Below are 57,671 nucleotides of genomic sequence, written 5' to 3' on the forward strand. Positions count from 1 at the left end.
AGCAACTTCCGCAACATGGTCTACCAAATCAACCACGATTCCGTTTTCGATAATAAAGGTATTTTCGCGAGGAACTCCAGATTGAATTGCTAGCTCGGCGTTGGCCTTTAAGTGGCGCCATTCACCATGCACCGGCAGGGCGTACTTTGGTTTCACGATGTTGTAGCAGTAGAGCAACTCCCCTGCGGCGGCATGTCCTGAAACGTGAACCATCGCATTTGCTTTATGTACAACCTTGGCGCCAAAACGAGTTAATTCGTTGATGACTCTAAATACTGAATTTTCATTGCCGGGGATGAGTGAAGAAGCCAGGATAACGGTGTCGCCTTCACCAACGCGTATCTGATGATCGCCATTAGCCATTCGAGATAGCGCAGCCATCGGTTCGCCTTGTGAGCCGGTACAAATCAGAACGACACGATCATCGTAGTTATCAAGTTCCTTAGCATCGATAACAATTCCGGCTGGCACATTTAAGTAGCCCATATCCTCGGCGATCTTCATATTGCGAACCATGGAGCGCCCGATGAAAACAACTTTCCGGTTATGCATCGCTGCCGTGTCAATTACTTGTTGGACGCGGTGAACATGGGATGAAAATGAGGCCACGATTACACGCTTCTTGGTTGCGGCAATTACGCGATTTAGCGCTGGCATAATCTCGCGTTCAGCAGGGGTAAATCCAGGAACATCTGCGTTAGTTGAATCAACTAAGAATAGATCGACGCCTTCATCGCCTAAGCGCGCGAAGGTGCGCAGATCGGTAATACGCCCATCGAGTGGTAATTGATCCATCTTAAAATCGCCAGTGTGAAGAACCGTGCCAGCTTTTGTATGAATAGCAACGGCTAAAGCATCAGGAATTGAGTGGTTAACCGCAACGAATTCAACTTCGAATGGCCCAATATCTTCGCGCATTCCCTCTTTAACTTCGCGAGTAAGTGGTGAGATGCGATGTTCTTTGAGTTTGGCAGTGACTAAAGCCAAGGTGAGTGCTGAACCATAGATCGCAATATCGCCGCGTTCGCGAAGTAGGTATGGAGTTGCGCCAATGTGATCTTCGTGGCCATGCGTTAAAATCAGACCGATGACATCAGCTAAGCGATCGCGGATGTAACTAAAGTCCGGCAGGATTAAATCAATACCTGGTTGATTCTCTTCAGGAAAAAGCACGCCACAATCAACAATTAAGAGCTTTCCATTTGTTTCAAAGACGGTCATGTTGCGACCGATTTCGGCTAATCCGCCAAGTGCGACTATACGAAGCCCACCAGCAACTAGCTTGCTAGGAGTACCGAGTTCGGGATGGGGATGCGTCATTGAGTATTAATCAAAGCTATAAAGAGATACCACCGGCGATGAGATCTTTGCGCAATTGCACGATCTGATCTTCGGTTGCATCTACTAGCGGAAGACGAGTATGGCCACCAGGTAGGCCCATCATATTTAGCGCGGCCTTGGTGAGGATCGCACCCTGAGTGCGGAATGTGCCAGTAAAGACTGGAAGTAACTTTTGGTGAATCTCTAACGCTTTCGCTGCATTACCAGCGAACCAAGCATCGAGCATCGCCTTTAAATCTTTTCCAACGGTGTGGCCACAAACTGAAACCATTCCGACTGCGCCAACTGAAAGTAGCGGCAAGTTAAGGATGTCATCACCTGAGTAAACAGGGATTCCGCAACGTTTAATTACCCAAGAAGTTGAAGCGACATTTCCTTTGGCATCCTTGAGCGCAACAATCTGTGGGTGCTCGTAAAGACTAACAATTGTGTCTGGTTCGATCTCAATTCCACAGCGACCAGGAATGTCGTACATCATTACTGGCAAATCAGTTGCGCTAGCAATCGCCTTAAAGTGCGCGGCAACGCCTGCTTGAGGTGGTTTGTTGTAATACGGAGCAACGATTAGCAAGCCGTCGGCGCCAGCTTTCTCGGTGCGCTTTGCTTGATTGATTGAATAATCGGTTTCGTTGTCACCAGCACCAGAGACCACAAAGATCTTTGGCCCGACAACGTCTTTTACGACGCGGATGATCTCTTCCTTTTCAGAAGATTTAGTTGTTGGCGCTTCACCGGTTGTGCCGTTGACTGCGATTCCATCGTGCCCATTTGCAACTAGATGTGCAGCCAGTTTTTCAACGCCCGGCCAATCGATCTTGCCGTTCTTTTCGAACGGGGTCACCATTGCGGTGAGCATACGTCCGAATGGCGCCTCGATTGTCATGGGTGAAACCTACCGTTTTACGGTGCGATCCGTCCAGATTTTTCAAAGGCTCCGTAGGTAAGTGGCATTAATTTTGCAAATTCGGCTTCCATTTTTTCCGCAACCATCTCAATTTCACGTTGTGGATAGCTTGGAAAGTGAGACCCTTCACGGGCGGTGCGAAGTGAGAGAAAGTTCATTAAGGCGCGAGCATTCATGGAGACATACATTGATGAATATGTAGCAACTGGTAGAACTACGCGCGCAACTTCGCGCGCAACTCCGGCATCAAGCATCTTCTGATAACTGTCATAGGCAATTAGATAGGCATCCTTCATCGCTTTAACAGAAATGTCGAACTGCTCTTTCGTACCGTCTTCGAATGTGTAAGCGCCAGTTTTACCAACTTGAATGAGCTTGCGCTCCTTTGATGGAATATAAAAGACCGGTTTTAATTCGCGGTAACGGCCGGACTCTTCGTTATATGAAGCGATACGGTGGCGCATAAATTCGCGGAATACAAAAATTGGTGCGCTAACAAAGAAAGTCATGGAAGTGTGTTCAAATGGTGAACCGTGGCGTTCGCGAGCCAAGTAATTAATCAATCCCGCGGAGCGCGCTGGGTCTTCCCCGATCTCATCCAATGATTGTTCTCCAGCAGTAGAAACGCGCGCTGCCCAAATAACATCGGCATCACTGGCGCTGGATTTAACGAGTTCGACGGTCATATCGTCGCGGAAAATTACTTCATTGCTCATGGGCGCCACCTTATATATATGGCGCTACCTCACCGAGGATATCTAGGGCAGAATGCACCCGTGTCTAGAGTGAACCGCGCCACCGCCGCGCAATCGTTGAGCGTCTCGCTCACTGTTGGCGCTTATGGCATCGCATTTGGCGCGGCCTCCGTGGCCGCTGGATTTACCGTTCTGCAATCTTGCTTGCTTTCCCTCCTTACATTTACCGGCGCATCGCAATTTGCAGTAGTCGGAGTCCTTGGCGCAGGTGGCAGCGCGCTCAGTGGAATCGCAACGGCAACTTTGCTCGGAGTCCGTAACACTTTATATGGGCTAAGAATGGCGCCGGTTTTAAACGTCCGTGGCTTGAAGCGGATATTCGCCGCGCAGTTAACTATTGATGAGTCAACAGGCGTTGCGCTCTCGCAAGAACATTTAGGGGTGCGCGAAGCTCGCCAAGGTTTCTGGTTAACTGGAATCGGCGTCTATATTTTTTGGAATCTATTTACTTTAGCGGGCGCGCTCGGTGCACAAGCGATGGGAAATCCCGCTGCGTGGGGGCTCGATGCGGCAGTCCCTGCAGCATTTCTCGGCCTTCTTTGGCCACGATTAACAAATAAGAGTGAACGTTTGCTGGCCGTTGCTGCTTGCGCACTTGCACTCGCAATGACGCCTTACTTTGTTCCAGGAGTTCCAATTATCGCGACAGCTCTTCTCGCCGTGATCTTCGGATTGGGAGCCAAAATATGGAGATAAATTTAATTGAGCCGTTTTGGCTTGCCGTTATTGGCACCAGTCTCTTCGCATTTCTTTTGAAGATTTTGGGTCACAGCGTTCCAAAAAAGTGGCTCTCAAATCCAAGAATTTTAAAGATTAATTCGCTGATACCGATTGCGCTACTTAGCGCACTGGTTGCCGTGCAGTCATTTACACAAGATTCACGAATCGTTGCTGATCAGCGAATGGCAGGAGTTGGCGTGGCAGTGCTCGCGCTAATTCTGCGAGCACCATTTCCGGTTGTGGTTCTGTCGGCAGCTGCGACTTCTGCGGCCCTTTTCCATTTAAATTAAATAATTTTTAGCGCTTCGAGCTTCGCCTTTAGGTCATTATCTGAAGGCTCAGTTAGATGTGTTCCATCTGAAAATACGATTACCGGGATTGATTTCGCTCCCCCGTTAATTTCAATTACCTTTTCAGCAGCAGATGCATCTGCTTCAACATCGATGTGGTTAACCTGAATATCGAGTTCTTCAAAGAGGCGCTTTGAGCGACGGCAATCGCCACACCAGTCAGCACCGTACATAGTGATATCTGCTTTAGCCATTTGCTTGCTCCTTACATAAATTTCTCAAGGCCGAAGGTCAGCCCTGGTTTTGAAATAACGCTGCGAACACCAAGTAATACACCTGGCATAAATCCGGCGCGATCAAGCGAATCATGGCGAATTGTGAGCGTCTCACCAAGGCCACCAAGTAAAACTTCTTGGTGTGCGATTAGTCCGCGTAGACGAACTGAGTGAACTGGGATATCGCCAACTGTTGCGCCCCGTGCACCATCTAGTGAAGTTGTAGTTGCATCTGGCATAGCGCCTAGCCCAGCTTCTTTGCGCGCCTTCGACATTAGCTCTGCCGTACGAGAAGCGGTGCCGGAAGGTGCATCAACTTTATTTGGGTGGTGAAGTTCAATGATCTCCGCTGATTCAAAGTATTTTGCGGCTTTTGTAGCAAACTCCATCATTAACACCGCACCAATTGCGAAGTTTGGTGCGATCAAGATGCTAACAGATGGGTTAGCCGCGGCTAACTTTTCTAGCGTTGCGATTCGCGCTGCATCGAAACCTGTTGTACCGACGACTGCATGGATCCCGTTATTTGCTAAAAATTCGAGGTTGGCCATTACTGAATCAGGAGTAGTGAAATCAACGACTACTTGAGCACCGGTGCTCTTTAGAGTTTCAAGTGAGTCACCTAGATCAAGTGCGGCAACGAGTTCAAGATCTGCGGCTTCAGTAACAGCCTTAACGACCTCAGCACCCATGCGACCTCTCGCACCAAGTACTCCGACTTTGATCATGACTTCAACACCTTTTCAAATTTCGCTTCGCTCTTAAATGGTCCGACAAGAGCAAGGGTAGGCGATTTGGTGAGAAATTCGTTGGCAATTTCGCGGACATCAGTTGGGTTTACGCGTGAGATCGCTTTTAGGATCTCGTCAAAGCCCATTACCTGGCCGTAGACAATTTCATTCTTACCGATACGGCTCATACGTGAACCTGAATCTTCTTGGCTCAAAACTAGAGACCCACGAACCGCACCTTTTGCGCGTTCAACCTCTTCATGGCTCATGCCGTTTTCTGCAACGTCAGCCAGAACTTCACGGATAATCTCGACAACTTCAATCGCCTTCGTTGGATTACAGCCGGCGTAGAAACCGATCTGACCAGAGCCGGCAAACTGTTGCGCGTAGGCATAAACCGAATAAGCCAATCCGCGCTTTTCGCGAATCTCTTGGAATAAACGTGAAGACATTCCGCCACCAAGTGCGGAAGCTAAAACTCCCATTGCAAAGCGACGTTCATCACTGCGCGCAACGCCTTCCATGCCGTAGAACATATGTGCTTGCTCAGTTTTGCGAGTCAATAATCCAACGCTCTGCATTGGCTTGGTCTTCACCGGTGTATTTGGGCGAATCTGCGGAGATCCCTTAACGTCAAGGAAGTTATCGCGAGAAAGCGCTTCTTCAACCATGGCAACTACGCGCTTATGTTTAATATTTCCAGCAACCGCAACTACGAGATCCTGTGGCAGGTACTTCTTCTTGTAATAGTTAAAGACGCTGCTGCGGGTCATATCTGAAATCGATTTGATAGTGCCGAGAATTGGCCGACCTAATTGAGTATCGCCATAGTAAGTCTCGGCATATAGATCGTGCACTAGATCGCTCGGATCATCATCGCGCATCGCGATTTCTTCAAGCACAACCTTCCGCTCGGCATCTACATCGAGCGCCGATACGATTGAAGAAGTAATCAAATCTGAAACTACATCGATCGCCATAGGCAGATCGGTATCAATTACGCGCGCATAGAAGCAGGTGTATTCCTTGCTGGTAAAGGCGTTCATTTCGCCACCGACCGCTTCGATTGTTGCTGAAATTTCTAAAGCGTTGCGGCGCGTGGTGCCTTTAAATAGAAGGTGCTCTAGAAAGTGAGAAGCCCCAGCAACGGCCGGGGTTTCATCACGTGAACCAACATTTACCCAGATACCGATCGCGGCGCTGCGTACCGACGGAACTTCTTCCGTGACGATACGCAGACCGCTAGGTAATACTGTGCGCACTACTGGGCGACGAACTGACATTTAGAGTCTGTTCTCTACTTACTCAGCGCTCGGTGTTGATCCATCTTCGAGAACTGGAACAAGTGAGAGCTTGCCCTTGGGATCGATTTCACCGATCTCAACCTGAATCTTGTCGCCAACCTTCATAACTTCTTCAAGGTTTTCAATGCGCTTTCCACCATGCATCTTGCGAATCTGAGATACGTGGAGCAAGCCATCTTTACCTGGCATAAGAGAAATGAATGCACCGAATGCAGCAAGCTTTACAACGGTACCGAGGTAACGCTCTCCAACTTCTGGCATTTGTGGGTTAGCGATCGCATTGATCTGTGCGCGTGCAGCTTCTGCTGACGGACCATCGACTGCGCCGATGTAGATCGTGCCATCATCTTCGATTGAGATATCAGCGCCAGTTTCATCTTGGATCTGGTTGATGATCTTGCCCTTAGGCCCGATTACCGCACCGATCTGATCAACTGGAATCTTTACAGAGATGATGCGAGGAGCAAATGGGCTCATCTCATCAGGTGTATCGATCGCTTCATTCATGACATCCAGGATCGCAAGACGCGCTTCCTTTGCTTGGTGAAGTGCTCCAGCAAGAACTGATGCAGGAATACCGTCAAGCTTGGTATCTAGTTGAAGAGCGGTGATGAAATCTTTTGTTCCGGCAACCTTGAAGTCCATATCTCCGAATGCATCTTCTGCACCCAAGATATCTGTCAAAGCAACGTACTCGACCTTGCCATCGACGGTATCTGAGATAAGACCCATTGCAATACCTGCAACTGGAGCCTTTAGTGGAACACCAGCGTTAAGCATTGCAAGTGTTGATGCGCAAACAGAACCCATTGAAGTTGAACCGTTTGAACCAAGCGCTTCAGAGACCTGACGGATTGCGTAAGGGAACTCTTCGCGAGTTGGAAGAACTGGAACAAGTGCACGTTCTGCAAGCGCTCCGTGTCCGATTTCGCGACGCTTTGGTGTGCCAACACGACCTGTTTCACCAGTTGAATATGGTGGGAAGTTGTAGTTGTGCATGTAGCGCTTATGGTTTTCTGGGTTCAAAGTATCGAGCTGCTGCTCCATCTTGAGCATATTAAGAGTTGTGATTCCGAGAATCTGAGTCTCGCCACGTTCGAAGATCGCTGATCCGTGAACGCGAGGAATAACTTCAACTTCTGCAGATAGCGCACGGATATCGCGAAGACCGCGACCATCGATACGGATCTTGTCACGCAATACGCGCTGGCGAACCAACTTCTTGGTTAGTGAGCGGAACGCTGCAGGAACTTCCTTTTCGCGACCTTCGAAGGCTCCGGAAACAGATTCCTTAGTTGCAGCAGAGATCTCATCGATCTTTGTCTCGCGCTCTTGCTTACCGGCGATAGTCATAGCCTTCGCTAGATCATCTTTAGCAGCCTTTTCAACTGCAGCGAATACATCATCTTGGTAATCCAGGAAGACAGGGAATTCAGCGGTTGGCTTTGCAGCAACCTTGGCTAACTTCGCCTGTGCATCGCAGAGAATCTTAATAAATGGCTTTGCTGCATCAAGTCCTTGTGCCACAACTTCTTCAGTAGGAGTTGGCTGACCGCTCTTGATTAGTTCGATTGTCTTAGCTGTTGCTTCTGCTTCAACCATCATGATTGCAACATCGCCATCACTGATGCGACCAGCAACGACCATGTCGAATACTGCATCAGCTACCTGTGAATGGTTAGGGAAGGCAACCCATTGTCCGTCAATCAAAGCAACGCGAACGCCACCGATTGGACCTGAGAATGGAAGACCAGCAAGTTGTGTAGACATTGATGCTGCGTTAATCGCGATCACGTCGTACATGTGGTCTGGATCAAGTGCCATAACGGTTACAACGATTTGTACTTCGTTGCGAAGACCCTTTACGAATGATGGACGCAATGGGCGGTCGATCAAACGGCAGGTAAGAATTGCATCTTCTGATGGACGACCTTCGCGACGGAAGAATGATCCTGGGATGCGACCAACTGCGTACATCTTCTCTTCAACATCTACTGTTAAAGGAAAGAAATCGAATTGATCTTTCGGAGTCTTTGACGCTGTTGTTGCTGAGAAGATCATTGTTTGATCGTCTAAGTAAACAGCTGCGGCTCCTGCTGCTTGACGCGCTAGGCGTCCGGTTTCAAAGCGGATTTCACGCTTTCCGAATTTGCCGTTATCGATAACGGCTACTGATGTTTGTACTTCTTGACCCTCCATGGGTCCTCCTTTTGTTTATGTACCCAGTCCAGGTTCATAAGGAGTTCTCAATTAAATATTAAGTAATGAATCGTCGATCGAAGTTCACGCACAGGGATAAACCTTGCGGAAACCACTACCGAGGACCATTAGCTTTAAAGATTAATGAAAAAGCCAAACTCCCCTGGCGGGTAGTTATTTAATTAGCGGCGAATACCGAGCTTTTCGATAATCGCGCGATAACGATTGATATCTGTCTTAGACAAGTACTGAAGGATGCGACGACGCTGACCTACGAGCAACAACAGACCACGACGGTTGTGGTGATCGTGTGGGTTGGTCTTCAAATGTGTAGTGATATCTTCAATACGACGTGAGAGCAAAGCAACCTGTGCTTCTGGGCTTCCGGTGTCGGTAGCTGATGAGCCGTACTTTGCAACGATTTCTTTCTTTACTTCTGGTGTTAAAGCCATTTAAGGACTCCTCTTAGTTACCGCCACGACGGCGACCGGTTTGATACACGGTCACTCACTTTGATCGTTGGACAGGGGAAAGGTTACCAGCGGGGCTACAGATATCGGAAATCGAGCTTTTTAGCCTTCAGTTAACGCTCGCGCCTGATCACAATCCAACTTCATCTGCACAAGTAGCGGTTCGAGGCCATCAAATTTCAAGGTATCTCGCAGGCGCCAGCCAAATTCGATTGATGCGTTCTTGTCGTAAAGTTCTAAGCCTTCTTGATCGAGTGCATATGCCTCTACTTGGCGACCGCGCACACCTTCAAATGTTGGATTGGTACCGATTGAAATTGCGGCAGGCCAGAAGTTGATTCCGACCGTTAACCAACCTGCATATACGCCATCTGCCGGAATTGTTTGCCCATCGATATTTCCCAAGTTGGCGGTGGGATAACCAATTTCGCGACCACGTTTTTCACCGTGCACAACGACTCCATCTAGGCGGTGCGGGCGAGAAAGTAAGGTCCGCGCTTCTTCAACCTTTCCTTCAACTACTAATTTGCGGATACGAGAAGAAGAGATTGCCTCATTCTCTTCAGACTTTAAATCTTGGACATCTACGGTGAAGTTAAATTTCAAACTATCTTTGATTAGAGAATCTATATTGCCTGCCGCTTTGTGGCCATAAGTGAAGTTCTTACCCACGATCACTGTAGAAACGCTCAACTGACCAACCAAAACATCTTTTACAAAATCTTCCGGAGCCATAGACGCAAATTTTTCATTGAACTTAAGCACCGCAACTTGGTCGGCGTTATGGATCTTTAAGAGTTCAACACGATCTGCCAAAGTTGTAAGCATCGTTGGCGCACGATCTGGTGCGAAAACCTGCATTGGATGTGGGTCGAAGGTGAGCGCGATAATTGAGCGACCATCGGCGATCTCCTTGGCGCGATCGAGCAGCAATTGGTGGCCCTTATGGACGCCATCGAAGACGCCTATTACGACGACGCTTCCTGTGCTCATCTGACTATTATCTCTGAATTAATTCGCCGCTGCAAAAACTGCGATCGGTTTTGCCTTGCCGGATTCGTTCTTTAAAAGAGCGATAAGGCGGTTATCTGGTGAGAGCGCCGCAAAAATATCTTCGCCAGTATTTGAAGGTAGTGGTCTGCCAAATGAAAGTTCTGCAACTTCATCTAGCGCCAGCTCGCGGACCGAGAATGTGGCACGCGCTACATCTGCTAAATCTAAAGTTTTAAACTCTTGCGCCTTGAGCGCATCGAAGGTAATCGCCTGATCAATTGCAAAGCCAGCAACTCGCGTACGGCGCAGCGCTGACAAATGGCCACCAACGGCTAATTCGCTGCCTAGATCGCGTGCGATCGCGCGGATGAAAGTTCCAGCAGAACAAGTGACATCAATATCAATTTCGATTCGAGCACCAGTACGGCGAATATCTAATACTTCTAAAGATGAAATTGTGATGGTGCGAGCAGCTAGCTCAAATACTTCGCCCGCACGTACTCGGTCATAGGCGCGCTCTCCTGCAACCTTTACAGCGGATACTGAACTGGGACGTTGTTGAATCTCCCCCACCATTTTGGAAAGGCCCGATCTAATTTCTTCGTCGGTAATCATTGACGTATCTGCTTCAGAAATGACTTCACCTTCTTGGTCGTCGGTGACTGTTGCCGCGCCTAAAACAACTGTTGCAAGATAAGACTTGTCGCCATCGGTGATGTACTGCAATAAACGAGTTCCGTTACCAAAACCAAGTACAAGTACGCCAGTTGCCATCGGATCTAAGGTGCCAGCATGGCCAACTTTGCGTGTACCAAGTGCCTTACGCGCAACTGCCACAACATCATGGCTAGTCATGGCAGGTGCTTTATCTACAACTAAAAAGCCATCCATTAGTTAGGCGTTAATCTTCAATAACTTTTGGAACCTTGTAGGGATCTGCTCCCCCAGCAAATGTCGCGTTCTTGCGAAGTTGGGCAACTTCAGCATCAAGAACATGGACTTTATCTAAGAGTGAATCAAGTGCTTTCGCAGATTCTGGAAGTCCATCTTCGAAGAATTCGATAGATGGAGTAATGCGCGTCTGAAGATCGCGACCAACAGCGCTGCGGATTACGCCTTTTGCGCTCTCAAGTGCGGCAGCAGTTGCAGCGCGCTGTTCCTCATCACCTAGCACGGTGTAGAAGATCGAAGCGTTCTGCAGATCGCCAGTAACGCGCGCATCTGTGACAGTGACGAAACCGAGACGAGGATCTTTAATCTTCGTCTCAAGCAGCTGCGCCACTACCACTTTGATGCGGTCGGCAACTTTCTGAGTGCGATGTGATTGGCCCATTGTTATGCGCGCTTCTTCTCGCGCATCTCAAAGACCTGAATAGTGTCTCCGATTTGCAGATCCTTCATATTGCCAAGGCCAATACCGCACTCGAAGCCTTCTTTAACTTCAGTGGCATCGTCCTTGAAGCGCTTGAGCGAATCAATGGTGAGGTCATCGGCGATGATTTCAGTGCCGCGCATGATGCGCGCCTTGGCGTTTCGCTTGATAGAACCATCGCGAACGATAGAACCTGCGATATTGCCGGCCTTTGAAGATTTGAAGATCTCACGGACTTCAGCGTTACCGAGAACGATTTCTTCGTACTCTGGCTTGAGCAAGCCCTTAAGAGATAGTTCGATCTCTTCAATTGCATTGTAGATAACTGAATAGAAGCGAACTTCTACGCCTTCTTGATCAGCATAGATCGCTGTCTGTGGTTCTGGCTTAACGTTAAAGCCAATAACTACAGCAGTTGATGCTGATGCCAAAGTTATATCTGACTTGGTGATTGCACCAACGCCACGGTGGATAACGCGTAGATCAACTTCTGCTCCGACATCGAGTTGCATAAGTGCATCTTCGAGCGCTTCGACAGAACCTGAAACGTCACCCTTAAGGATGAGGTTAAGTGTTGAGACCTTGGACTGCTCCATAAAGTCTTCAAGTGAAACCTTCTTACGCGCCTTAGCAAGTTGCGCGTTACGTTCTGCAGCCTGACGCTTTTCAGCGATCTGACGCGCAGTACGGTCTTCATCTGCAACTAAGAAGGTATCTCCTGCACTTGGAACGGATGTGAAACCGAGAACCTGTACTGGACGAGATGGTCCGGCAGTATCAACGTTTTGACCATCTTCATCAAGCATCGCGCGTACACGACCGAATGAACCGCCGGCAACAATTGCATCACCGATCTTGAGCGTTCCGCGTTGCACAAGAACTGTGGCAACTGGTCCGCGACCGCGATCGAGGTGAGCTTCAATTGCAACACCGCGCGCTGAATCTTCGGCAACTGCGCGAAGATCAATTGCAGCATCTGCTGTTAGAAGAATTGCATCGATAAGTTCGTTTACGCCAAGACCTGATTTAGCAGAGACGTTTACGAAGAGAGTTTCTCCGCCGTACTCTTCTGCGATCAAGTTGTACTCGGTCAATTGCTGGCGGACCTTATCTGGGTTCGCGCCTTCTTTATCAACCTTGTTAACGGCGACAACGATTGGGACATCTGCAGCTTGAGCGTGGTTTAACGCTTCAATTGTCTGCGGCATGATTCCGTCATCTGCTGCAACAACGAGTACTGCGATATCTGTGACCTTGGCACCACGAGCACGCATAGCGGTGAACGCTTCGTGGCCAGGTGTATCGATAAAGGTAATCGCACGGTTTACGCCGTCATGATCATGGTGAATTTGGTAGGCACCGATGTGCTGAGTGATTCCACCGGCTTCGGTCTTTAGGACCTCAGATTTACGTATGGCATCGAGCAAACTGGTCTTACCGTGATCGACGTGTCCCATAACAGTTACAACTGGGGGACGTGCAACCAGTAGATCTGCATCCAGATCGGCAAGTTCTTGCGCAAGATCGATATCGAAATCTTGCAAGAGTTCGCGGTCTTCATCTTCTGGGCTAACAATTTGGATTACATATCCAAGTTGTGCACCAAGAATTTCAAATGTGTCAGCATCTACTGATTGAGTTGCAGTAACCATTTCACCTAAGTGGAATAGCGCAGCTACCAACGCTGCTGCATCTGCACCGATCTTTTCAGCGAAATCTGCAAGAGTTGAACCGCGACGCATGCGGATCTGAGTCTTTCCATCACCGTGCGGAATAACTGCGCCACCCAATTGTGGCGCTTGCATATTGTCGAATTCATCGCGCAGCGCTTTTCTTGATTTTGGTTTGCGCTTGCTGCTCTTACTTGCATTCTTTCCAAATGCACCTGCAGCGCCGCCGCGACCTGGACCGCGATTAGGACCGCCGCCTGGACGTTGTGGGCCACCAGTAGTTGGTGCACCAGTTGAAGGACCGCTTGAACGATATGGACCAGAAGATGAACCTGGTGCACCTGCACCTGCAGGACGTGACTGATAATTTCCAGGACCGCCGCTACCTGCTGGTCGTGGAGTATTTGGACGCGCTGCAAAACCAGGACGAACAGAACCAGGACGTGGTCCTGACATTCCGGGACGTGCACCTGGTGCACCTGCAGGACGTTGTGGTGGACGTGGAACTGCGCCGCCAGTTGAGAATGGATTATTTCCGGGACGTGGCGGACGTGGAACTGCAGGTGTTGTTCCACCAGAAGTTGAGAATGGATTATTTCCAGGACGTGGAGCAGCCGGTTTACTTTCAGCAGCTGGCGCTTCTTCATCTGAAACAGGTGTTGGTGCAGGAGCCGTTGCCTGCGCAGCGCTTTCAGCGCGCGATGCCTTTAGCGCCTCTAAATCAACGCCGAGTTCGGCGGCAAGTTCGGCGGCAAGTTCAGGGTTTACTTCTGCAGTTTTCTTAGCAGCGGTCTTCTTTGCAGCTGCTTTCTTAACTGGCTTCGCATCGGAAACTGGCTTGGCATCGGGATACATCTCGATGAGCTTGCGCACGACCGGCGCTTCTACAGTTGATGATGCTGAGCGGACGAATTCGCCCATTTCTTGGAGTTTTGCAAGGACAACCTTGCTCTCCATACCGAGTTGTTTTGCCAACTCATGTACGCGGACCTTTGACACATTTCTCCTGTCTTGGCCCGCAATCTTTATTCTAGATATTTATCTAGGGATGCGAGCCTTAGTTGTAAGACCTCATAATCTGAACGAGCTCATTTGAGTTTCATATCTTTCGCATCCATATCTTTAAGTTAATAACTAATTGTCTGACTTTAAACGCTCATCTAAGAACACTTTAAATTTTGAAAGATCCGGCGCTTGCTCCAGCTTGAAGGCTGATTTAAACGCTTTCCGATCTATTGCGATGTAGCCACAAGATAAGTGGAGCCAGGCTCCCCTACCGTGAGATTTTCCACCGCTTGTTGGAGTAATTACCCCATCAACACAGTTGACTCGCAATAGCTGCGAAGGCTCTTGAGATTTACGACAAACGATGCAGGTGCGTATCGGTTTGATACCTCTTTGCATTGCAGCCATTTCTCTAACCTTCAACAAGGGTTAAGGATAGCGAAGAGCGGCTATTTCACCTAAATCCCTGCGTAGCAGGTGCGTTTATTTAGGTCCAATCACCTAGGCACAGTTGGGGTGTCGGGATGGATATCAATACGCCAACCAGTCAGGCGTGCAGCCAGCCGCGCATTCTGTCCATCTTTGCCAATTGCAAGTGAGAGTTGGTAATCAGGCACGGTTACTTTTGCAGATCGCGTTGCAAGATCAACAATTTCAACCTTGGTAACTTTTGCAGGAGAAAGTGCATGCGCAACAAATTGTGCAGGATCTTCTGACCAATCGACGATATCAATTTTTTCACCATGCAGCTCTTCCATAACTGCATTGGCACGTGAACCCATTGGACCAATTAAAGATCCCTTAGGTGAAACACCTGCACGGTGTGAGCGGACCGCCAACTTTGTGCGATGTCCTGCCTCGCGCGCAACTTCCATAATCTCAACGATGCGATCGTTGATTTCGGGAACTTCGAGTGCAAAGAGTTGCTTAACTAGCGCAGGATGGCTGCGCGAGAGCATGATCTCTGGCCCTTTCATTCCCTGTTTAACTTCAACTACAAAGCACTTGATGCGATCGCCATGGTTGTAAACCTCACCAGGAACTTGTTCTTGCGGAGGAATGCGACCTTCAACTTTGCCGAGGTTGACGTTAATCATCTTGGGATCGCGACCTTGCTGCACAATTCCAGAGATAACATCGCCAACGGATGCGCTGAACTCTCCAACAATTTCAGCATCGTTATTAGCACGCATCTTTAACTTGATGACTTGTCTAACTGTAGAAGTTGCAGTGCGTGCGAAACCTTCTGGTTCATCGCGATCTTCTGAGACTCGTTCGCCAAGCTCGTTAAAGGTTGGAACCCAGATAACGATCTCTCCAGTTTCGCGATCGATGCTGGCACGGGCTTGGCGCTTGGGCGCATCAGTCTCGTAATAAGCGGTCAAAACTCCTGCTTCAATTTCTGTAATCAAATCTTCCAGCGGCATCTGCTTATGGGTTGCCAGCGCAATTAGCGCATCGACATCGACCTGGCCTTTATTCATCGCCAGCCTCGTCATTTAAATTCTGTGCTTCTTCTTTTCGATTAAATTCGATTTCAACTACCGCGCGCTTAACATCTGCGAAGTTAACGGTATGGGTTTTAATCCGACCCTTGATATTTTCAACAAGCGTGGCAGTTATTTCGTTAAATTCCGTGAGGCGACCAGTGGTAACAGTTCCATCTTGCAGAGTTACCTTTACCAAGCGAGTTAAGTTCTTGGTCCAATGGCGTGGCAGAGTTAGTGGACGATCAACACCAGGTGAAGTTACTTCTAGAGTAAAAGGTGTTTCATCCATAAAGGTAGCGGTATCAAGAAGTTCTGAGATCAACCGTGAGACAACGGTGACTTGATCTAGGTTTAGCGGGCTCTGGCCATCAACGATGAAGGTAACTACGCGGTGGCTGCCGGCAGATGTTAATTGGACTTCTTCTAGGAAGAAACCGGCTTCTGTAACAGCGGGTTCGATCAACTGGGTAATTGACTGTGTCAGTGACACTTCTGGCTCCTTATTAATTTGTTATTTAGTTTTTTACTACGTCCCAAGTTTAGCACCGATTATTTTATGGTTAACGCAGCGCGGTAAAAGTATCGAAAGCTACTTTTAGAATCAGCGCTGCCGTAATTGCCATAAAGACTTTTCTCACCAAACCTGAGCCGCCACGTAGGGCTATGCGAACTCCGATTAGTCCGCCACAGACATTGGCGATCGCCAGGGTCAGGCCAATTTTCCAGAGAATTTCACCGTTGACGCCAAAGACCAGAATGGCACCGCCGTTGGTAGCTACATTGACGACTTTAGCTATTGCAGAGGCTGATAGAAATGCAAAGCCCATAACTGCAACCAGTAGAAGAATTAGAAAAGAACCGGTCCCTGGGCCGATGATGCCATCGTAGAAACCAATTACTAACGCCGCAACAGCCGAGATCTTCAACCGTTTGCTTTCACTATGACGCATCGATTCAATCTGCCCCAGTTGCGGACGTTTCCAGGTATAGATCAGAACTGCGATTAAGAGCGCAACAACTAGTGGTTTCAAAACTTCTGTTGGAATAAGTGAGGCAAGAGATGCCCCACCCATTGATCCGATAAAGGCGGGTATCGCCATAACTATTAATAGCTTCGAACTTACCCTTATATTTCGGCGATAAGTGAGCGCGGACGCAGTTGTTCCGAAGATCGAGGGGACTTTATTTGTTCCGAGTACTACAACGGTTTCAGTTTTTGCCAGACCTATCAGCATTGCAGGAAGTTGAATCAACCCTCCCCCGCCAGCGATCGCATCGATGAGCCCTGCGCAGAACGCGGCGGCAGCCAGAAAGACGAGAGTGTAGAGAGTTAGATCTGCAAACACTTTAGGAAAGTGATGCGATTAGAGTTGTTACGGCAGAGATGGCATCACCAACTGCAACTTCAGATTTCTCTCCTGATTTGCGATTACGGAGTTCGATCTTGCCTTCTGCAAGTGATTTACCAACAACGATGATTACTGGAATACCAATTAGCTCGGCATCTTTAAATTTAACGCCAGCGCTTGGATCACGGCGATCATCGAGCATTACTGTGATGCCAGATGCCTCAAGCTTGGTTGCGATATCGAGTGCGGTATCGAATGGCAGATCTTCTTTGCCGGTAGCGACGATATGTACTTTCGCAGGCGCTACTTCTAGCGGCCAAACCAGGCCAATCTCGTCATAACTTTGTTCAGCGATTGCCGCTACTGCGCGCGATACGCCGATTCCGTAAGAACCCATTGTGACAACTTGTGATTTGCCGTTTTGATCAAGCACAGTAAGACCAAGTGCATCCGCGTACTTGCGACCTAATTGGAAGATATGACCGATCTCAATAGCGCGATCAATAACTACTGCAGTTGAACATTCTGGACATGAATCGCCTTCGCGAATTTCAGCAGCTTCAACATATGCGTCAGGTGTGAAGTCACGACCGTTAACTACGTTGCGGGCATGGCGATCTTTCTTATTTGCACCAGTTACCCAAGAAGTACCAGGTGCAACGCGAGGATCGGCGTAGACAGTGATGCCAAACTTGCCAGCATCTTGTGGGCCGATATATCCCTTAACTAACCCTGGGTGCTTTGCAAAATCTGCTACTTCAAATACACGCAGCTCTTCTACTCCAGGCAACCCTGCCTGCAAACGCTTAAGATCGACTTCGCGATCACCGGGAACCAAAACTGAGATCGCTTTCTTATCGGCCATCAACAAAACATTTTTTAGAGTTGATGCACCGGTAAATCCACCACCGAATTTCGAATTGAGTACATCAACTAGTGAATCGATGGTTGGAGTATTTGGAGTATCGAGTTCCTCAAGCGCTGGAACACCTGATGCATCGGCAGGCGTAACTTTGGTGACCATCGCTTCTACGTTTGCTGCAAATCCACACTTCGGGCAGAGAACATAAGTATCTTCACCGGTTGGGCAAGGCGCTAAGAACTCTTCCGATTTAGATCCACCCATCGCGCCAGAGACTGCCTTAACGATGTTGTACTTAAGGTGGAGACGATCGAAGGTGGTGATATAGGCATCGCGATGCTTGTCGTAAGAAATTCCGAGGCCCTCATCAGTTAAATCAAATGAGTAAGAATCCTTCATAACGAACTCGCGGCCGCGGATGATTCCGCTACGTGGGCGCGCTTCATCGCGGAACTTATTTTGAATCTGATAAATGGTCAACGGTAAGTCTTTATAGGATGAATATTCACCTTTAACCATCAAGGTAAACATCTCTTCGTGGGTTGGACCTAGTAAATAATCTCCACCTTTGCGATCTTGCAATCTAAAGAGCGATGGTCCGTACTCTTCCCAGCGATTGGTGGCCTCATATGCCTCTTTCGGCAAGAGCGCTGGAAAATGAACTTCCTGAAATCCAGCCTTATCCATTTCTTCACGGATGATATTTTCGACATTGCGTAGAGTGATTACGCCAAGTGGCAACCATGAGTAAATTCCAGCAGCGATACGGCGGATATATCCCGCGCGTACTAAGAGCTTATGGCTTGGAACTTCTGCATCGGCAGGATCATCGCGCAGTGTGCGAAGAAATAGGCTGGACATGCGCAACATGGGCGCAACCTTATCGCGTAATTACTTAACTGTGACGGAAGGTTCGCCTGAACCAACGCCAGCGGCTTCCATTTCCTCAGCCAAACGCATCGCTTCTTCGATAAGAGTTTCAACGATCATCGCTTCAGGAACGGTCTTGATTACTTCACCCTTAACAAAGATCTGGCCTTTACCGTTTCCAGATGCAACTCCAAGATCTGCCTCGCGCGCTTCGCCGGGTCCATTTACGACACAACCCATAACTGCAACGCGAAGTGGAACGGTCATTCCTTCGAGCCCTGCTTGTACTTTTTCAGCCAAGGTATAGACATCTACTTGTGCGCGACCGCATGAAGGGCAAGAGACAATCTCGAGCTTACGCTGGCGCAAATTAAGTGACTCGAGAATTGAAATACCAACTTTTACTTCCTCAACAGGAGGTGCCGACATTGATACGCGAATCGTGTCCCCGATTCCTTCTGCGAGCAAAATTCCAAATGCGGTTGCAGATTTTATTGTTGCTTGGAAGGCAGGACCTGCCTCGGTGACGCCAAGGTGTAATGGGTAATCACACTTTGCTGCCAAGATGCGATAAGCGTTAACCATAGTGACAGGGTCATGATGCTTAACTGAAATCTTTAGATTTGAGAAACCATGTTCTTCAAAGAGCGAAGCTTCCCAGAGCGCAGATTCGGCAAGTGCTTCAGGAGTTGCTTTGCCGTACTTTGCAAGTAACCGTGGATCAAGTGATCCGGCATTTACTCCGATACGAATTGGAATACCAGCATCACCTGCGGCTTTGGCTACCTCTTTTACCTTGTCATCGAATTGTTTGATATTTCCTGGGTTTACACGGACCGCGGCACAACCAGCATCGATTGCGGCGAAAATATATTTTGGCTGGAAGTGAATATCTGCAATAACTGGAATCTGTGATTTCTTTGCAATCTGAGCAAGCGCATCTGCATCATCTTGGCTTGGAACTGCAACACGAACAATCTGACAACCAGCAGCGGTTAGTTCAGCGATCTGCTGCAGAGTTGAATTCACATCGGCAGTTAGCGTTGTGCACATCGATTGAACGCTCACTGGTGAATCGCTACCTACCCCGACGCTGCCAACTCGCAACTGCTTCGTCTTACGTCGCGGATGAAGTGGAGCAGGAGGGGCGCTAGGAATTCCGAGATCAACCATGGGGCTATTCTGCACCAAAAATAGGTAATCGGCGATTTAACCGCCGCAGCGCTGCTTAGAAGTTGAGCGAAATTGGATTTAAGATATCTGCAATCAAAAGCAGAACTGTGAGCGCAGCCAGGATTACAAAGACCGTTGCAGTAATTGGTGTGAGCACTTGCACATCAATTGCGGCTGGTCGGGGCTTTCGACGAATTTTCGCAAAGAGCGCACGAATTTCATCTGCAATGGCAACCGCCATATGGCCACCATCTAGCGGCAAGATCGGCAGGAGGTTAAATAGACCGACAAAGATATTCAAGCTAGCGACAATCAAAATAAAAGTTCCGAGACGTTCAGCGAGATCTAACTCACCGCTGGCCGCTGCTTGTCCTGATACACGGGCGACTCCGACGACTCCGACTAAACCATTTTGATCTCGTTCTTCGCCACCAAATGTCTGACCCCAAAGAGCAGGAATCTTGGTAGGAAGTTGTACAAGAGATGTCGCTGATGCTGAAGTAAATCGCCAAGTTAGTTCTGCTGCCCGAGTGACTGATGAAACTGGGCTCATCCGCTTGGTTCCGAATTCATTGATAATGCCAAGTACGTAACGTGATGTGCCATCTTCGATATCGGTCATGCGTGGTGCTGCCGAAATATCTTGAATAACACCGCCTCTTTCAATGGTGAAGGTGAGCGGGCGCCCTTCTGAGTTTCGGATCTTTAAAAGTTGATCTTGCCAATCGGTTGAGCGATCACCGTCAATTGCAATGATCTGATCACCTTTTTGAAAACCAGCCGCTGCTGCAGCGCTATTTGCGGCAACGGAATCAATAACGGGTAGAACTTGATTTACGCCAACGCCAGCTAAAAGAACGAAGAGCAAGAGATAACCAAGTACAAAGTGAAGAAATGAACCTGCACCTAAGACAATTAATTTGCGCCCGGATGATGCGCGATAGAAGGCACGGCTTTCTTCACCTTCTGGCATCTCATCGCGTGGAGTCATTCCGTCGATGCGGCAATAACCACCGGCTGGGATAGCTTTGATTCCGAACTCAGTTTCACCACGTTGACGCGACCAGATGCGCTTGCCAAATCCAACGAAGAACTCAGAGACTCGCATTCCGTAACGACGCGCTGTGAGGTAGTGCCCAAATTCGTGCACCATCACTGAGAAGAGCAGGGCAAAGATAAAGGCGAGGATTCCGACGAGTTGCATTAACGGGCTACTTTCTGAAGAAGTTCGGTGGCGATTGCTCGCGCATCCTCTTCGATGGCACTGACATCAGATAGATCACGCGGGGCGCTTGCCGATTTTCCGCCGAGTTTCTGGACGACTTCTTCAACTGTTTCCACGATCGATGTAAAGCCAATTTTTCCTGAGATAAAAGAGGCAACACATACTTCGTTTGCCGCGTTGAAAATTGCAGGTAGTCCGCCGCCGAGCGCGCCACAACGTCGCGCCAAGTCAATTGCCGGGAAACGCTCGTTATCGATCGGTGTAAATGTCCAGGTATGAGATTGCGTCCAATCAATTGGCGTAGTTGCCGCTTTTACGCGATCTGGATGGTTAATTGCGAAAGAGATTGGCCCCTTCATATTTGGAGGCGATGCTTGGGCAATCGTTGATCCATCTATGTACTCGACCATTGAGTGCACAACTGATTGCGGATGAATAACTGCTTCAATTTGTGAGTAAGGAATCGCAAATAGGTAGTGGGCTTCAATTATCTCAAGGCCCTTATTTACAAGCGTTGCAGAGTTAATTGTTACGACCGGACCCATCGACCAAGTTGGGTGGTTAAGCGCTTCTGCAACAGTGATCGCCGATAAATCAGTGCGGTCGCGAAATGGGCCTCCACTTGCGGTGAGAACTAACTTGGAAACTTCAGATTTCTTTCCACCCATTAGCGATTGCCAGAGAGCCGAATGTTCAGAATCAACCGGCAATAATTGATCAGGCTTTGCCAGAGACATAACTAATTCACCGCCTGCCACGAGTGATTCTTTATTGGCTAGGGCGACGCGATTTCCCACACGAAGAGCTGCCAGAGTTGGGCCTAATCCAATTGAGCCAGTTATGCCATTTAAAACAACATCACACGTTATCGCTGCTATTTCAGTCGATGCCAGCGGCCCATCAATTACCGTTGCATTAGGTAGCGCAGCTTTAATTTGATCAGCGTTCTTAGTAACGCCAATTACGGGAACGTTGAATTTCTTTGCTTGGGCGATTAAAAGGTCGGTATTACTGCCCGCTGCAGTTAAAGCAACAACGCGAAATAGCGATGGATTGGCCTCAACAATTTCCAGCGCCTGAACACCAATAGATCCCGTTGAACCAAGGATTACTAAATCTTTCACTGCTGCTACCAATTAACTATCTATCGAGAAGATTTTGCGTTGGTGAATACGGAGTTCCGCTACGACGTTTTGCGATCGCAGATAAAGCTTCTAATACAACGCGGTTGGCAAGAATTGCGGTGATATCAGCGCTATCAAATGGAGGAGCAACTTCAACGACATCAATTCCGACAACGGGAAGTTCTAGACAGATACGACGCACTGCTTCAAGTAGTTCACGGCTAGTCATTCCACCTGGTTCGGGAGTTCCGGTGCCTGGAGCCATGCCTGGATCAACCACATCTATATCCACTGAGAGAAATACGCCATCACATCCATCGGTAAGGGTTGCAAAGGATTCATCAAGAACTTTATTGAGCCCGCGGTGATGGATTTCTGTCATCTCGTATGAGCGCATACCTTGATCGCGCATCCAATTTAAAGTCTTGTCATCTGGCCAATATCCGCGAAGCCCTAGTTGCAGGAAGCGATCGCCACGAACCTGGCCTGATTCAATTAAGCGGCGCATAGGAGTTCCGTGGCCTATCAATGCACCAAATTGATCTTCACCTGTATCAGCATGAGCATCGAAGTGGATCATGGAAATTTTGCCAAGGCCGCGGTGTTTTGCAATACCTGCAACATCTGCTGAAGCGATCGAGTGGTCTCCCCCAAGAATTACTGGAATCTTTCCAGCGCGCGAAATCTTTTCAGTCGCTTCTTCTAAAACTTTTAAGGATGAAACTAGATCTCCAGGTGGCATCAGCAAATCGCCTGCGTCATAAACCTTTAACGCCTTGAGCGCATCGATGCGCAGGGCAAGGTGTGGGCGCTCAGCATCATGTGGCAGATAATCTCCACCGCGAATTGCTTGCGGACCAAACTTAGCGCCGGAGCGATGTGAAGTTCCGGAATCAATTGGTGCGCCAACAATTATTACATCGGCATCGGCATAAGACTTTGGATCATCGAGATCGCATTGTTGGATACCAAGAAATGTAAAACTTGGTCCATACATATTGCCGTGGTTTGCCATTGGTTAAGGATAGTTGCTAATGATTAAGAATCGAACCCAAGGCCAAGCGAATCCAGGAGTTTTAGCCAGAGGTTGCGCTTGCCCTGGTGTTTATCTGCCTGATTGATCGACCACTGTGTGAGGCGGATAAAAATGAATCTGAGAGGTTCAGGTGGAAATGGCATCGGCTTCTTGCGAACCATCTTTAATCTGGTTCGTTCATTATCTTTACCGTCTAACAAATCGAGCATTACCTGGGCGCCAAAGCGCGTTGAACCAACACCCAAACCTGTGTAACCCAATACATATGCCACGCGTCCTCGATAAGCCATCCCCCAGAAAGGCGAGAAGCGCGAACAAGTATCGATTGCTCCTCCCCAACCATGGGTGAACTTAATTCCTCTAAGTTGCGGGAAGGTTTCTAAGAATGCTTCTGCCAGATGAGCATAAGTTTCGGCATCTGTTTCATACTCTTGGCGCACTTTGCCGCGGAAGTTGTAGATGGCATCGTATCCACCCCAAAGAATTTCATTATCTTTTGTCATTCGATAGTAATGGAACTGATTACCCGCATCAGATAGACCTTCGCGCTCATCCCAACCGATAGATTCGAGTTGTTCCGCGCTCAAAGGTTCGGTAACTAGTTGGAAGTCATAGACAGGTACTACATATTTATGCGCGCGCTTAATCAGTGACTTGAAAACATTTGTAGCAAGTGCAACCTTTGTGGCATAAACGCTTCCATATGGAGTGTGAACGATCATGCCGTTCTTGGTGCGCTCTAAACGATCAACGTGTGAATTTTCAAATATCTTTACACCCAGGCTTATGCATGCTCGCTCTAGCCCCCAAACTAATCGGGCCGGATCAACTAGAGCAGTTCCGTCAGGATCCCAGAGAGCTCCTTTGTAGATTGGAGATTTAATTCGGGATTGAATTTGTTGCTGAGATAAGAGTTCAACGTTGTCTCCGAATGAATTTCGGAGATTGGCTTCTTCCTCTAAGCCCTTCATCTGCCAATCTTCAACTGCAACTCGAAGTTCACCGTTCCATTCGAAATCACATTCGATGCCGTACTTCTTTATCGTCGCCTCGATAGCATCTAAATTCTCACGACCTAGCTTTTCAATGACAGCCATCTCATCTTTAAATCGGCCATACCCATTCATGAATCCATGGGTGAGCGAGTAACTGCAGAAACCGCCGTTACGACCGGAAGCGCCCGCGCCCGTTTCGCGTTGTTCGACAACAACAACTTCGCGCTCGGGATTTGCTTCCTTTGCTAAGAGCGCAGTCCAGAGCCCGGTGTAACCGGCTCCGACAATGCACAAATCAGATGTCACATCTCCGATAAGAGTCGGATGCGGCAAAGGTTCGAGTGGATCTTGATCCAACCAATAAAGCTCCGGTTGCATCTGCGATAAATGTTTAAGAATAGAAGGATCGATGGTAGCCATCGCTTTTTCCGGGAACGCCCGGAAATCACCTCTTCAATTACTACTAGTAGTTGTCCCGGGTCCTCCGGAGTCCAACCCCATAACGCAGGTTTCCTGATTTACAACCTGTGGTTCGTTATAGATATCGCTTTATATTAGCGGGCTTTACGGCGATTTACTATCTGACCCGCCAGAACTATCGCAAGGGCAAGGAAGAACATGCTTGAGGCAATTACATTTGCTTGGGCGGGGATACCGCGAGCGGCCGCTGTATAAACAAATTTGGGAAAAGTTATAACAGTTCCTGAGTTGAAATTGGTAATAATAAAGTCGTCAAAGGAAAGACTAAATGCCAATAGCGCAGCGCCTGCAATACCAGGTGCTACCAGCGGAAGTGTTACGCGGCGGAAAGTTTGAAATTCATTTGCGTACAAATCCATCGCAGCTTGTTCAAGTCGCGGATCAAGGCTGGCGATTCGCGCCTTCACGGTAACTACAACGAAGGAGATACAGAAAACCACATGCGCAATAACAGTTGGCCAAAATCCTGGGTTGATGTGAAGTACCAGGAAGAGAGAAAGCAACGATGCGCCAAGGACAATTTCAGGGGTAGCCATCGGTAAAAAGATCAAAAGATTTGAGGTTGATCTGCCTCTAAATTTATGGCGGCCTATTGCAAATGCAATCATTGTTCCGAGGATCGTTGAGAAGATCGTTGCCAGTAGGCCGATCTTGATCGAATTTGCTAAGGCGTTACAGACTTCAGGTGCGCCACAAGGGTTCTGCCAATTATCGAGGGTGAAGCCTTTCCAGATTAAGTTGCTCTTTCCGGAATCATTAAATGAGAATGCAAAGGTGTAAGCCACTGGAATAAAGAGATAGGTAAAGGCCAAGAACATATAAACGCGGATTAAATTACGACCAAACCAGCGTTGGAATCGAATGATCGGAGAAATTGTTGGCGCTTTTGCTTCAGCAATCTTCTTGCTCATACCAACTCCTCCGTTCCAGCCTTGCGGATATAGAGCGTTACCAAGATCAAGATTGCGGCCATCAAGGTAAATGAAAGTGCAGCAGCAGTTGGGTAATCAACAATCTTGAAGTAGCGAGATTCAATAACGTTACCGATCATCTTGGTATTGGGGCTGCCCAAGATCGCAGCATTTACATAGTCACCGGCTGCCGGAATAAATGTCAGCAACGTTCCCGCAACTACACCTGGCATTGATAGTGGCAGAGTGACTTTGCGGAAGGTAGTAAAACCATTGGCATATAGATCACCTGATGCTTCCAAGGTACGTGGATCAATGCGATCGATAGAGGCGTATAGCGGCAAGGTCATAAACGGTAAGAAGTTATAGGTCATACCCATGACCACTGCAAAGGCGGTTGAAGTTAGAGTCGTACTGTCACTAATAATTCCGATAGTTCGCAGAGTCGGAACTACGAATCCTTCTTCACCAAGTATCTGCTTCCAGGCAACTGTGCGAAGAATGAAAGAGGTAAAGAACGGTGCAACGACTAGCACCAGGAAGAAGTTTTTATACTTGCCTGATTTAAAGGCGATTGCATAGGCCAGCGGATAAGAGATCGCTAGCGCTAGCAGCGTTGCAATGAGTGCATACACAAAGGAGCGGCCAAACTGTTCTTTATTTTCGACGAAGGCATCGATGTAGTTTCCAAATCGGAAGGTTTGTTCGTATTGGCCGGTATCTCCCCCACTTAAGGGCGTTTGCGTTGAAGTCTGCGCCAAGTTCACGATCGGCAGGATGAAGAAGGTAAATAGGAATGCAAAACCAGGCAAAAGAAGGAGGTAAGGCGTTCTTATCTTTTGCATCGAAGTTGCGACTTACTCTTCGTCTAGATCTTCGGGATTTACTTCAGAGCCAGCAGTTACATCTTCATCGCCGCGAAGTGCGAATGTGAAGACTGGCGCCCAAGAAATGTTTACTGCATCACCCTTATTAAATGGCGCGACTCCATCATCGTTTTGCTCAAAGACCATTAGCTCTTGTCCCCAAGGCATTTCGACTTGGTACTGAGTTGAAACACCGATGTAAGAAACATCTTCGATGCGTCCACCAGTTAGAACGTTTCCTGAAACAGGTGTATCTAGCAATGAAATACGGAATTTTTCAGGGCGGATACCTGCATACATTGAGTTATCGACTGCATGAGAACGGTTCTTTGGAAGTGAAATCTTCTGTCCATAAAGATCGGCGATGATTGAATCGCCATCGTTTCCGGTGATTGTTCCCTTAATTAGATTTGATTGTCCAAGGAAGTTAGCAACAAATGCGGTCTCTGGATTGTCATAGAGATCTGCAGGAGATCCCATCTGCTCGATCTTTCCTTCATTCATAACCGCAATCGTGTCTGCCATAGTCATGGCTTCTTCTTGATCGTGGGTTACGTGAACGAAAGTAAGACCAACTTCTTTCTGAATCCATTTAAGTTCGATCTGCATTTGGCGACGCAATTTAAGATCGAGCGCGCCAAGTGGTTCATCGAGAAGCAGAAGCGCTGGACGGTTAACGATCGCACGAGCAAGTGCAATTCGCTGTTGCTGTCCACCAGATAGCTGGGTTGGCTTGCGACCTGCCAGATGTGGAAGTTCAACGAGGTTAAGAACCTTATTAACTTCAGCATCAACATCTTTAATACCGCGACGGCGCAGGCCGAAGGCGATATTTTCAAAGATCGTTAAATGTGGGAAGAGCGCGTAGTTCTGAAAAACGGTATTGATTGGACGCTGATACGGCTTTGTAGTCGTGATATCAGTTTCACCTAAGTGAATGCTGCCAATCGTTGGTTCTTCAAGTCCTGCGATCATGCGCAAGGTTGTTGTCTTACCGCACCCTGAAGGTCCAAGGAGTGCAAAGAATGAACCTTTAGGGATGGTAAGTGAAAGATCATCTACCGCCTTGAAATCACCATACTCTTTAGTGATTCGAGTAAGTATTAAATCCCCTCGCGCCGAACTAGCGTCAAAAGACACTTAGTTGCCGGCGGCCTTCTGGAACGCTTCAGTCCAAGCAGTCTCTTCTGTTGGTGTTAGCGAACGGAAGACGCTGAGGTTCTTCATTGTTGCTTCAGTTGGGAAGATGTACTCGCTCTTAGCTAGATCTGGATCGATCTTTTCCATCTCAGCTTGAGCGCCCTTAACTGGAGTTACATAGTTAACGTAGGCAGCAACTTCTGCTGCGATCGCTGGGTCGTAGTACCAGTTGATCAACTTTTCAGCACTTGCCTTAGCTTCTGGAGTTGCAGTTGATGGGATCAAGAGGTTGTCACCTGAAATAGTTCCGCCTGATTCAGGAATTGCGAAGTCGAACTTTCCTTCATTCTCTGAAGCCAAGATAAACATATCTCCTGACCAACCGATAACTGCAGTTGCATCGCCTGATGTCAGATCTTCTGCGTATTCGTTGCCCTTAACGCCGCGAATCCAACCATCTGAAATCTTTCCAGCCATGAAGTCAACAGCGTTCATGTACTGATCTTCAGTAACAGTTGCAGGATCTGCACCTTGCGCTAGCAAGATGATTCCGATTGTGTCGCGAAGCTCAGAGAGCACAACGATCTTTCCCTTATTTGCTGGAGCAAAGAGATCATCGAGAGTGCGAATACCCTTTGGGTTCTTCTCAGTGTTCCAACCGAAACCACCCATGATGCCTTGCCAGGTAAGTGTTGATTCGCGGTTTGGATCGTATGAAGGTGATGCAAGAGTGTCGAGAATATTTGTCTTATTTGGAATATTTGCAGCATCAAACTTCTGCGCATAACCGAGGCGAATCCAACGCGCTGCCATCCAGTCGGTTGGGCTGACAAGGTCGTAACCAATATCTTCGTTTAGCTTTAGTTGCGCTTGAACTTTTCCGTAGAACTCATCGTTATCGTTGTAATCTTCAAAGTATTTAGTTTCAATACCAGTTGCTTCAGTGAACTTATCAAGTGTTGGATAAGTCTTATTCGCTTCATCGAAATCTAAGTAGAGAGGCCAGTTGCCCCAACGAACTAATTCACCTGATGCAGCAGAGTCTCCGCCTGATCCGCATGCGGCGAGCGCACCAGCAGCGCCAACGCCACCGATACCTGCGAGAACTGCACGGCGTGAAACACGTGCGTTAATAATTGAACGTGCTTCTGGTGATAGAGGTGACTTCTTAGCCATGTTAATGGGCTCCTTTTTGATTTTCCGGAACAAGGGACGGTTGTGCAGGGCTCATTATGTAACCGAATTGCCCTGCACGCCAAACAATTTCGCTGTGATTTAGCGAAAATTTATCTTAATTTTTACCCGTTTAGGTTGGTCATGACGTGCTTGATGCGGGTGTAATCCTCAAAGCCATAGCTCGACAGATCTTTGCCATAGCCCGAGCGCTTGAAGCCGCCGTGAGGCATCTCGGCAACGATTGGTATATGGGTATTGATCCAGACGCACCCGAAGTCAAAGGCCTTGGCCATGCGCATTGCGGTGCCGTGATCCTTGGTCCAGACAGATGATGCCAGCCCGTACTCGACGCCATTTGAAAGGGCGATCGCTTCAGCTTCATCTTTAAATTTCTGGATAGTGATGACCGGTCCGAAGATTTCAGATTGGATGTGCTCATCCTGCTGACGAAGGTCTGCGATCACAGTTGGCGCGATGAAATAACCGGCGCGATCTAGGGCTGACCCACCTGCTACGACACGCGCATGTGATGGAACGCGATCTAGAAAACCTTTAACTCGCTCGAATTGAGCGGCATTATTTACTGGACCAACGATGACATCTTCATTTGGCATACCAACTGCGATCTCGTTAGTTGCTTGGTGGGCGAGAAGTTTGACCATCTCTTCATACACACCCTCTTGCACCAAGACGCGAGTTGCTGCGGTGCAATCTTGACCTGAGTTGAAGAATCCTGCGATCGCGATACCTGCTGCAGCTGCTTCTAGATCTGCATCATTAAAGACTACAACTGGAGCTTTACCACCGAGTTCAAGGTGAACGCGCTTTAACTGCTTAGCGGCGCTTCCGGCAACTTCCATACCCGCGCGCACTGAACCAGTAATTGAAACCATCGCTGGCGTTGCATGCTCAACAACAGCTTTTCCAGTTTCGCGTTCACCACAAATCACATTGATTACGCCATCAGGCAAAAATTCGCCCATGATCTCGGCCATAAATACTGTTGATGCTGGAGTTGTATCACTTGGCTTTAGTACAACCGCGTTACCTGCTGCAATTGCCGGTGCCCATTTCCAAACCGCCATCATCATTGGGTAGTTCCATGGAGTTACTTGCCCGCAAACACCTACTGGTTCGCGACGAATAAATGAGGTCATTCCCTTCATATATTCACCTGCGGATTTACCTTCTAGGTTGCGAGCAGCGCCAGCGAAGAAGCGGATCTGATCAATCATTGGCGGAACTTCTTCAGATGTAGTCAGTCCAATTGGCTTTCCGCAGTTCTCGGACTCAATGGCGATGATTTCATCAGCGCGAGACTCGATCGCATCGGCAATTTTAAGGAGCGCGCGTTGGCGCTCTGAAGGAGTTGAATCACGCCATTCGGTGAAGGCGTTAGCGGCGGCGGACATTGCCTTATCGACATCGGCCACGTTTGAATTCGGAGCGGTTGCGAATGCTTGTCCTGTTGCTGGGTTAATCAGCGTGGTTGTCTCTCCCGATGATGAGTCAACGAGCTTGCCATTAACAAAGTTCTGCAACTTTTTCATTTTACTTCTGCCCCTTTACCGCGCGAATTAGTTGATCACCGTGATCAACTGGATGTTTGGAATAACCTTCTAACCATTTAGCAATTGTGTAGTGACCGGACTCTGAGTGAACTCCAGACTTTTCCAGATCTGACTCTTGCAGACGCTTAACAATGTCGAGTGAACCAGCCCGTACTGCAGCAAAGACAGCAATTGAGTTTTCAACTGGTGCGCTTTCATAACCAAGTTGCGGAGCAGTTGCCCAAAGATTCTCGTCGTAACCTTGAATAATCGATCCTTCTGGTTCTGCAACTAAACGACGCAAGCGCGCATATGACTGCGCTTCTGAATCTGCTAAGTGATGAATAATCTGACGGGCAGACCAACCTTCAGGATCTTTGATATCTAATTGATCAGCCGTTACTCCGCGCGCCAAATTTAAAAAATATTGAGTAGAAGATTCGTAGACTGCGGCCAATTCTTGGATGCTCATGCCCTGTGTATTCATGTCTTGGAGTCTATTTACTCTTTTCGGCTGCTGCCAACTGTCCGCAGGCGCCATCTATCTCGCGCCCGCGCGTATCGCGCACAGTCACGGGAACTCCATAGTTCTCCAGGATTCGGACAAACTCTTCCTCGTCTTCGCGGCGCGATGCGGTCCATTTCGAACCAGGCGTTGGGTTAAGCGGGATCAAGTTCACGTGGGCGTTGCGGCTCTTGAGTAAACGCCCCAATAAATCTGCGCGCCAAGATTGATCATTGATATCGCGAATTAGCGCATACTCGATTGAATAACGGCGACCAGTCTTCTTCTCATATGCATCGGCTGCAGCCAGAACTTCGCGAACATTAAAGCGCGAGTTAATTGGCACAAGTGAATCGCGGAGTTCATCATCTGGCGTATGCAGAGAAACCGCCAAGGTGCAGTTGATGCCCTCATCCATTAACTTCTCAATCCCATTTACCAAACCAACTGTGGAAACTGTTACTGAACGAGCGGAAATTCCTAAACCATCTGGGTTTGGATCTGTGATGTTGCGAAGCGTGCGAACAACTGCGTTGTAATTTGCAAGCGGCTCGCCCATTCCCATAAACACGATATTAGAAAGACGCGCTTCTCCCCCAGGGAGTTCGCCATTTGCACAAGCTCGCGCTGCAGCCACAATCTGTTCGGTGATTTCACCGGCAGTTAGATTTCGCGTTAGACCAGCCTGACCGGTCGCACAGAACGGACAGTTCATTCCGCAGCCTGCTTGAGATGAGATGCAAACGGTTACACGATCTGTATAACGCATTAATACAGATTCAACTAAAACACCATCATGCAATTTCCAGAGATCTTTCCGGGTCATGCCGTTGTCAGTAGTTCGTGATGTAACAAGTTGAATTAACTTTGGCGTTAGCGCATCAGCAATTGATTGACGTTCAGCCGCTGGGATATCGGTCCACTCTTCAGGGTTATTAGATAGGTGAGAGAAATAGTGAGTTGCAACCTGCGAGGCACGAAAAGGTTGCAGGCCAAGTTCCTTCGCCCAGATCTTGCGATCAGCAGGAGATAGGTCCGCTAAATGTTTCGGCGCCTTCTTGCGTTGCGGTGGCTCATCGAAAACTAATTTGAGTTCAGGATTTGCATCAGGTCTGGTGCTCATAAAATCCCTGAATCTTGTGCGCGACGCACAATTTCAAGGGCAAGCCATAGCGCAGGAGCGGCAAACAAAACTGAATCTAGGCGATCCATAATTCCGCCATGGCCGGGCAAGAGATTTCCCATATCTTTTATCGCCATATCGCGCTTTAGAGCAGATTCAATTAGATCTCCTGATGTTGCGGTGAAAACAGTTAATAGTCCAGCGAGTGCGCCTAACCACCACTCGGCGCCCATAATGTAATGAAATGCGATAGCGCCACCTGCAATAGTAAATACAAGTGAGCCAAGTAAGCCTTCTATGGTTTTCTTGGGACTGATCTTTGGCGCAAGTGGATGCTTGCCTAAAAGTACGCCAGTTAAATAAGCGAAGGTGTCATTACATCCAACCAAGACTACAAAAGTCATGACGCGCTCTAGCCCATTGCTCGGGCGAGCCAACAAGATCAAGAAGCCTGCTAAAAATGGTAGATAGAAAAGTGCAAGTGCGGATGCGGATGCGGTTTTAACAAAGTTAACCGTTCCTCGTGGAAGTAGTAGAACCAAGAGGCAAGGAAAGGCAATTGCAGTAGCTACGGCTAGACCTGAGATTCCGCCGAACCAGGTAGCGGCACATAGGCCAACTGCAGCAGTGGTTAGTGACCAAAGTGGAATATGAATATCAATTGCAGTGAATGCTTTATTTAGCTCGCGAATTCCGAGTACTACCGCAATCGTAACCACTAGGGCAAAAATTGCGCGCTGATAAGCAAGTGCAAACCAAACAAGTGCGATTAGCGATAGCGAGACAGCGATAGAAGGAAGGAGTTTTCTTCCCGCACGCTTATTAATCGCCTCGTTTATCGAATGTAAATCAGACACTTGTTTGTATTAAGAACTTCTAGACCTCTAGAAGTTCAGCCTCCTTATGCTTTAAGAGTTCATCGATCTTGGTGACGTGCTCTGATGTAACTTTTTCAAGTTCTTTCTCGCCACGCGCTAAATCATCTTTTCCAATGTCGCCATCTTTTTCGAGTTTTTCCATAAGTTCTTTGGCGGCACGGCGAATATTGCGGATTGAAACCTTTGAATCTTCCGCCTTACCTTTGGCTACTTTGATGTAATCCTTACGACGTTCTTCAGAAAGTTGTGGCAGTGCAACGCGAATAACCACGCCATCATTGCCGGGATTTACACCGAGATCTGATTCGCGGATCGCCTTTTCAATGCTCGCCATCGCTCCTTTATCAAAAGGGGCAACGATTGCCATGCGCGCTTCGGGTACTTGAATTGAAGCTAGTTGCGAAAGAGGTGTGTAGGTACCGTAATAATCAACCATGATCTTATTGAAGAGCGCAGGGTGAGCACGACCGGTGCGGATCGTTGCAAAGTCATCCTTGGCAACTTCTACAGCCTTATCCATCTTGCTCTGAGCATCGGCTAGAGCACTTGCTACATCTGCCATTTTCTAACTCCTCTAATTTGGTAAAGCTTTGGTAAATCTCTGGGAAAACTTTTTTAAAATTAAGAAACTAACGTGCCAATCTTTTCGCCACGAACTGCGCGTGCGATATTGCCGCTTGCCATCAAATCGAAAACGATGATCGGTAGCTTATTTTCACGGCAGAGGCTAAACGCTGCGGCATCTGCGACAGCGAGTGATTTGGAGAGAACTTCGTTATAGGAAATCTCATCGAACTTTGTAGCTGATGCATCCTTCTTTGGATCTGCGCTATAAACGCCATCAACGCCGCTCTTGGCCAGAAGCAAAGCTTCAGAACCGATTTCAAGTGCGCGCTGTGCGGCAACTGTGTCGGTTGTAAAGAATGGCATTCCAGCGCCTGCACCGAAAATTACTACGCGACCTTTTTCAAGGTGGCGAATTGCCCGACGCGGAATGTAAGGCTCTGCAACTTGACCCATGGTGATCGCGGTTTGTACGCGAGTGTCAACGCCTTCTTTTTCTAGAAAATCTTGGAGCGCAAGACAGTTCATAACTGTTCCGAGCATTCCCATGTAGTCAGCGCGGGCGCGATCCATACCAACTTGCTGAAGTTCGGCGCCGCGGAAGTAATTACCGCCGCCAACTACAACTGCCATTTGCACGCCAGTTTTTACAACATCTTTAATTTGCTTTGCGACATCGCGCATCACATCGATATCTACGCCGATGCCTTTTTCTCCCCCGAAAACTTCTCCGGAAAGTTTAAGGAGCACCCGCCGATACGTTCCTCTTGTACCGGGCATGGGTGCTCCTTTTCTAAAATGTTGTTCTGGCTAGTTTACTGACCTACGCGGAAACGGTGGAATGCCTTGACGGCGGTTCCTGCCTCATCGAGGATCTGCTTGACGGTCTTCTTCGCATCTTTAGCGAAAGCCTGCTCGATCAAGGAAACTTCCTTGACGAAGCCGGTTACGCGACCTTCGATGATCTTTGAAAGTGAAGCCTCTGGCTTACCTTCTTCGCGAGCTGTTTCTTCAGCGATGCGTCGCTCATTTTCGATGAGATCTGCAGGAACATCTTCGCGATTCACAAACTTAGGTGCGAATGCGGCGATGTGCTGGGCAATATCTTTACCAACTTCAGCTGCTTCTTTAGCAAGTGAAACTAGTACGCCAACTTGTGGTGGAAGATCTGGTGAAGTCTTGTGTAGGTAAAGTCCAACTGGACCATCTACAACAGCGACGTTACGAATTTCGATCTTCTCACCGAGTGTTGCGTTGCCTTCATCTATAACTGATTGAACGCTCTTGCCATTAGACATTGTTGAAGCAAGGAATGCCTCAACGGTTGCTGTCTTTGAAGCAAGTAGGTGATCAACTAGTTCATCACCAAGTGCGATAAAACGCTCGCCCTTTGCAACGAAGTCAGTTTCGCAGTTGAGCTCGAGCATTACGCCGAGGTCTCCTGAAACCTTTGCAACTACTAGACCATTTGAAGTTAAGCGACCTTCGCGCTTGGTAACTCCCTTAAGTCCTTTTACACGGATGAGATCGAGGGCTTTGTCATAATCGCCATCTGCTTCATCAAGTGCCTTCTTGCAATCGAGCATTCCTGCTGCAGTTGCTTCGCGAAGACGTTTTACATCATCTGCTGAATAGTTAGCCAATTTACTTATGCCTCCGGAGTTGTTGGTGCTGCTTCAAGTAGCTCTTTTTCAAGCGCTTCAGTTGCCGCGTTCTTTGCAGCATCTGGAGCAGGTGCAGCTGCTGTACGAGCCTTCATGCCCTCAACAATTGCATCAGTGATAACGCGTGTCAGAAGTCCGATTGAACGGATTGCATCGTCGTTACCTGGAATCTTGTAATCAACTTCATCGGGATCGCAGTTTGTATCAAGGATTGCGATAACTGGGATTCCGAGCTTCTTTGCCTCTGCAACTGCGAGGTGCTCCTTCTTGGTATCAACAACCCAAATTGCTGAAGGCAACTTGGTCATATGACGGATACCGTCGAGGTTCTTAAATAGCTTTTCGCGCTCACGACGAAGAACAAGAAGTTCTTTCTTTGTAAGCAAAAGGTCATTTGCATTCTCAAGAGCTTCAAGCTCCTTGAGGCGCTGAATGCGCTTGTAAACAGTTGGGAAGTTAGTGAGCATTCCACCCAACCAGCGCTCGGTGACGGTTGGCATTCCAACGCGTGCAGCCTGCTGCATGATTGGTTCGTGTGCTTGCTTCTTTGTTCCAACGAATAGAACGTGTCCGCCCTTTGCGACGGTGTCCTTTACGAATTCATATGCTTGATCGATAAGTGCAAGTGATTGCTGGATATCGATGATGTAGATGCCGTTGCGCTCGGTGAAAATGAAGCGCTTCATCTTTGGGTTCCAGCGACGTGTCTGATGTCCGAAGTGGACTCCACTGTCGAGGAGTTCTCGCATTGTTACAACTGCCATGGCAGCGTTCTCCTTTTTAGGTTTTTGCGCACAGCGCAATAAACCTGCTCGGTTTATGGCTTAACAATTTGTTAGGCCCGTCGCACCTACAACGCCGACCAACCTTTGAAAATAAATTTCTCAAGTCGGACCGAAGTGGCTTGTATTCCCTGACATTTCAATTACTGAATTGGTCAGTTCATACATAAGTGCTGAGATGTCACCAAAGGTTCCTTTAAAGAATGGCTCTGGTGCAGGGGAAATCTTACCTGCCGCCGAGGGGTGCTAAATCCACACCTTGATCTCTACTTATGCGCGGGGGTGGGCTTGTTTAAAGGCTTTTTGAAGTCTTTCGGTTGAGACGTGGGTATAGATCTGAGTTGTCGCAAGAGATGCATGGCCCAAGATTTCTTGAACCGTGCGAAGGTCTGCGCCTCCTTCTAGGAGATGAGTTGCTGCCGAATGGCGCAGAGCATGTGGTCCTAACTTCACTGCACCTTCCAAAGCTTGTAACGCTTGATAAACAACGGTGCGAACAGTGCGTTGATCAATTCGCTTACCGCGCGCTCCAAGAAAAACGGCACGATCTGATTTATCTCCAGCCAATGATGGGCGACCTTCTTTTAACCAAGCATCTAATGCGCGCATCGCCGGATTTCCGAGCGGAATTGTGCGCTCTTTATTTCCTTTACCGATCACGCGAATAGTGTTTCGCTCGTAATCAATATCTTGTAAATCCAATCCACAGAGTTCAGAGACGCGTGCTCCACTGGCGTAGAGGACTTCCACCATCGCACAATCACGTTTTGATAGCGGCCCATCTTCCTGTGCAACCCTGGTTGCAAGTGCATCCATAGCTAGGCCGGCATCGGCAATGTTTAATACCTCTGGCAAAGTTCGCGCACCCTTTGGGGTTGCAAGCGTTGCCCCCACATCTTTTGCTAGGTAACCCTTCTTGGCTGCCCACTTTGTAAATAAGCGAATCGAAACCGCGCGACGCGAAAGTGTTGTGCGCGCTCCCCCTTTAACTTGCTGGTTGGCGAGCCAAGAACGAATATGTGAAAGCTCGAGTTTAGAAAAGTCAGTTATATCTAATTTTTCTAAGTGTTCGAAGAAAGAATCTAGATCGCCTAAGTAGGCACGGATTGTGTGGGCCGAAAGGTTGCGCTCGGATTCGAGGTATTTCAGAAAGGCGTCGCGAATTTCGCTTAGTGCAACGCTTCCCATGCGTTAAAGGTTACTCGGGTTTGCGACCTTGGCGCAGTAAGCCGAAGGTGACCGCATCTTCAAGTGCCATCGCAGATGCCGCAATAACGTTTTCGTGAACACCAACAGTGTTCCATTCGCCTTTGCCATCTGAAGTTTCTACAAGTACGCGGGTGATCGCACCTGTGCCAAGGCGTCCTTCGAGGATACGTACTTTGTAATCTGTAAGTTCCAGAACTTCTAGTTCTGGATACAACTGCTTTAAGCCAGAACGAAGCGCGTTATCGAATGCGTTAACTGGGCCGTTTCCTGAGCCTGAGCAAGAGATCTCTTTACCTTGCGCGGTCACAGTTACTTCCGCTTTCGTAACGATGCTCTGATCTTCAGCGCGCTCTACAGTTGTGAGCCAGTGATCAATTGTGAAAAATGAAGGACGCTTGCCAGAGATTTCTTCTAGCAAGAGTAGTTCGAATGACGCATCTGCTGCTTCAAAGGTAAAGCCGCGAGATTCCATCTCTTTAACGCGATCTACGATGCGACCAACTAGCTCGCGATCGCCACCGAGATCTACGCCAAGTTCTTGTGATTTTAGTTCGATAGAAGCGCGGCCAGCCATATCTGAAACCAGCATGCGCATATCGTTTCCAACTGATGCAGGATCTTCATGTTGATATAAGAAGGGATCAACCTTGATTGCAGATGCATGCAGCCCAGCTTTATGTGCAAATGCTGAAACGCCAACGTATGGCTGGCGACCTGATGGTGAAATATTGGTTACTTCAGCGATGGCGTGTGAGATTCGGAATGATTCGCGAAGCGCGTTTGGAGGCAAGACCAACTGCTTCTTCTTCAATTCTAAGTTAGCGATAATTGTTACGAGATCAGCATTTCCGGTTCGTTCGCCATAACCGTTTAGAGTTCCTTGTACATGAGTGGCACCTGCAGCAACCGCGGCCATTGAGTTTGCAACAGCACACCCAGTGTCGTTGTGGCAGTGGATGCCGATACGGGCAGAAGTCGCAGTTAAAACATCATGAACAACATCGGCAATTTCATCAGGCAGCATTCCGCCATTGGTATCGCAGAGCGCAGCAACATCGGCGCCTGCTTCCATCGCAACGCGGATTACTTCAAGTGCGTAATCGCGGTTGGCGCGGTAGCCATCAAAGAAATGTTCAGCATCTAGAAATACGCGCTGTCCTTCTTGGCGAAGGTGGGTTACTGAATCCCGGATCATTGCGAGGTTCTCTTCGAGCGTCGTTTTAAGCGCAAGATCAACGTGGCGATCAAATGCCTTTGCAACCAAGGTAACTGCAGGAGCGCCGCTATCGCGAAGCGCACCAAGTAATACATCATCGGCGGCTATAACGTTTGGGCGACGAGTTGCGCCGAATGCCACAAAGGTAGCGTTCTTAAGCTTTAACTCTTTCTTAGCAAGGGCAAAGAATTCAGTGTCCTTTGGGTTAGCCCCTGGCCAACCGCCTTCAATAAATCCAACACCGAGATCATCAAGGTGGCGAGCGATAGTTATCTTGTCGTGAACCGAAAGATTTAAGCCCTCTTGCTGTGCGCCATCACGCAGTGTGGTGTCGTAGATATGGAAAGCATCAGAGATGGTCATTAGATAACTCGCTTAACCCAGCCGTGTTTATCTGCAGTTGTACCGTGCTGAATTGCGAGTAAGTGATTGCGGATCTGCATGGTGATTACGCCAGGTTGGCCATCGCCCGTTACCCAAGTACCCATCGCGCTCTTGGCTTGACCAACTGGTGAAACAACCGCAGCAGTACCGCAAGCAAAGATTTCGGTGATCTCACCGGATGAAACGCCTTCGCGCCAGTCGTCGATAGAGAGCATTACCTCATCGGTCTTGTAACCAAGATCTTTTGCAGCGGACAAAATTGAATCGCGCGTAATACCTGGCAATAAAGTTCCAGTTAACTTTGGAGTAATAACAGTTGCATCGGCGCCTTTACCCTTTACGAAGTAAAGGTTCATACCGCCCATTTCCTCAATCCACTTGCGCTCTTTGGCATCGATCCAAACAACTTGATCGCAACCTTCTTTCGCAGCAGCCTTCTGTGCAACAAGGGAAGCCGCGTAGTTTCCGCCACACTTTGCCTCACCTGTACCACCAAGGGCAGCGCGGACATATTCGGTTGAGATCCAAACAGATACTGCCTTAGATGGATCAAAGTAAGCACCCGCTGGCGTTGCAATAAGAATGTAAGTTGCTTTATTTGATGGGCGAACGCCTAAACCAACTTCGGTAGCGATCATAAATGGGCGGATATATAAAGATTCACCGACTTTATTTGGAACCCATCCTGCATCTTGCTTTACAAGAGTTTCAACTGTTTCAAGGAAAAGTGCTTCGGGCATTTCAGGAAGTGCAAGACGCGCTGCAGATTTTGCAAAGCGACGTGCATTTGCTTCAGGGCGAAAGAGCGCGATTCCGCCATCTGGTTGGCGATAAGCCTTCATGCCTTCAAAGATCTCTTGGCCGTAATGGAAAACCGCAGTTGCAGGATCAAGTGAGAGCGGTCCGTAAGGAATCAACTCTGGTTCAGCCCAGCCACCATCTTGCGTCCATTCGCAGATAACCATGTGGTCTGTGTAGTACTTACCAAATCCGCCTTCAGCAACCAAGGCATCGCGAGTAGCGGCATCTTTAGCGTTGGGATTTAGTTTGATCTTCATTTTAAAGTTGCGCGAGTAGCGCATCTCCGATTTCTGTAGTGCTTCGCTTCTTATCTGCGCGGGCAAGTAAATCTGCATTTACTGCCGCTTCAATCTCGCGAGCAGCATCTGCATAGCCCAAGTGATCCATCATCATCGCAACTGACATAACTGTTGCAGTTGGGTCAGCTAAATTCTTGCCCGCGATATCTGGCGCTGAGCCGTGTACTGGCTCAAACATGGATGGAAATGCACCTGTTGGATTGATATTGCCAGAGGCTGCAAGACCAATGCCACCGCAGATTGCTGCTGCGATATCGGTCAAGATATCTCCAAATAAGTTATCGGTTACGACAACGTCAAAGCGTTCTGGGTTGGTAACGAAGAACATTGATGCGGCATCAACGTGCAGGTAATCAGTAGTTACACCTGGGAACTCTTTGGCAACTTCATTGAAGGTGCGGGTCCAAAGGCTGCCAGCGCGAGTTAATACATTGTTCTTGTGAACAAGCGTTAACTTCTTGCGATCGCGCTTTGCGGCGCGCGCAAAGGCATCACGAATTACTCGCTCAGCACCGCGGCGGGTATTTAGAGATTCTTCAGTTGCGATTTCGGCATCGGTTCCTTCAGCAAGAACTCCGCCAGCGCCAACGTATGGGCCTTCAGTTCCTTCACGAACAACGATGAAATCGATTGGCGCCTTTGTAGCAAGCGGACCAGTTACACCAGCGCGCAAGACTGCTGGACGTAAGTTGATGTAGTGATCGAATGCAAAGCGAAGCTTAAGAAGTAATCCGCGTTCTAGAACTCCACTTGGAACTGTTGGATCTCCAACTGCGCCAAGCAAGATCACATCTGCCTTAGCGATTTCAGCAAGAACTGAATCTGGAAGAACTTCTCCAGTGCGATGCCAATAACCTGCACCAAGATCGTATTCAGTCTTTGCAAAATTCACGTCGTACTTTGCGGCGACCTTATCGAGAACGCGAAGACCTTGGGCAACCACTTCTGGTCCAATTCCATCGCCTGCGATAACGGCAAGATTTATCTTTTTCATATTTATCTCGGCGCCTAATTCACTAAGGAGACTGAACGGACGAGATCGGCACCAGTTTCCTTAGCAACTGCCGAAACAATTGCATCAGCAACAGGTGAATCAACGGTGATAGCCATCAACGCATCTCCCCCGGCGCTAGCGCGGGCAACTTGCATTCCTGCAATATTGATTCCGGCTTTACCAAGTGCGTTACCAACTGCACCAACAACGCCTGGGCGATCGGCATAGCGCAAGAAGAGCAAGTTATCGGTTGGTGGAAGATCTAAATCAAAACCATCGATTGCGATGATCTTTTCGACTTTGCGGATGCCCATCAAAGTTCCGTCAACGGTGATCGACTTTCCATTGGCAAGTGCGCAATGTAAAGAAATCATGCTGCGGTATTCCGGGCTAACTGCATCAGTATCTGAAGTCGATGTCAGATTGCGAGCAGCTGCAAGTCCTGGAGCGTTTACATAAGTAACATCTTCGGCGCCAGTTGCAAGGAGTGCGCCCTTAAGTGCGCTAATGGCCAATATTGATGAATCATGCTCAGAGATATCTCCGCGCACGTGAACATCAAGATTGGTTGGAAGTTCGCCAGCGATTGCAGTTGCGATCTGCGCCATCTTTTCAACGAGTGGAAGCGATGGACGAATTTCCTCGTGGATTGCGCCACCCTTTACGTTGACTGCATCAGGAACTAGCTCGCCAGCAAGTGCTTTACGAACTGAAACTGCAACGGCAATTCCAGCGCGCTCTTGAGCCTCATCAGTTGATGCGCCCAAGTGTGGAGTTGCAACTACTTGATCAAGTTGGAACAAAGGTGAATCAGTACAAGGTTCGGTGACATAAACATCAAGTCCAGCACCAGCAACACGACCTTCAACGATCGCATCGTGCAGAGCGGCCTCATCGAGAACGCCACCACGAGCTGCGTTGATGATGCGAACTGAAGGCTTAACTTTCTTAAGCGCTTCTACGCCGATCAAATTTGCAGTCTCTTTAGTCTTTGGCAAGTGAATTGTGATGAAGTCACTTCGGGTAAGAAGTGTGTCTAGATCAACTAGTTCAACGCCAAGTTGTGCAGCGCGGGCTGGCTGTAGGTATGGATCGTAGGCAACTACGTTCATGCCAAATGCCTGCATGCGATGAGCAACTAACTGGCCAATACGTCCGAAGCCAACAATGCCAAGTGTTTTTTCAAATAGTTCAGCGCCGGTGTACTTAGAGCGCGCCCACTTGCCATTGCGAAGTGCCGCATGTGCTGGTGAGATGAAACGTGCTGAAGCAAGTAGCAATGAGATGGCAAGCTCTGCCGCAGAGACGATATTTGAAGTTGGTGCGTTAACGACCATTACACCTGCAGTTGTTGCTGCAGGAATATCAACGTTATCTAAACCAACGCCAGCGCGTGCAATAACTTTCAAACCCTTTGCCGCAGCGATTGCTTCTGCATCCATCTTGGTTGCAGAACGGATCAAGACCGCATCGACTCCTTTGCCAAGTTCGGCAAGGAGTTCGTTGCGGTTTGCGCCATCACAATTGCGTACTTCAAAATCCGGGCCTAGCGCTTCTAGGGTTGCCGGACTTAACTCTTCAGCGATTAATACAACAGGTTTAGCCACGCGCAGCGCTTCCTTCTCGGTAATCATCTTTATTTGAAGTCTTGATCCAGCTAAACATCTTGCGAAGTTCGCGGCCTACTCCTTCAATTGGGTGAGCCTCTCCCTTTGCACGAAGCGCCTTGAATTCAGGTGCTCCTGCTTCTTGGTCATCAATGAAGCGCTTCGCAAATGCACCAGATTGGATATCAGCAAGAACTGCCTTCATATTCTCTTTAACGCTTGGGTCGATAACGCGTGGACCAGAGACGTAATCTCCGTATTCAGCAGTATCTGATACTGACCAACGCTGCTTGGCGATTCCACCTTCGAACATCAAGTCAACAATAAGTTTTAGTTCGTGCAGGCACTCGAAGTAAGCAACTTCTGGCTGGTATCCAGCTTCAGTAAGTGTTTCAAATCCGTACATAACTAGTTGTGATGCGCCACCGCAAAGTACTGACTGCTCACCGAATAGATCTGTTTCGGTCTCTTCTGTAAATGTTGTGAGGATTCCGCCAGCGCGAAGTCCACCAATTGCCTTTGCGTAAGAAAGTGTTAGTGGCCATGCGTTGCCTGTTGCATCTTGTTCAACTGCAACGATTACAGGAACTCCACGACCGCCTGCAAACTCGCGGCGAACCAAGTGTCCTGGGCCCTTTGGCGCAACCATGCAAACATCAACATTTGCAGTTGGCTTGATGTAACCAAAGCGGATATTGAAACCATGGCCGAAGAAGAGAGCATCGCCATCTTTAAGGTTAGGCAAGATTGAATCTGTGTAGATGTGGCGCTGTACGTGATCTGGCGCCAAGATCATGATGACCGTGGCTTCCTTAACAGCTTCTGCAACTGTTACAACGCGAAGGCCTTCTGCCTCTGCCTTAGCGCGTGAAGGTGAACCTTCTTTTAGACCAACGCGAACATCAACGCCTGAGTCACGCAGGTTTAGTGCGTGCGCATGGCCTTGTGAGCCGTAACCGATGATCGCGACCTTGCGACCCTGGATGATTGATAGATCTGCATCCTCTTCGTGATACATCGTTGCCACGGTGTTTCTCCTTTTTCTTTTTCGAGTTAGTTTCTTGCTTAGTTTTGGTAATCAGGTTGGGTGTCGTGAACTTCTTTGCCTTTGCCTGTCACATCTTTAATGGATATGACGCTGACAAGTTTGTCGAGCTGAGCAATAACTTGCTCGAGAGAGTGGCCTTCTACAGCCACTCCAATAACCATCTTTGAGATTGATGAGTCTTGAGTTGGTCCAACGTTGAGAGTTTCGATGTTGAATGCACGTCGCGAAAAAAGACCGGAGACGCGGGCTAGAACGCCTGGTTCGTTTTCAACGAGAACTTCAAGAGTGTGTTGACGGCGGCTAGTAGTCATTAGAGCTCCTGTGAATCCCAGTCGGGCGCGGTGGCGCGAGCGATCATGATTTCATCATTTGAAGTTCCGGCAGCAACCATCGGCCAAACCATCGCATCGCGATGTACGCGGAAGTCGACAACAACTGGTTGGTCATTAATCGACATCGCTTTCTCGATTGTCTTATCTAAATCTTCAGGGCGTTCGCAAGAAAGACCGACGCAACCCATACTTTCAGCGAGCATCGGGAAGTTAGGAACGCGCTTTGATTCGAGGTTGGTATTTGAGTAACGACCTTCGTAGAACAAGGTCTGCCATTGGCGAACCATGCCGAGAGATTCGTTATTGATAATCGCAACCTTGATTGGAATATTGTTAAGTGCACAGGTAACGAGTTCCTGATTTGTCATCTGGAAACATCCATCACCATCTATCGCCCAAACAGTTGCATCTGGTGCGCCAACTTTTGCACCCATCGCAGCAGGAACGCCGTAACCCATGGTGCCTGCACCGCCTGAGTTAAGCCAGGTGCGTGGATGTTCGTAAGAAATAAATTGCGATGCCCACATCTGATGTTGACCAACGCCGGCGGTAAAGATGGTGTCGGTTCCAGATATCTGCCCAAGTCGTTGGATTACATGTTGTGGTGACAATGAACCATCATCAGGTTGGTCATAACCCAATGGATATGTGGACTTAAGCGAATTCATCTGTCGCAACCATGCTGAGAGATCAGGTTGGTTCTTTGCAAGAGCCGCTTTAAGCGCAGGAATAAGAGCTGAAATGGTTTCACGCACATCTCCGACAACTGCAACATCGGCATGACGGTTCTTGCCGATTTCGGCAGGGTCAATATCTGCATGAAGAATCTTTGCGTTTGGTGCGAAAGTTGAAAGCTTGCCGGTAACGCGATCATCGAAACGAGCACCTAATGTGATTAAGAGATCAGCCTTTTGTAGCGCTGTAACAGCGGCGACGGTGCCGTGCATTCCTGGCATACCCATATGCAATGGATGTGAATCTGGGAAAGCACCGCGCGCCATAAGAGTTGTCACAACGGGCGCTCCAAGAAGTTCCACAAGTTGACGAAGTTCTTTATGAGCATTGGCCTTGATTACGCCGCCACCAACATAGAAGACTGGCTTTGATGATTGCGCGATAAGCGCTGCGGCATCGGTGATCGCCTGTGCATCAGGAGTTGTCTTTGGGTTGTAACCGGCAAGCTTGATTGAAGTTGGCCAGTTAAAAGAAGTCATCTTCTGTAGCGCATCTTTAGCAACGTCTACGAGAACAGGACCTGGACGACCAGTTGTTGCGATATGGAAAGCCTCTGCAATAACGGCAGGGATTTCATCAGGGTTGGTTACCAAGTAATTGTGTTTTGTAAATGGCATAGTGATTCCGCGAATATCGGCTTCCTGGAATGCATCGGTACCAATTGCCGCAGATGGAACTTGACCAGTGATGGCAATCAGCGGAACTGAATCCATCGCCGCATCCATCAAAGGAGTAACAAGGTTTGTCGCACCAGGACCAGATGTTGCGATACAGACACCAGCACGGCCAGTAACTTGCGCATAACCAGTTGCCGCGTGGCCTGCGCCTTGTTCGTGGCGAACCAAGATATGGCGAATAGATGAATCAAAGATCGGATCGTAAGCAGGAAGAATTGCGCCGCCTGGCAGCCCGAACATCACTTCTACATTTGCTGCTTCTAGGCTTTTCACCAATGAAGTCGCTCCTGTCATTGCTGTGCCGTTGGCCGTTGGTATGTGCGCCATCTTCTTACTCCTTTCCGTACTCTCTAGGTTTTACTATTTATTTCTACAACTTATTTCTTAAATGAAAAAACCCTCAGAGGATCTGAGGGCGCGTGCGTTAAAAAGGCACGCGCTATCGAATGACCACCACAATTACTGATGACGAGATGAGCGCGCACTTCTTTGACATGTGAGTATTCTCCATCGCAGATGGCAGTTGAGTCAAGGTTTGAGATGTAAGTCTCAAATTGTGAAACTAGCCGCAGACAGCGCCCTTTGAGGCCGAGCCAACGGTCTTGGAATACTTCGCCAGAACCCCACGGGTGAATTTGTGAGGAAGCGGCTGCCATCCAACTTTGCGAGCTTCGAGTTCTGCCGGGTCAACTAAGAGATCTAAGGTGCGCGCCTTGATATCAATGCGCACACGATCGCCATCTTTTATAAATGCAATCGGTCCACCATCTACTGCTTCGGGTGCAACGTGCCCAACACATAGACCAGTTGATCCACCAGAGAAGCGACCATCAGTTAAGAGCAGAGTTGATTTACCAAGTCCTGCTCCTTTAATCGCACCAGTAATCATCAACATCTCGCGCATACCTGGTCCACCCTTTGGACCTTCGTAGCGAATCACAACTACATCGCCAGATTGGATCGTTCCATTTTCGAGCGCTTCCATCGCAGCTTGTTCGCGTTCAAAAACGCGCGCTGGTCCTTCGAAAGATTCGATACCTATACCTGCGGTCTTACAGACTGCGCCATCGGAAGCAAGTGAACCACCAAGAATTGTGATTCCGACATCTGTTGAAAGTGGTGTTGAAATTGCATGCAAAATATCGCCATCTACATCTGGAGGATTAATCCCCGCAAGGTTTTCGGCCATAGTTTTTCCGGTAACTGTCATTACATCGCCATGCAATAAACCGGCATCGAGAAGCGCCTTAAGTACAACAGGTACTCCCCCGACTTTATCCATGTCGCTCATTACATAACGACCGAATGGCTTTAGATCTCCGAGTAGGGGAACTTTTGAACCAATACGGTGGAAATCATCAAGTGATAAATCAACTTCTGCTTCGTGTGCAATCGCTAGCAAGTGAAGAACTGCGTTTGTAGAACCACCAAGTGCCATAACGGCGGTTATAGCATTTTCAAATGCGCGCTTTGTAAGAATGTCGCGAGTTGTTAGACCCAGCTTGATCATATTTACAACTGCAGCACCTGATGCAACCGCGAAAGCATCGCGGCGGCGATCAACTGCAGGAGGTGCGGCAGATCCTGGAAGTGAGAGTCCGATTGCTTCGCCAACAGTTGCCATAGTGTTCGCGGTGTACATACCGCCGCAAGCGCCTTCACCTGGACAGATTGCGCGCTCAATTTGATCGACGCGTTCTTGGGTGATTAATCCGCGAGCACAAGCACCAACTGCTTCGAAGGCATCGATGATGGTTACATCTTTGCCATCTACTTGTCCTGGAAGAGTTGATCCGGCATAAACAAAGACAGATGCAACATCTATACGTGCTGCCGCCATCATCATTCCAGGCAGTGACTTATCGCACCCAGCAAATGTAACCATGCCATCAAGGCGTTCGGCCTGCATAACTGTTTCAACTGAATCGGCAATTACTTCACGAGAAACAAGTGAGAAGTGCATTCCTTCGTGTCCCATAGAAATTCCATCAGAGACTGAAATAGTGCCGAATTGCATTGGGAACCCACCGGCATCAATTACGCCTTGCTTAGAAGCTTTAGCTAAGCGATCTAACGAGAGATTACATGGGGTGATTTCATTCCAAGATGAAGCAATGCCGATCTGAGGCTTTACCCAATCTTCATCACCCATACCGACTGCGCGAAGCATTCCGCGGGCAGGTGCGCGCTCTAAACCATCTGTGACCAAACCCGAACGTGGCTTCATCTGCGACATGGCGATGAGTCTAATAGACTCCACTCATTCACTTCAATATTTAACCAAATTGCTTAACGTTTCCGAGGAGATTTCTGTGTCAAAAAAGCCCGTCCAATTAGATAAAGATGGTTTAGATCCAAATCGCTGGCGTACGCTCTTTGTGGTTGCCATTTCTCAATTAATGGTCGTTCTCGACTCATCAATTGTAAATATTGCTATCCCAAGTGCAAAGGCTGATCTCGGGATTACCGATGCAAATCAGCAGTGGGTTATCACTGCCTACACCTTGGCTTTTGGTTCTTTGCTTCTAATTGGCGGGCGCATTGGTGACTTCATGGGCCGTAAGAAAATCTTTATCATCGGGCTCGCAGGTTTCGCAGCCGCTTCCGCTCTTGGCGGAGTAGCTGCAAATCAAGAGTTGCTCTTTGCTTCCCGTGCGCTACAAGGTGTTTTCGGTGCCCTTCTTGCACCTGCAGCACTGGCAATTATTTCTGTTACTTTCACAGTACCTGCAGAGCGCGCTAAAGCATTCGGTGTCGTTGGCGCAATCTCAGGTGGTGGCGCAGCCATTGGATTAATCCTTGGTGGAACTCTTACTGAGTACTTCTCATGGCGCTGGTGTTTAGGTGTCAACGTTCCGATCGCGGTATTCGCTGGCTTAATGGCCTTCTTCTATGTCAGAGAATCAAAAGCTGGAGGCGAACATAGCTACGACATTCCTGGTGTTATCACTGCAACTGCAGGTCTCTTCTCGCTGACTTACGGTTTTAATGAAGCAGCGACCAAGGGTTGGTCATCACAGAGCACAATTACATTCTTAGTTGTCGCCGTACTTCTCTTGGTTTCATTTGTTGTAATCGAAGCCAAGGTTTCAAATCCAATGATGCCGCTGCGCGTTGTAACAGAGCGCAACCGCGGTGGTTCATACCTAGGTTCCCTAATCGTCGGAGCCGGTCTCTTCTCGATGTTCTTATTCCTAGGTCTTTACCTACAAGTCGTACTTGGGTACTCACCACTTAAATCAGGTTTTGCATTCCTGCCATTTACTGCAGGAATCATCGTGTTCGCGGGAATTGCTTCTCAGCTCTTGCCTAAATTCGGTCCTCGTCCGCTGATGGTGCCAGGCTTAGTTTTCGCAGGTATTGGTCTGCTTATGTTGACCTTGATTACCCCAGAAACTTCCTACGTAACACATGTTCTTCCATCGCTTCTCATTATGAGCTCTGGAATGGCGCTGGTCTTTATTCCGCTAACTTCAACTTCACTACACGGGGTTAGCAATCAAGATACTGGCGTCGCTAGCGCGATGATCAATACCAGCCAGCAGGTTGGTGGATCACTCGGTACTGCACTACTTAATACAGTCGCGGCAACCGCTGCGACTAACTACATCGCGGCAAACCAAAGTATGGGCGAAAAGGTGCAAGCCTTTGGAATCACACATGGTTTCACAGTTGCATTTACCGTATCTGCTGGCTTGTTATTTGCTGGTGCGATCGTGCTCTTCTTCTTTATCAACGTTGGGAAAGATTCTCTCGTTGAAACAGAAGGCGTTTCAGTTCACTAATAAATTAAAATTAATTAGTTGGCTGACCTAAGTGGCCAAGTAGAAGCTCTCGTACGCGAGCAGCATCTGCTTGGCCCTTTGTCTCTTTCATTACTGCACCGATCAAAGCACCCGCTGCAGGAACATGTCCATTACGGACTTTATCTGCAGTCTCTGCTTGCTCAGCACAAACCTTCTCAATGGCTGCCATTAGCGCGCCATCATCGTTAACAACTTTAATACCGCGCTTTGCCACAACTTCAGAAGGCTTTCCTTCACCAGCGATTACGCCTTCTACAACTTGGCGGGCCAACTTATCGGTGAGCTCGCCTGCAGCAACTAGCGCAACGATTTCAGCAACATCAGCAGGTGTGATTGAGAGATCTTGAATCGCAGAATCTTTTTCGTTTGCGATACGTGAGATTTCACCGAGCCACCAAGTACGCGCCTTAGTTGGTTCTGCACCAAGCAGAACGGTAGCTTCCACGATATCCAAAACGTCAGCGTTGATCATCGCGGCCATCTCTTTATCTGGAACAGACCATTCCTCTTTCAAGCGCTTACGACGTAGCGATGGGCGCTCCGGTAATTGCTTGCGAAGAGTTTCGATCCAGCCTGCATCAGGTGCAACTGGAACTAGATCCGGCTCAGGGAAGTAACGGTAATCCTCGGCTTGTTCTTTTGAGCGACCAGAGCGAGTTAGCCCCGACTCTTCTTGGAAGTGACGCGTCTCTTGCTTAACTTTCTTGCCATCATTTAGCAGTTCAGCGTGACGAATCATTTCACCGCGGATAGCGCGCTCGACAGAGCGTAGAGAGTTTACGTTCTTGGTTTCAGAGCGCGTTCCAAGAACTTCAGAACCGATTATGCGAAGGGAAACGTTGGCATCACAACGAAGTGAGCCTTGCTCCATCTTTACATCCGAAACCTTTAAGCCGCGCAAGATGTCACGGAGTTCGGCAACGTATGCCTTAGCAACTTCTGGCGCGTACTTGCCGGTGCCAGGAACAATCTTGGTAACGATTTCAACAAGTGGAATTCCGGCGCGGTTGTAATCAAGGAGTGAATATTCCGCGCCATGGATACGACCAGTTGCGCCGCCAACGTGGAGCGACTTTCCGGTGTCTTCTTCCATGTGTACGCGTTCAATTTCGATGCGGAACTGCTTTGGACCTTCTTCAGTTTCGATTTCTACATCGACATATCCATCGAAACAGATTGGTTCGTCGTACTGCGAAATCTGGAAGTTCTTTGGCATATCGGGATAGAAATAGTTCTTACGTGCAAAGCGGCTGTAAGGCGCGATCTGACAGTTAAGCGCCAAACCAATTTTGATAGTTGATTCGATCGCTGTGGCATTTACAACTGGTAGCGCGCCAGGTAGCGCCAAGCAGACTGGGCACGTTTGAGTGTTCGGCTCTGCACCGAAAGTGGTGCTGCAAGAGCAGAACATCTTGGACTCGGTATTTAGTTCAACGTGAACTTCTAGGCCAAGTACAGGTTCGTACTTTGAAATTACATCGTCATAGGTAAGCGCCATTATTTGGCACCTCCTAGCGCTGGAACTTGATCAATTAAATATCCGCCCCACTTGCTCACCAGCGCTGCTTCAAGTGCTCCACCGACTTCGTAAAGTCGTTGATCTTGCATCGCTGGCGCCATGATCTGGAAACCAACTGGCAGACCATCTTCATCAGCTAATCCTGCTGGCAGGCTCATTCCGCAAATACCGGCAAGGTTTACCGGAATTGTTGCTACATCTGCCAAATACATCGCGATTGGATCTTCAGATTTTTCACCGATCTTAAAGGCGGTGATTGGTGATGTTGGTGAAACCAATACATCTGCCTTAGTAAATGCCTTCTTATAATCATCAATAATCAAGGTACGGATCTTCTGCGCGCTGCCGTAGTACGCATCGTAATAACCAGATGAGAGTGCATATGTACCGAGGATGATGCGGCGCTTAACCTCGCGGCCAAATCCTGCTTCGCGGGTTGCGTTCATGACTGTTTCGGCAGATGCGCCATCGACATCGCCTGTCCGTAGTCCATAACGCATAGCGTCAAAGCGGGCTAAGTTGGAAGAGCATTCAGATGGTGCGATCAAGTAGTAAGCAGCAAGTGCATATTCGAAACTTGGGCAATCAACTTCAACGATTTCAGCGCCAAGAGATTCAAGTAGCTCAAGTGATTCGTTAAAACGGGCAAGGACACCGTTTTGATATCCATCGCCCTGCAACTGCTTGATTACGCCGATCTTCTTTCCCTTTACATCTGCGCTACGTGCTGCCGCAACAACGTTTGGAACTGCCGCGTTAATGCTCGTTGCATCCTTCGGATCATGTCCAGCCATTACTTCATGCAACAACGCAGTATCTAAAACGGTGCGACCAAACGGTCCTGCTTGATCAAGACTTGAGGAGTAAGCGATAAGTCCATAACGAGAAACGGCGCCGTAAGTTGGACGTACTCCAACGATTCCGGTTAGCGCTGCAGGTTGGCGAATCGAACCGCCAGTATCAGAACCAACGGCGATCGGTGCTTCAAATGCGCTAACCGCTGCAGCTGATCCACCACTTGAACCACCTGGAGTGCGAGTTAAATCCCATGGATTAAAAGTTGGGCCATAGCCTGAGTTTTCAGTAGAAGAACCCATTGCGAATTCATCCATATTGGTTTTACCAAGAATTACAACGCCAGCCTGCTTTAACTTTGAAACGACAGTTGAGTCATACGGCGGTTTCCAACCCTGCAAGATCTTTGATCCCGCTGTTGTCGGTACGCCTTCTTGGGCTAAGACATCTTTAAGTGCAAGTGGAACACCTGCAAGTGGGTGCAACTTCTTTCCAGCAGCGCGTTCGGCATCAACTTTGGCGGCTTGGGCAAGTGCGTTTTCGCCATCGACATGTAGAAATGCTTTTACCTTTGAATCGACTTCACTGATGCGATCTAAATGGCTTTGGGTAAGCGCAACCGAAGTCGTCTCCCCCGATGTCAGGGATGCTGACATTTGTGCAGCAGTTTTTTTAATCATTCTGCTTCACCAAGAATTTGTGGAACGCGAAAGCGTTGATCTTCTTGTGCAGGGGCCCCAGATAACGCTTGCTCTGGAGTAAGGCTTGGTTGCACTTGATCTTCACGGAAAATGTTTTCAATTGGCTGCGGATGAGATGTTGCCTTGACGCCTTCTAAATCCAGCTCTTGAACTCGCGCTACTGCGTCGAGGATGCTGCCAAATTGTGATGCCAGATTTACGAGTTCATCCTCGGTCATCTCAATGCGGGCAAGCGATGCCAACTTTGCGACATCATCACGGGAAAGGCTGCTCATAGTGTGTGAAGTTTAATGAGAAAGCGGGTTACGAGCGAATTTGCCCATCACCAGTGACGATCCAAGTGGTTGTGGTCATCGCTTCTAAGCCCATCGGGCCGCGGGCATGAAGTTTCTGATTTGAGATGCCGATTTCAGCGCCAAATCCCATTTGTTCGCCATCAGTAAAGCGCGTAGAAGTATTGACCATCACGGCTGCGCAATCAGCAAGTGCGATGAAACGGTCTGCGTTCTCTTTCTTTTCAGTCACGATCGCTTCGGTGTGATTAGTGCCGTACTTTGCGATGTGATCTGCTGCAGCATCAACTGAATCAACAACACCAACGTTCATTTCAAGGATTCCATATTCAGTGCACCAGTTTTGATCAGTGGCAGGAGTTGAAGCAATTCCAAACTTTTCAGCCACCTTCTGTGCAGTTGCATCAGCGTGCAAGATAACGCCAGCATCAGATAGCGCCTTGAGCGCCATCGGCAAAAATGTCGGTGCAATGGCTCGGTGAACCAAAAGAGTTTCGGCGGCGTTGCAAACACTTGGGCGATGGGTCTTGGAGTTAATCAAGATTGGAAGAGCTTTTTCAATATCTGCAAATTCGTCGACATAAACATGGCAAACACCAGCACCGGTTTCGATAGTTGGAACTGTAGATTCATCGACCACCATGCGGATTAGCGCGGCGCTACCACGTGGAATAACTAGATCAACTTTGCCACGTGCGTTTAGCAGTGCTTTAACGGTTGCACGATCTTCGGATGGAACCAACTGAATTACCTCTGGTGAAATTTTTGTTGTGGCTAGCGCATCTCGGATAACGGTTACGAGAACCTGGTTGCTCGCCGCCGCTGTAGAAGAGCCACGCAACAACGCTGCGTTGCCGGACATTAGCAAGATAACTGCAGCATCTACCGTGACATTTGGACGGGCTTCGTAAACCATACCGATAACACCGAATGGAACAGATACTTGTTTAAGATCTAAACCATTTGGCAGAGTTGATTGGCGCAACACTTGTCCAAGTGGATCTGGAAGATCAGCGACCAAGCGCGCGCCATTAGCCATTCCGGCAACGCGAGATTCGGTAAGAAGTAAACGATCCTGCATCTGAGGATGCATATCCTCAGCTTTTGCTCGCGCAATATCTTCGGCATTAGCCTTTAAAATCTCGGCGCTACGAGTTTCGATAGCGGCAGCAATTGCATATAAAGCAGCCTTGCGTTCGGTACCTGTTGCAGTAGATAGCGTGCGTGCCGCAGCACGCGCCTTTAGAGCTAAATCCGAAACTATCTCGACTGCATCCATTGGAAAAGTTTATCGGTTTCTATTTATCCGAGGAGTACTAAATCATCGCGGTGAACTAACTCGCGCTCATATTCTGCGCCCAAAGTTGCCGCAAGCTCTTTAGTAGAACGGCCCAGCATCTGTGGGATTTCATGCGAATCAAATGCCACAAGTCCTCGTGCAATAACTTTCTTATCTGCACTCATTATTTCGACAGTATCCCCGGCGATGAATTCGCCTTCAACCGCAGTAACACCAGCAGGTAGAAGTGAAACTCCTCTTTCGAGAATCGCTGTTACTGCTCCAGCATCGAGAATTAAGCGACCGCGTGGAGTTGAGGCATGTGCCAACCAGAGCAGACGCGATGTAGAACGTGTTCCGTGAGATGCAAAGAAGGTTCCGACTTCAGCGCCGGCTAGTGCATTTGCTGCATTAGTAAGCGATGTAAGCAACATTGGAGTTCCCGCGCCCGTTGAGATGCGCGCAGCTTCAATTTTGGTAACCATTCCCCCGCTACCAACGCCGGCAGAACCTGCGCCACCAATATCAAAATTCTCAATATCTGCGATGTGATCGACAAATGAGATTGCTTTTGCGCCCGCATGTGAAGGTGGGGCGTCATAGAGCGCATCAACATCTGAAACCAGCACAAGTAAATCAGCGCCGATTAGTAGCGACACAAGCGCGGCTAAGCGATCGTTATCGCCGAAGCGGATCTCTTGCGTACCGACTGAATCGTTTTCGTTGATGATTGGCACAACACCAAGTGAGAGCAACTTATTCAAAGTCTGTTGTGCGTTCTGATAGTGCGAACGACGAACCACATCTTCGGTTGTTAAAAGCACCTGAGATGAGACCAAGTTATGGCGTGAAAAGTTCTCGTTGTACTTTGCAATAAGCAAGCCTTGGCCAACTGATGCTGCCGCTTGTTGCGTCGCTAAATCCTTTGGACGGGTTGTTAAACCGAGTGGAGCAAGGCCGGCTGCGATTGCACCCGAAGAAACCAGAACAACTTCAGCACCACGTGAACGTAGTTGGGCAACTGCATCAACGATTTGTGAAACCGCTTGGCTATCGAGGGCAGAACCTGCAGAACCGGTTAGCGAAGATGAACCAATTTTAATTACAACGCGTTTCGCACTTGTAACTGCGCTGCGGCTCATTTACTTATCCTCTGCTGGTGTTGGATCCGTTAAGCGTGGAGTATGTGGGTCCTCCACGTTGTACTCCCATTGTTGCGCAATTTCATCATCACTTAGTTGATCGACAACACGTTCTTCTACAACCCATGAGCCTTCTAGGCGTGAGTCTTCGCCGCGACGATGCAAGTGACCGGCTAATTGTTCGGCGCCAGCTTCAATAGTTGGCTCCCATTCGAAGACAACTTCATTATCGCCAGATCCGATACGTACTTCACTTCCGGCAACCGCTCCCTGCTTGAACAACTCTTTTTCTACTCCGAGCTGTGCCAAGCGATCTGCCAAGTAACCAATTGCTTCAGCGTTCTTAAAGTTTGTTTGGCGAACCCAACGAACAACTTTCTGTCCGCGAACGCTAAATGAACCATCGGCGTTTGCGCGAACGGTGAATCCTGAATCATCTACAGCTGTTGGACGCAAGATGATGCGAGTGCGTTCTTCGGTTGCAGCCTCGGCGCGCGCTTTCTGTACTAGGCGTGCCATTGCGTAGAGAAGTTCAGTTAAGCCTGCACGGCTTGCGGCAGAGACTGGGTAAACCTCATAGCCCTTATCGCGCAAAGTTTGCGCAACCATATCGGCCATTGCTTGGCCGTCAGGAAGATCAATTTTATTTAGCGCAATAATGCGCACGCGATCTTCGAGGCCGCCGTACTGTGCAAGTTCAGATTCAATGATTTCAAGATCTGTAATTGGGTTGCGATCTGTTTCTAACGTTCCGCAATCGAGTACATGTACAAGTGCCACACAACGTTCGACGTGGCGCAAGAACTCAAGACCCAAACCTTTACCTTGTGAGGCTCCTGGAATTAACCCTGGAACATCGGCAACGGTAAAGCGAGTATCTCCTGCTTGAACAACACCTAAATTTGGAACCAAAGTTGTAAATGGATAGTCAGCGATCTTTGGGCGCGCAGCAGAAATCGCGGCGATTAACGAAGATTTTCCGGCGCTTGGATATCCAACAAGTGCGATGTCGGCAACTGATTTAAGTTCTAAGTAAAGAGTACGTTCTTCACCTGGTTCGCCAAGGAGTGCAAAACCTGGGGCGCGACGCTTTGAAGATGAGAGAGCCAAGTTGCCGAGGCCACCATGTCCACCTTGTGCCGCAAGAAATGTTGTACCTACCCCAATTAAGTCTGCAAGTTGATTTCCTTTATCGTCGAAAACCACTGTGCCATTTGGAACAGGAAGAATTAAATCTTCACCGTATGTGCCATCTTTACGATCGCCATAGCCTTGTGAACCAGATGTTGCTTTGCGATGAGGTGAATGGTGAAAATCAAGGAGCGTCGTAACACTGGAATCGACGATCAAGATTATGTCGCCACCGCGTCCACCGTTGCCGCCATCTGGACCGCCTAGTGGTTTAAATTTTTCGCGCTTAACAGAGACGCAACCATCTCCGCCTTTTCCGGCAGCGGCATAGAGCGTTACGCGATCAACGAATGTTGTCATCTCTTAACGCTCCCTTCTGGTTTTTACTAAAATTGAAATCCATAAACCGGCCTGATAAATAAAAAGAGCGAGCCACGAACGCGGCTCGCTCTCTTTGAGAAACCTAAATTAAGCGACCGGTGCAACCACGTTCACTACACGGCGACCGCGAGCGCGACCGAATTCAACTGCGCCTGCAGCTAGTGCAAAGAGAGTGTCATCCTTACCGCGACCAACATTCTTTCCTGGGTGGAAATATGTTCCGCGTTGACGAACCAAAATTTCACCAGCGTTTACTTCTTGTCCGCCAAAGCGCTTGATACCGAGGTATTGCGGATTTGAATCGCGACCGTTACGTGTCGAGGAGACACCCTTCTTACTTGCCATTGTTTACGCCCCTTATTTCACGCCGCTGATTGCGGTGATCTTGACTCGAGTTTGCTGTGCACGGAAACCTTGACGACGACGATAACCGGTCTTGTTCATGTAACGAAGGATGTCGATCTTTGGACCCTTTACTTCGTCAATAACTTCGCCGGTAACTTTTACACCGCTAAGAACTTTTGCATCTGTTGTAACGCTGGCACCGTCTACTACAAGTAGCGCAGGAAAAGTTACGGTTGCACCAGCAGCCTGGTCGATACGATCGACAGTGATGGTTTCACCAACGGTGACTTTCTCCTGGCGTCCGCCAGCTTTAACGATTGCGTACACGATTCTTGCTCCAGTTCAGTTCACGCTCATGAGGCCCAGGTGGGCTTCTTTCGAGCAGAGGCTAAGGGTACGGATTTCGTACCCCTAGGGTCAAATTGAGGCTTTTCTAGGCGGTGATGATCCCGCTGGAAGCAGCCCTGCGACGACGTCGCCCGGCTGGCTTGGCTTCTACTTCTACATCCTCATCTACCTCGGTTTTTGAAGACATTTCGGTATCTGTTTCTTCAGTATTTAGAGTTTCATGGAATTCATGTTCGGTTGCTTCAGATTCATCGGCATCGTCATGTGATGCTGATTGTGAATTTACTTGTGGCATCGGCGCCTTCATCTTTACCGGCTCCATATGGATATGAATTCCGCGGCCCGCACATGAATCGCAAGTTGTTGAGAAAGCTTCGATCAAACCTTGGCCAACGCGCTTACGTGTCATTTGTACCAAGCCAAGTGAAGTCACTTCTGCAACCTGATGCTTAGTGCGATCGCGACCAAGACATTCAACTAGGCGACGAAGAACTGCATCACGGTTTGATTCAAGAACCATATCGATAAAGTCGATAACGATAATTCCGCCAAGGTCGCGCAAGCGAAGCTGGCGAGCAATTTCTTCGGCTGCTTCCAAGTTGTTCTTGGTAACAGTCTCTTCAAGGTTTCCACCCTTACCGATGAATTTACCGGTGTTAACGTCAATAACGATCATCGCTTCAGTGCGATCGATAACTAGCGAACCACCTGATGGCAGATAGACCTTGCGGTCAAATGCCTTAGCCAGTTGTTCTTCAACGCGGAAGTCTGCGAATAGATCGCCTTTTCCGGTGTACTTCTCAAGTTTAGTTACGAGTTCAGGAGCAATAGATCCGA

General features: G+C 48.5%; 54 protein-coding genes and 1 pseudogene (2 of these 55 only partly in view). 3 read left to right on the forward strand and 52 right to left on the reverse strand.

The window, feature by feature from the left end; translation table 11 throughout:
- The 3 genes in view from A1s21148_RS04595 to thyX are tightly spaced (at most 17 nt apart) and all read right to left on the reverse strand, a layout consistent with a single transcriptional unit that may run on beyond the window.
- On the reverse strand, nt 1–1,320 hold the 5' portion of the coding sequence (locus A1s21148_RS04595) for a ribonuclease J (protein ID WP_095671275.1). 363 nt of this gene lie to the left of the window's left edge; only the first 1,320 of its 1,683 coding nucleotides appear in the window; it begins with the start codon at nt 1,318–1,320; its stop codon lies beyond the left edge, outside the window.
- A 16-nt stretch (nt 1,321–1,336) separates the two neighbouring features.
- Nucleotides 1,337–2,224, reverse strand: coding sequence for a 4-hydroxy-tetrahydrodipicolinate synthase (dapA, locus tag A1s21148_RS04600; protein ID WP_095671276.1), 888 nt, complete (start codon nt 2,222–2,224; stop codon nt 1,337–1,339).
- Nucleotides 2,225–2,241: 17 nt separating this feature from the next.
- Nucleotides 2,242–2,961 carry an FAD-dependent thymidylate synthase gene (thyX, locus tag A1s21148_RS04605; RefSeq protein ID WP_095671277.1) on the reverse strand — a complete coding sequence of 240 codons (720 nt, stop codon included), beginning with the start codon at nt 2,959–2,961 and terminating at the stop codon, nt 2,242–2,244.
- A 60-nt stretch (nt 2,962–3,021) separates the two neighbouring features.
- Between thyX and A1s21148_RS04610 the strand changes: the two genes are divergently transcribed.
- Together A1s21148_RS04610 and A1s21148_RS04615 are read left to right on the forward strand one after the other, a co-directional pair.
- Entirely contained in the window at nt 3,022–3,696 is a 675-nt protein-coding gene (locus tag A1s21148_RS04610) for an AzlC family ABC transporter permease (RefSeq protein WP_223299357.1), read from the forward strand.
- Nucleotides 3,687–4,010: an AzlD domain-containing protein gene (locus A1s21148_RS04615; protein WP_223299358.1), complete on the forward strand. Its 324-nt coding sequence runs from the start codon at nt 3,687–3,689 to the stop codon at nt 4,008–4,010. The genes A1s21148_RS04610 and A1s21148_RS04615 overlap by 10 nt, the downstream gene beginning before the upstream one ends.
- On the opposite strand, the gene A1s21148_RS04620 is transcribed toward A1s21148_RS04615, so the two are convergent.
- The 40 genes and pseudogenes from A1s21148_RS04620 to ilvD form a co-directional block, all read right to left on the reverse strand.
- A complete protein-coding gene (locus A1s21148_RS04620) occupies nt 4,007–4,264 on the reverse strand; it encodes a glutaredoxin domain-containing protein (RefSeq protein WP_095671279.1) in 258 nt (85 codons plus the stop codon). The genes A1s21148_RS04615 and A1s21148_RS04620 overlap by 4 nt on opposite strands.
- Nucleotides 4,265–4,275: 11 nt before the next feature.
- Nucleotides 4,276–5,013 (reverse strand): 4-hydroxy-tetrahydrodipicolinate reductase, encoded by a 738-nt coding sequence (gene dapB, locus A1s21148_RS04625; protein WP_095671280.1) that lies wholly within the window; start codon nt 5,011–5,013, stop codon nt 4,276–4,278.
- Nucleotides 5,010–6,299: a M16 family metallopeptidase gene (locus tag A1s21148_RS04630; protein WP_095671281.1), complete on the reverse strand. Its 1,290-nt coding sequence runs from the start codon at nt 6,297–6,299 to the stop codon at nt 5,010–5,012. Before A1s21148_RS04630 ends, dapB begins: the two co-directional genes overlap by 4 nt.
- 18 nt (nt 6,300–6,317) lie before the next feature.
- Nucleotides 6,318–8,519, reverse strand: coding sequence for a polyribonucleotide nucleotidyltransferase (locus A1s21148_RS04635; protein WP_095671282.1), 2,202 nt, complete (start codon nt 8,517–8,519; stop codon nt 6,318–6,320).
- Between the two features lie 182 nt (nt 8,520–8,701).
- Nucleotides 8,702–8,971: a 30S ribosomal protein S15 gene (gene rpsO, locus A1s21148_RS04640; protein WP_095671283.1), complete on the reverse strand. Its 270-nt coding sequence runs from the start codon at nt 8,969–8,971 to the stop codon at nt 8,702–8,704.
- 120 nt (nt 8,972–9,091) lie between these two features.
- Nucleotides 9,092–9,982: a bifunctional riboflavin kinase/FAD synthetase gene (locus tag A1s21148_RS04645; protein WP_095671284.1), complete on the reverse strand. Its 891-nt coding sequence runs from the start codon at nt 9,980–9,982 to the stop codon at nt 9,092–9,094.
- A gap of 18 nt (nt 9,983–10,000) precedes the next feature.
- Nucleotides 10,001–10,873: a tRNA pseudouridine(55) synthase TruB gene (gene truB / locus A1s21148_RS04650; protein ID WP_095671285.1), complete on the reverse strand. Its 873-nt coding sequence runs from the start codon at nt 10,871–10,873 to the stop codon at nt 10,001–10,003.
- Nucleotides 10,874–10,883: 10 nt separating this feature from the next.
- On the reverse strand, nt 10,884–11,315 hold the full coding sequence (gene rbfA, locus A1s21148_RS04655) for a 30S ribosome-binding factor RbfA (protein ID WP_095671286.1): 432 nt from the start codon (nt 11,313–11,315) through the stop codon (nt 10,884–10,886).
- Nucleotides 11,316–11,317: 2 nt separating this feature from the next.
- Nucleotides 11,318–14,023: a translation initiation factor IF-2 gene (gene infB / locus A1s21148_RS04660; protein ID WP_095671287.1), complete on the reverse strand. Its 2,706-nt coding sequence runs from the start codon at nt 14,021–14,023 to the stop codon at nt 11,318–11,320.
- Nucleotides 14,024–14,158: 135 nt separating this feature from the next.
- On the reverse strand, nt 14,159–14,437 hold the full coding sequence (locus A1s21148_RS04665) for a YlxR family protein (RefSeq protein ID WP_095671288.1): 279 nt from the start codon (nt 14,435–14,437) through the stop codon (nt 14,159–14,161).
- 89 nt (nt 14,438–14,526) lie between these two features.
- Complete coding sequence (gene nusA / locus A1s21148_RS04670; RefSeq protein WP_095671289.1) at nt 14,527–15,513, reverse strand: transcription termination factor NusA; 987 nt, start codon at nt 15,511–15,513, stop codon at nt 14,527–14,529.
- Nucleotides 15,506–16,009, reverse strand: coding sequence for a ribosome maturation factor RimP (rimP, locus tag A1s21148_RS04675; protein WP_095671290.1), 504 nt, complete (start codon nt 16,007–16,009; stop codon nt 15,506–15,508). The genes nusA and rimP overlap by 8 nt, the downstream gene beginning before the upstream one ends.
- 70 nt (nt 16,010–16,079) lie before the next feature.
- Nucleotides 16,080–16,865, reverse strand: a complete 786-nt coding sequence (locus A1s21148_RS04680) for a sulfite exporter TauE/SafE family protein (RefSeq protein ID WP_095671291.1) — start codon at nt 16,863–16,865, stop codon at nt 16,080–16,082.
- A 1-nt stretch (nt 16,866) separates the two neighbouring features.
- Entirely contained in the window at nt 16,867–18,600 is a 1,734-nt protein-coding gene (locus A1s21148_RS04685; protein ID WP_095671292.1) for a proline--tRNA ligase, read from the reverse strand.
- Between the two features lie 21 nt (nt 18,601–18,621).
- Nucleotides 18,622–19,773: a flavodoxin-dependent (E)-4-hydroxy-3-methylbut-2-enyl-diphosphate synthase gene (gene ispG / locus A1s21148_RS04690; RefSeq protein ID WP_095671293.1), complete on the reverse strand. Its 1,152-nt coding sequence runs from the start codon at nt 19,771–19,773 to the stop codon at nt 18,622–18,624.
- A gap of 55 nt (nt 19,774–19,828) precedes the next feature.
- Complete coding sequence (locus tag A1s21148_RS04695) at nt 19,829–20,977, reverse strand: M50 family metallopeptidase (RefSeq protein WP_095671294.1); 1,149 nt, start codon at nt 20,975–20,977, stop codon at nt 19,829–19,831.
- Nucleotides 20,977–22,122 (reverse strand): 1-deoxy-D-xylulose-5-phosphate reductoisomerase, encoded by a 1,146-nt coding sequence (dxr, locus tag A1s21148_RS04700; RefSeq protein WP_095671836.1) that lies wholly within the window; start codon nt 22,120–22,122, stop codon nt 20,977–20,979. The genes A1s21148_RS04695 and dxr overlap by 1 nt, the downstream gene beginning before the upstream one ends.
- Before the next feature lie 16 nt (nt 22,123–22,138).
- On the reverse strand, nt 22,139–23,137 hold the full coding sequence (gene speB / locus A1s21148_RS04705; RefSeq protein ID WP_095671295.1) for an agmatinase: 999 nt from the start codon (nt 23,135–23,137) through the stop codon (nt 22,139–22,141).
- Between the two features lie 23 nt (nt 23,138–23,160).
- Nucleotides 23,161–24,573, reverse strand: coding sequence for an NAD(P)/FAD-dependent oxidoreductase (locus A1s21148_RS04710; RefSeq protein ID WP_095671296.1), 1,413 nt, complete (start codon nt 24,571–24,573; stop codon nt 23,161–23,163).
- Between the two features lie 134 nt (nt 24,574–24,707).
- Nucleotides 24,708–25,544 (reverse strand): ABC transporter permease, encoded by an 837-nt coding sequence (locus tag A1s21148_RS04715; RefSeq protein ID WP_095671297.1) that lies wholly within the window; start codon nt 25,542–25,544, stop codon nt 24,708–24,710.
- Nucleotides 25,541–26,389, reverse strand: a complete 849-nt coding sequence (locus tag A1s21148_RS04720; protein ID WP_095671298.1) for an ABC transporter permease — start codon at nt 26,387–26,389, stop codon at nt 25,541–25,543. The genes A1s21148_RS04715 and A1s21148_RS04720 overlap by 4 nt, the downstream gene beginning before the upstream one ends.
- A gap of 12 nt (nt 26,390–26,401) precedes the next feature.
- Nucleotides 26,402–27,550 carry an ABC transporter ATP-binding protein gene (locus A1s21148_RS04725; protein WP_095671299.1) on the reverse strand — a complete coding sequence of 383 codons (1,149 nt, stop codon included), beginning with the start codon at nt 27,548–27,550 and terminating at the stop codon, nt 26,402–26,404.
- Nucleotides 27,551–28,726 (reverse strand): ABC transporter substrate-binding protein, encoded by a 1,176-nt coding sequence (locus tag A1s21148_RS04730; protein WP_095671300.1) that lies wholly within the window; start codon nt 28,724–28,726, stop codon nt 27,551–27,553.
- Between the two features lie 122 nt (nt 28,727–28,848).
- Nucleotides 28,849–30,276, reverse strand: coding sequence for a gamma-aminobutyraldehyde dehydrogenase (locus A1s21148_RS04735; protein ID WP_095671301.1), 1,428 nt, complete (start codon nt 30,274–30,276; stop codon nt 28,849–28,851).
- 1 nt (nt 30,277) lies between these two features.
- The gene (locus tag A1s21148_RS04740) at nt 30,278–30,763 is read right to left on the reverse strand and encodes a DinB family protein (RefSeq protein WP_223299359.1); all 486 of its coding nucleotides are present in this window, start codon (nt 30,761–30,763) and stop codon (nt 30,278–30,280) included.
- 10 nt (nt 30,764–30,773) lie between these two features.
- A complete protein-coding gene (rlmN, locus tag A1s21148_RS04745) occupies nt 30,774–31,904 on the reverse strand; it encodes a dual-specificity RNA methyltransferase RlmN (protein ID WP_095671303.1) in 1,131 nt (376 codons plus the stop codon).
- Complete coding sequence (locus A1s21148_RS04750; protein WP_095671304.1) at nt 31,901–32,761, reverse strand: phosphatidate cytidylyltransferase; 861 nt, start codon at nt 32,759–32,761, stop codon at nt 31,901–31,903. Before A1s21148_RS04750 ends, rlmN begins: the two co-directional genes overlap by 4 nt.
- Before the next feature lie 19 nt (nt 32,762–32,780).
- Complete coding sequence (gene frr, locus A1s21148_RS04755; protein ID WP_095671305.1) at nt 32,781–33,344, reverse strand: ribosome recycling factor; 564 nt, start codon at nt 33,342–33,344, stop codon at nt 32,781–32,783.
- A 59-nt stretch (nt 33,345–33,403) separates the two neighbouring features.
- On the reverse strand, nt 33,404–34,126 hold the full coding sequence (gene pyrH / locus A1s21148_RS04760; protein ID WP_095671306.1) for a UMP kinase: 723 nt from the start codon (nt 34,124–34,126) through the stop codon (nt 33,404–33,406).
- A gap of 35 nt (nt 34,127–34,161) precedes the next feature.
- Complete coding sequence (gene tsf / locus A1s21148_RS04765) at nt 34,162–34,989, reverse strand: translation elongation factor Ts (protein ID WP_095671307.1); 828 nt, start codon at nt 34,987–34,989, stop codon at nt 34,162–34,164.
- 5 nt (nt 34,990–34,994) lie between these two features.
- A complete protein-coding gene (gene rpsB, locus A1s21148_RS04770; RefSeq protein ID WP_095671308.1) occupies nt 34,995–35,774 on the reverse strand; it encodes a 30S ribosomal protein S2 in 780 nt (259 codons plus the stop codon).
- 288 nt (nt 35,775–36,062) lie between these two features.
- Nucleotides 36,063–36,980 (reverse strand): tyrosine recombinase XerC, encoded by a 918-nt coding sequence (locus tag A1s21148_RS04775; protein WP_095671309.1) that lies wholly within the window; start codon nt 36,978–36,980, stop codon nt 36,063–36,065.
- A 10-nt stretch (nt 36,981–36,990) separates the two neighbouring features.
- On the reverse strand, nt 36,991–38,580 hold the full coding sequence (gene cimA / locus A1s21148_RS04780; protein ID WP_095671310.1) for a citramalate synthase: 1,590 nt from the start codon (nt 38,578–38,580) through the stop codon (nt 36,991–36,993).
- A complete protein-coding gene (locus tag A1s21148_RS04785; RefSeq protein ID WP_095671837.1) occupies nt 38,580–39,659 on the reverse strand; it encodes a branched-chain amino acid aminotransferase in 1,080 nt (359 codons plus the stop codon). The genes cimA and A1s21148_RS04785 overlap by 1 nt, the downstream gene beginning before the upstream one ends.
- Nucleotide 39,660: 1 nt before the next feature.
- On the reverse strand, nt 39,661–40,695 hold the full coding sequence (locus A1s21148_RS04790) for a 3-isopropylmalate dehydrogenase (RefSeq protein ID WP_095671311.1): 1,035 nt from the start codon (nt 40,693–40,695) through the stop codon (nt 39,661–39,663).
- A gap of 14 nt (nt 40,696–40,709) precedes the next feature.
- Nucleotides 40,710–42,329: a phosphoglycerate dehydrogenase gene (gene serA / locus A1s21148_RS04795; RefSeq protein WP_190276865.1), complete on the reverse strand. Its 1,620-nt coding sequence runs from the start codon at nt 42,327–42,329 to the stop codon at nt 40,710–40,712.
- Nucleotides 42,295–43,320, reverse strand: a complete 1,026-nt coding sequence (gene ilvC, locus A1s21148_RS04800) for a ketol-acid reductoisomerase (protein WP_190276918.1) — start codon at nt 43,318–43,320, stop codon at nt 42,295–42,297. Before ilvC ends, serA begins: the two co-directional genes overlap by 35 nt.
- A gap of 98 nt (nt 43,321–43,418) precedes the next feature.
- Nucleotides 43,419–43,661, reverse strand: a pseudogene (gene ilvN, locus A1s21148_RS04805) (acetolactate synthase small subunit); the annotation flags it as partial.
- A complete protein-coding gene (locus A1s21148_RS04810; RefSeq protein ID WP_095671314.1) occupies nt 43,661–45,421 on the reverse strand; it encodes an acetolactate synthase large subunit in 1,761 nt (586 codons plus the stop codon). The gene A1s21148_RS04810 and the pseudogene ilvN, both read right to left, overlap by 1 nt.
- 235 nt (nt 45,422–45,656) lie before the next feature.
- The gene (gene ilvD, locus A1s21148_RS04815) at nt 45,657–47,330 is read right to left on the reverse strand and encodes a dihydroxy-acid dehydratase (RefSeq protein WP_095671315.1); all 1,674 of its coding nucleotides are present in this window, start codon (nt 47,328–47,330) and stop codon (nt 45,657–45,659) included.
- A 4-nt stretch (nt 47,331–47,334) separates the two neighbouring features.
- Between ilvD and A1s21148_RS04820 the strand changes: the two genes are divergently transcribed.
- A complete protein-coding gene (locus A1s21148_RS04820; RefSeq protein ID WP_095671839.1) occupies nt 47,335–48,879 on the forward strand; it encodes an MFS transporter in 1,545 nt (514 codons plus the stop codon).
- A 10-nt stretch (nt 48,880–48,889) separates the two neighbouring features.
- Here the strand turns inward: A1s21148_RS04820 and gatB are convergent, their stop codons facing one another.
- The 9 genes from gatB to A1s21148_RS04865 all read right to left on the reverse strand — a co-directional run.
- Complete coding sequence (gene gatB, locus A1s21148_RS04825) at nt 48,890–50,398, reverse strand: Asp-tRNA(Asn)/Glu-tRNA(Gln) amidotransferase subunit GatB (RefSeq protein WP_095671316.1); 1,509 nt, start codon at nt 50,396–50,398, stop codon at nt 48,890–48,892.
- Nucleotides 50,398–51,894 (reverse strand): Asp-tRNA(Asn)/Glu-tRNA(Gln) amidotransferase subunit GatA, encoded by a 1,497-nt coding sequence (gene gatA, locus A1s21148_RS04830; RefSeq protein WP_095671317.1) that lies wholly within the window; start codon nt 51,892–51,894, stop codon nt 50,398–50,400. Before gatA ends, gatB begins: the two co-directional genes overlap by 1 nt.
- Nucleotides 51,891–52,190, reverse strand: a complete 300-nt coding sequence (gene gatC / locus A1s21148_RS04835) for an Asp-tRNA(Asn)/Glu-tRNA(Gln) amidotransferase subunit GatC (RefSeq protein WP_095671318.1) — start codon at nt 52,188–52,190, stop codon at nt 51,891–51,893. The genes gatA and gatC overlap by 4 nt, the downstream gene beginning before the upstream one ends.
- 28 nt (nt 52,191–52,218) lie before the next feature.
- Nucleotides 52,219–53,487, reverse strand: a complete 1,269-nt coding sequence (locus A1s21148_RS04840; protein WP_095671319.1) for a glutamate-5-semialdehyde dehydrogenase — start codon at nt 53,485–53,487, stop codon at nt 52,219–52,221.
- Nucleotides 53,488–53,510: 23 nt separating this feature from the next.
- Entirely contained in the window at nt 53,511–54,629 is a 1,119-nt protein-coding gene (proB, locus tag A1s21148_RS04845) for a glutamate 5-kinase (protein ID WP_095671320.1), read from the reverse strand.
- Entirely contained in the window at nt 54,630–56,120 is a 1,491-nt protein-coding gene (gene obgE / locus A1s21148_RS04850; RefSeq protein ID WP_095671321.1) for a GTPase ObgE, read from the reverse strand.
- Nucleotides 56,121–56,228: 108 nt separating this feature from the next.
- Nucleotides 56,229–56,486, reverse strand: coding sequence for a 50S ribosomal protein L27 (rpmA, locus tag A1s21148_RS04855; protein WP_095671322.1), 258 nt, complete (start codon nt 56,484–56,486; stop codon nt 56,229–56,231).
- 12 nt (nt 56,487–56,498) lie between these two features.
- Nucleotides 56,499–56,816: a 50S ribosomal protein L21 gene (rplU, locus tag A1s21148_RS04860; protein WP_190276919.1), complete on the reverse strand. Its 318-nt coding sequence runs from the start codon at nt 56,814–56,816 to the stop codon at nt 56,499–56,501.
- 103 nt (nt 56,817–56,919) lie between these two features.
- Nucleotides 56,920–57,671 carry the final stretch of an Rne/Rng family ribonuclease gene (locus A1s21148_RS04865; RefSeq protein ID WP_095671324.1) on the reverse strand. The gene runs 1,453 nt beyond the window's last position, so only the last 752 of its 2,205 coding nucleotides appear in the window; the start codon falls outside the window, past its right edge; the stop codon is at nt 56,920–56,922.

This window comes from Candidatus Planktophila lacus, assembly GCF_002287925.1.
GTDB lineage: Bacteria > Actinomycetota > Actinomycetes > Nanopelagicales > Nanopelagicaceae > Planktophila > Planktophila lacus.

What these genes read in the sequence shown, in the direction of transcription:
- A1s21148_RS04730 (WP_095671300.1), bottom strand. Translation starts at nt 28,726, where the DNA reads ATGGCTAAGAAGTCACCTCTATCACCAGAAGCACGTTCAATTATTAAC.
- A1s21148_RS04790 (WP_095671311.1), bottom strand. Translation starts at nt 40,695, where the DNA reads ATGAAAAAGATAAATCTTGCCGTTATCGCAGGCGATGGAATTGGACCA.
- rpsO (WP_095671283.1), bottom strand. Translation starts at nt 8,971, where the DNA reads ATGGCTTTAACACCAGAAGTAAAGAAAGAAATCGTTGCAAAGTACGGC.
- ilvC (WP_190276918.1), bottom strand. Translation starts at nt 43,320, where the DNA reads ATGTATCACGAAGAGGATGCAGATCTATCAATCATCCAGGGTCGCAAG.
- pyrH (WP_095671306.1), bottom strand. Translation starts at nt 34,126, where the DNA reads ATGCCCGGTACAAGAGGAACGTATCGGCGGGTGCTCCTTAAACTTTCC.
- A1s21148_RS04630 (WP_095671281.1), bottom strand. Translation starts at nt 6,299, where the DNA reads ATGTCAGTTCGTCGCCCAGTAGTGCGCACAGTATTACCTAGCGGTCTG.
- gatC (WP_095671318.1), bottom strand. Translation starts at nt 52,190, where the DNA reads ATGAGCAGCCTTTCCCGTGATGATGTCGCAAAGTTGGCATCGCTTGCC.
- A1s21148_RS04735 (WP_095671301.1), bottom strand. Translation starts at nt 30,276, where the DNA reads ATGAAAAAGTTGCAGAACTTTGTTAATGGCAAGCTCGTTGACTCATCA.
- ispG (WP_095671293.1), bottom strand. Translation starts at nt 19,773, where the DNA reads ATGGTTGATCTCGGAATTCCTAGCGCCCCTCCTGCTCCACTTCATCCG.
- A1s21148_RS04840 (WP_095671319.1), bottom strand. Translation starts at nt 53,487, where the DNA reads ATGGATGCAGTCGAGATAGTTTCGGATTTAGCTCTAAAGGCGCGTGCT.
- rbfA (WP_095671286.1), bottom strand. Translation starts at nt 11,315, where the DNA reads ATGGGCCAATCACATCGCACTCAGAAAGTTGCCGACCGCATCAAAGTG.
- A1s21148_RS04720 (WP_095671298.1), bottom strand. Translation starts at nt 26,389, where the DNA reads ATGCAAAAGATAAGAACGCCTTACCTCCTTCTTTTGCCTGGTTTTGCA.
- gatA (WP_095671317.1), bottom strand. Translation starts at nt 51,894, where the DNA reads ATGATTAAAAAAACTGCTGCACAAATGTCAGCATCCCTGACATCGGGG.
- gatB (WP_095671316.1), bottom strand. Translation starts at nt 50,398, where the DNA reads ATGGCGCTTACCTATGACGATGTAATTTCAAAGTACGAACCTGTACTT.
- obgE (WP_095671321.1), bottom strand. Translation starts at nt 56,120, where the DNA reads ATGACAACATTCGTTGATCGCGTAACGCTCTATGCCGCTGCCGGAAAA.
- A1s21148_RS04820 (WP_095671839.1), top strand. Translation starts at nt 47,335, where the DNA reads ATGAGTCTAATAGACTCCACTCATTCACTTCAATATTTAACCAAATTG.
- proB (WP_095671320.1), bottom strand. Translation starts at nt 54,629, where the DNA reads ATGAGCCGCAGCGCAGTTACAAGTGCGAAACGCGTTGTAATTAAAATT.
- ilvD (WP_095671315.1), bottom strand. Translation starts at nt 47,330, where the DNA reads ATGTCGCAGATGAAGCCACGTTCGGGTTTGGTCACAGATGGTTTAGAG.
- dapA (WP_095671276.1), bottom strand. Translation starts at nt 2,224, where the DNA reads ATGACAATCGAGGCGCCATTCGGACGTATGCTCACCGCAATGGTGACC.
- A1s21148_RS04685 (WP_095671292.1), bottom strand. Translation starts at nt 18,600, where the DNA reads ATGTTGCGCATGTCCAGCCTATTTCTTCGCACACTGCGCGATGATCCT.
- rpmA (WP_095671322.1), bottom strand. Translation starts at nt 56,486, where the DNA reads ATGGCAAGTAAGAAGGGTGTCTCCTCGACACGTAACGGTCGCGATTCA.
- rpsB (WP_095671308.1), bottom strand. Translation starts at nt 35,774, where the DNA reads ATGGCAGTTGTAACAATGCGAGAACTCCTCGACAGTGGAGTCCACTTC.
- cimA (WP_095671310.1), bottom strand. Translation starts at nt 38,580, where the DNA reads ATGACCATCTCTGATGCTTTCCATATCTACGACACCACACTGCGTGAT.
- dapB (WP_095671280.1), bottom strand. Translation starts at nt 5,013, where the DNA reads ATGATCAAAGTCGGAGTACTTGGTGCGAGAGGTCGCATGGGTGCTGAG.
- A1s21148_RS04620 (WP_095671279.1), bottom strand. Translation starts at nt 4,264, where the DNA reads ATGGCTAAAGCAGATATCACTATGTACGGTGCTGACTGGTGTGGCGAT.
- frr (WP_095671305.1), bottom strand. Translation starts at nt 33,344, where the DNA reads ATGGCAGATGTAGCAAGTGCTCTAGCCGATGCTCAGAGCAAGATGGAT.
- A1s21148_RS04695 (WP_095671294.1), bottom strand. Translation starts at nt 20,977, where the DNA reads ATGCAACTCGTCGGAATCCTCGCCTTTATCTTTGCCCTGCTCTTCTCA.
- truB (WP_095671285.1), bottom strand. Translation starts at nt 10,873, where the DNA reads ATGGATGGCTTTTTAGTTGTAGATAAAGCACCTGCCATGACTAGCCAT.
- speB (WP_095671295.1), bottom strand. Translation starts at nt 23,137, where the DNA reads ATGGCAAACCACGGCAATATGTATGGACCAAGTTTTACATTTCTTGGT.
- A1s21148_RS04710 (WP_095671296.1), bottom strand. Translation starts at nt 24,573, where the DNA reads ATGGCTACCATCGATCCTTCTATTCTTAAACATTTATCGCAGATGCAA.
- A1s21148_RS04810 (WP_095671314.1), bottom strand. Translation starts at nt 45,421, where the DNA reads ATGGCGCACATACCAACGGCCAACGGCACAGCAATGACAGGAGCGACT.
- thyX (WP_095671277.1), bottom strand. Translation starts at nt 2,961, where the DNA reads ATGAGCAATGAAGTAATTTTCCGCGACGATATGACCGTCGAACTCGTT.
- A1s21148_RS04635 (WP_095671282.1), bottom strand. Translation starts at nt 8,519, where the DNA reads ATGGAGGGTCAAGAAGTACAAACATCAGTAGCCGTTATCGATAACGGC.
- A1s21148_RS04785 (WP_095671837.1), bottom strand. Translation starts at nt 39,659, where the DNA reads ATGAAGATCAAACTAAATCCCAACGCTAAAGATGCCGCTACTCGCGAT.
- A1s21148_RS04665 (WP_095671288.1), bottom strand. Translation starts at nt 14,437, where the DNA reads ATGGCTGCAATGCAAAGAGGTATCAAACCGATACGCACCTGCATCGTT.
- A1s21148_RS04740 (WP_223299359.1), bottom strand. Translation starts at nt 30,763, where the DNA reads ATGAATACACAGGGCATGAGCATCCAAGAATTGGCCGCAGTCTACGAA.
- rlmN (WP_095671303.1), bottom strand. Translation starts at nt 31,904, where the DNA reads ATGAGCACCAGACCTGATGCAAATCCTGAACTCAAATTAGTTTTCGAT.
- A1s21148_RS04715 (WP_095671297.1), bottom strand. Translation starts at nt 25,544, where the DNA reads ATGAGCAAGAAGATTGCTGAAGCAAAAGCGCCAACAATTTCTCCGATC.
- A1s21148_RS04615 (WP_223299358.1), top strand. Translation starts at nt 3,687, where the DNA reads ATGGAGATAAATTTAATTGAGCCGTTTTGGCTTGCCGTTATTGGCACC.
- A1s21148_RS04645 (WP_095671284.1), bottom strand. Translation starts at nt 9,982, where the DNA reads ATGAGCACAGGAAGCGTCGTCGTAATAGGCGTCTTCGATGGCGTCCAT.
- A1s21148_RS04775 (WP_095671309.1), bottom strand. Translation starts at nt 36,980, where the DNA reads ATGGGAAGCGTTGCACTAAGCGAAATTCGCGACGCCTTTCTGAAATAC.
- serA (WP_190276865.1), bottom strand. Translation starts at nt 42,329, where the DNA reads ATGATTACCGAGAAGGAAGCGCTGCGCGTGGCTAAACCTGTTGTATTA.
- nusA (WP_095671289.1), bottom strand. Translation starts at nt 15,513, where the DNA reads ATGAATAAAGGCCAGGTCGATGTCGATGCGCTAATTGCGCTGGCAACC.